Source organism: Asanoa sp. NPDC049475, from assembly GCF_040676915.1.
Lineage (GTDB): Bacteria > Actinomycetota > Actinomycetes > Mycobacteriales > Micromonosporaceae > Asanoa.
In genome coordinates this window covers 1-55347 of the sequence record NZ_JBFAPY010000007.1, presented here as the reverse complement: position 1 = coordinate 55347, position 55347 = coordinate 1, and the positions used below count along the sequence as shown (strand labels likewise).

The following is a 55347-nucleotide window of genomic DNA, read 5'->3' as shown; positions in this document are numbered from 1 at the left end:
ATCCAGGTCGGCATCGGGGCCAATTCGCCCTATCTCTACGGGAAACAGCTCTGGGCCGAGACCCGGATCGCGCTGTTCGAGCAGGCCACCGACACGCGACCCGACGAGCTGAAATCACAAGGGGTACGGCCGCGCGTGTGGTTCGGCGAACGATGGATCACCTCGATCTTCGACCTGTTCGAGGAGAACGTGCGCTATTTCCCGCCGTTGCTGCCCATCACCGACGACGAGGACCCGGTCGAGGTCCTGCACAGCGGCGGCGTGCCCCATCTCGGTGAGCTCCGCCTGCACAACGGCACCATCTACCGGTGGAACCGGCCCGTCTACGACATCCACAACGGTCGGCCGCATCTGCGGGTGGAGAACCGCGTTCTGCCGGCCGGTCCCACGGTCATCGACATGTTGGCGAACGCGGCGTTCTACTTCGGACTTGTGCGGGACCTGGCCGAGGCCGACCGTCCGATCTGGAGCCAGTTGCCGTTCACCAAGGCCGAGGAGAACTTCCACGCCGCGGCGCGCCGAGGCCTCGATGCCCGGGTCTACTGGCCCCGGCACGGCGAGGTCCGGATCGCCGACCTCGTGCCTGAGGTGTTGCTGCCTCGGGCGGCGGCCGGGCTGGATCGCTTCGGGGTCGCACCGCGGTTCCGTGACCAACTGTTGGGCGTCATCGCCGAACGCTGCCGCACCGGCCAGAACGGCGCGGCCTGGCAGACGGCGATGGTGTGCGAGGCGGAACGCAAGCGTGGCCTGGACCGCACGACGGCGCTGCACCACATGCTCGATCGTTACGCGGAGCTGGCGCGCACCAACGATCCCGTGCACACCTGGCCGATCGACTAGGCGTCGTCCTCGGAGTCGCTGCCACGGCGGCCGAACCGCCGCTTGCGTTCGGGCTTCGCCGGTGCCGGTGGGGTCTCGCCGGGAGCGGTGCCCTCTGGCCACAATGGAGTGGCGGCCGGGTTGCGCACGGTCTCCGCGTCGGCGTGCTCGCGGGTCTCCGCGTCGGCGTGCGCGCGTTGTGTCGGCACCGTCACCGTGGAGTTGTCGGCGCGCTGTGCCAGCGTGGTGACCAGCACCGAGCCGGCCAGGCCCGCCAGCACCGCGTACGGGGCGAGCAGGTGCGCCGAAACCTGCTCGGCACGGATGCCGGACAGCCGCGGCGCGGCCAGGAAGTAGGCGGACGCCACCACGAGCGGACCCGCGATGCCGGACACCGCGGCGCCGACCCGGTGCAACGGGTCACGGGCCGGGCGGCGGGCGACCAGGGCGCCGATCACGAAGGCCGCACCGAGCGCGAGCGCGGCGCCGGGCCAGTAGACGTAGTCACGGAACCAGAACGCGTCACTGCCGTTGGTGATCTGCCAGACGCCGAGTTGGGCGGGCGACTGGTCGCCGCCCGAGACCACCCCCTCGGTCACCGAGACCACGGCGAGCAACCAGAGCCAGCCGACGGTCGCGATGACGTTGCTCGCGGCCGCACGGGACGACAGTGCCCAGGTCGCGAAGACGAGGCCGAGCAGGACGCCGATCACCGCGTAGCCGGCGGCGATAGTCTGCGGCGAGAACGTGTCGGCCCTGACCGCGGCCCGGGCCGGCACCGCGACCAGTGCGACGGTGACCAGCGCACCGACCGCGGCGGCGACGACCAGCGAGATGCGGCCGAGGAACGTGGCACCGGATTGGTCGCTGTCGGTGTCGGCCGCTTCGGTGAGCCGTTGCGCTCCGATCGCGCCCGCGACGGTCGAGGTCGCGGCGATCCACGCGGCCCACGACAGGCTGGCCGCCCACGCCGCCTCGCCGACCCGGTCGGACGCCGGCAGCCAGGTGATGATGCCCAGGCCGTAGCCGAGACCGAGCTGCGCGGCACCGGCGCACGCAGCAATGCCGATCGCCGCGGCGATCGATCCTCCCCAGCCTCGTACGGCCATGCGGGGCAGCGTAGCGTTCGCCCGCGGTGCGGGCGAGCCTTGCCGGCCCCGGGGCCGCTCGTGCGCAGCGTGATCCACCCCCGGCAGGCTAGGGTCGGTTCCGGATCTTCCAGGCAGCGAAGGGATCGACGATGGCCGACCAGCCCGAAGACCCGCGTGCGCGGGGCGGCTCAGGCTCGGACAACGACCCCGACCAGCCCTTGGACCACACAGCACCCTTCGACCCGATCCGCGACGACGACGAAGACCCCGACGAGGCGGAGCGAACCCAACGCGTAACGCCCAGTGACCCCGACGCGACGCAGCGGGTGCCGCCCGCGGGCGAGTCAGATGCGGTGCAGCAGGTGCCGTCGGGTGAGTCCGACGCGACGCAGCAAGTGCCGCCGTCGGGCGCGCCGGACGCGACGCAGCGGAAGCCACCGTCAGCCGATGCTGACGCGACCCAACGCGTGTCGACGGCGGCCGAGGCTGATGCGACGCGGCGCGTGTCCCAGGATCATCCTGACGCGACGCAGCGGCTGCCGGAGGATCCGGGCCGCACCGCTCGTTTCGGGCGGGCGGACGACAGCGACCGCACAACTCAGATCTCGCCGGCCGCTCGTGACGGTCGGTCGCAGGGTGACGACCGGACCACCCGGATTCAGCAGAACGGTCCGCGGAACGCGACGCCGCCGGTGGATCGGGCCTGGGCCGGGCGCGCCGGCATTCCGCAGCCCGGTGGGCCGGGTGAGCCGCCCGACGACGGGCCGCCGGACAACTGGCAACCCGGGCCTCCCGACGGACGCCGGTGGTGGATGCCGATCCTGATCGGCATCATCGCGTTGATTTTGCTCGGGGTGCTCGCCTTCGGCCTCTGGCTGATCCTGCGCGGTGACGGCAGCCCCACTCCGGAGCCGAGCCGCACCACCCCGGCCGCGACCGCGCCGGCACCGACCAGGGCCACGCCGACCACCAGGTCGCCTTCGCCGACGCCCTCCGCCACCACGCCCGCGGCGGTCGCCGTGCCGATCCTGCAAGGGCTGACCCAGGACCAGGCCGTGCAGCGCCTCGCGGACGTCGGGTTGGGCGCGCGCATCAACTACGTGGACTCCGACCGGCCGGTGGGCACGGTGGTCGACTCGGATCCCGGGCCGGGCACCGAGGTCCAGCCCGGCGCCACGATCACCATTGACGTCTCGTCCGGCGCGCCCAGTCCCACGGCCACGCCGACACCGACCCCCACCACCACACCCAGCATCCCGCCGGGTCCCTGATCGGGGCGTCACCAGCCGCGGCGGCGGTTGAGGACCACGCCGATGCCGATCGCCGAGATGAGCATGCCGGCGATTCCCGAGTAGATCAGTGGCTGCCCGTAGCCGACCGGCTCCGGCTTGCCCGTCGAGTCGGCCGGCGCGTCGGCCGCCGGCGTGTCGGTCGACGGGCGGTCGGGGAAGAGCTCGTCCAGGCCGCGGGTGTCGGCCGGCGACGGAGTGGCCCGCGGAGTGCGCGACACCCGTGGCGACGCCGGGCTGGCCGGTGCGGGTCGCGGCGACGCGGCGGGCGGGGGCGGCGGAGCCAGGGTCGGTCGCATCGGCTCCACCGGTGGGACAGGCAGCTGCGGCTCGGCCGGCGGCCGGACGTCCGGGTCCTCCTCGTCCGGCGCCGGGTCTTCCGGCGGCTCGTCGCCGGGGCCGGCGTCGTCGTCCGGGCCGGGGCGGTCGAACCATCCATCCGGGTCACCCGGCTGGGCGACACCGGCGATCCCGGGCGTGGCGGCCGGAGGGCGCAACGGATCCAGGTGTCGCCACACCGGGGTCGGCAGCACGATGCCCGGCAGCAGACCCTCGGACAACCCAGGAGCCAGACCCGGGACGCCGGGCACGACGACGGACGGGATCCCGGGCACGCCCGGCAGCCCGGCCGGCTCGGCGATCGCCGAGCCGCGTGCGGCCAGCGCGACGCCGGGTAGGACGACGCCCGGCAACGCGACGCCGCCGAAGAAGACCGCGGCGGCCGCGAGAAGCACTGGGGCACAGCGGATCAGCGGTCGCGCCGGTGGCTTGACCATGAGTGACCCCCAGGAATAGGGGTCCTGGTCACGCCCGGGAAGAACTTTTCGGTGGGTATGTCGAGTCTAGAGCCGGGAGGGCTCGCGCATCACGGGAACGCGGAACGGTCAGCTGGCGCGCGCCGCGACCGGCATCGCCTGGACGCCGATGCGGCGTGGCGCGTTGCGTAGGTCGTTCGGCGAGCGCAACTGCCGCAGGCCGCTGACCTGCACGAAGATCGAGCGCCGCTCGACCGCGTCGCCTGCCGCGTTGAGCTCGTAGCCGTCGAGCCAGACCCAGCCGTCATAGGTCGGCCAGTCGTGGACGCGGATTACGCGGAAGAGAAGCGGGTCGATGAACTGGACGCTCGCCGCGCGCGTCACGTGCAGCACGTCACCGGAGCGAGGAAGCACATCAACTCCTGTTCCGAAGCCGTTGATCGAGGTAACTCAGAATCGGGGAGGACTCGAGAAAGGCCGCCGGGGAGAACTGATCTTTCAGAAACGCTGAGTGACCCGTGGCATACGTAGAGAGTGCACCAACAACATGATCAATGCAAGTTGCACTTTGGTAGTGCTTTCGTGGCCTCTTGCGGCCGCGATGGTCCTTGATGTCCAACCGATTAGCGCGTCAGACTGAAGCCGCATCACTCAGCGACCGTCGCATTTCGCGTAGCTCGCCGCGTTCGTCCGATTTGGTCCGTTCCCGCGGCGGGTGCGGACGCTAACGTCTTTCCGCACCTGTCCGGAGGTGACCCGGTGACCGAGCGCCGGAGCCCGACCATCCGCCGTCGGCGACTAGGCGCCGAGCTACGACGTCGCCGAGAGGGAGCGGGCGTCACCATCGACGGCGTCGCTGAGCGGCTCGAATGCTCCGCGTCGAAGATCTCGCGCATCGAGACCGGCCATACCTCCGCGACCCCGCGCGACGTCCGGGACATGCTCGCCATCTACGGCATCACCGGCCCGGAGTGCGAAGAACTGGTGCAGATCGCCCGCGAGGCGAGACAGAAAGGCTGGTGGCATCCATACGGGGCGGTGCTGGCCGGCGCCTATGTCGGGCTCGAAGCGGCCGCGCATTCGATCCGCGCGTACGAACACCAAGTGGTGCCCGGTCTCCTGCAGACCGAGGACTATGCGAAAGCCATGATCCGCGCTGCCCGGCCGGACTTCACCACCGAAGATGTAGACAAAAGGGTGAGTGTCCGTCGCGCTCGCCAGTCGTTATTGAAAGAGGACGACCCCATCGACCTGTGGTTCGTTCTTGATGAAGCTGTGGTGAGCCGGCCTGTAGGGGGTGATGCCGTCATGCGGGCCCAACTGGAAAGGCTTGTGAAGGCGGCAGAGTCCCCGAATGTGACCTTGCAGATCCTGCCCTTCGAGGCAGGTGCTCATGCCGGTATGGACGGCACGTTCGCCATTCTGGAATTCCCCGAGCCGAGTGACCCTGAAGTGGTCTACGCGGAGAACGCCACCGGGGGCCTCTTCATCGAGAAGAGCGACGAGTTGCGGAAGTACGTCTTCATCTTCGACCACATCCGTGCGGCCGCACTCCGCCCCGAGGAGTCGGTCGCCTACATCGCAAAGCTAGCTAAGGAGCCACTGTGGAAGGCGAGACCAAGGGGTTTCATGTCGATCTGACCGGCGCGGTCTGGCAGAAGAGCACCCGTAGCGGGCCCAACTGCGACAACTGCGTCGAGGTCGCGTTCGTACCGGGTGCGGTTGCCGTCCGCGACTCGAAGAACCCGACCGGACCGGCCTTGCTGTTCACCATCGACGAATGGGACGCGTTCGTCGGTGGCGCCAAGGACGGCGAGTTCGACCTGTAACCCAGCCCCAAGCCCCGTAAAACCAGGCGCCCTCCACCACGGAGGGCGCCTACTTTCGTCGAGGGGCCGTCGCCGTCACAGCGCCGGGTCGTTGTACCAGAAGACACGGTAAATGCCAGGTCAACCCGCCGAGCGGGTTAATCCGAACGAGCAGGCAGGCGACAAAGGAATGACCATGCCCGACAACCTCGGAAACGGTTCGGCGGCGCAGGAGCGGTTCACCGGGCCCTATCGCAAGACCCGGCGCGAGGCGGCCCTGACCATCGAGGCGCCGGCGGACCGCGAGCCGGACCGGGTGGTGCGCCAGGGGCTCCCGGCGGACCTCAACACCGGCAGCGCCGCCGGCGACCGGCCCGCGCTGGAGGCCGTCTACCCACCACAGTGGAACCCCGAGCAGGAGGCGCTCATCGCCGACCACCCGCTGCTGCGGGGCCTGCTGCTGGAGCTTCCGCCCAAGGGCAGCATCCCGACCGCCGGATGGCTCGACCGCTGGTTCGAGGCCGCCCGGTCGATCCTGGAGCTGCTCTACCTACAGGACGCCAACCGGCCGCGCTAGGCGCTCCGGCCGCGCCACCGCACCCTCGGCGAGGCGGCTGTGCCGCAGCGCGTCCCGCACGCCGATGCCGGCGACGACCAGACCGGCCGCGGTCAACACCGCACCCAGCACCGCCGGCACCGTCAACGCGACCAGGCCGGCCGCGGCCAGCACGGCCGCGACTCCCGCGAGCGCGGTGATCTGGATCGGCAGGGCGAGCAACGGGTGCGCCGCCGTGGCACGGAGCCCGGGCGGCGTGGGAGTGTGCGGCGCCGTCGCGAACGCGGCGGCGCCGCGGCGTACCCGGCCGATCCGGCGCAGCGAGACGAAGGCGACGGCCAACGCGGGCACCACGAACGGCACGACCGCCGGCACGAGGTCGCCGTAGCCGGCCAGTCCGGCCAGTCCGATGCCGGCCAGCACCGCGAGCAGCGCGCCGACCAGCAGTTGCAGGCGAGCGGCCCGGCGCCGGAGCACGGCGGCGGTGGTGGCGCGCGGCAGCAGGTCGGCGAGTGCGGCCGCGGCGAGCGCGGCGGCCGCGATGGCGGCGGTCAGTGCCAGTTCGGTCCCCATGCCTAAGACCCTCGTCGATCGGCGGAGTCCGCACATCCGGGCCGCACCCGGGGCCGACCCGCAGAACCGCCCCGTAGGGGCCAGCAAAATTCGACATCTGTCTACTTCTCCCCAAGCCGCATAACCTCACCATCGATCGGTGAACGCCGATATCCCGCCACGAGCGGGACGGCCGGTCCACCGATCGGAGGGGAGGAGGGAGATGAGACTCCCGCGCAAGTTCATCCTGGTCGGGGTAAGTGCCCTGACCGCGTTCGCGTTCTCCGCGCCGGCGGCCGCCGCCGAGCCGAGTGGAACGATCCTGCACGTCGGTGGCGACACGGCCGTGGCAGACAGCTACATCGTCGTCTTCAAGGACAGCGCGGTCGCTCGATCGAGCGTCGACGGCAGCGCGGCGACACTCGCCGGCAAGCACGGTGGCAGTGTGGTGCGCACGTACCGCGCGGCTCTGCGTGGCTTCGAGCTCAAGGCCAGCGCCGCACAGGCCAAGAAGATCGCGGCCAACCCGAACGTCGCGTACGTCGAGCAGAACCACACGGTGCACGCGTTCGGCACGCAGACCAACCCGCCGTCGTGGGGGCTGGACCGGATCGACCAGCGCAACCTGCCGCTGAACCAGTCCTACACCTACCCGAACACGGCGAGCAACGTGCACGCGTACATCGTCGACACGGGCATCCGGACCACCCACCAGGACTTCGGTGGGCGGGCGACCAGCGGCTTCGACGCCGTTGACGGCGGTGCGGCCGACGACTGCAACGGGCACGGCACGCACGTGGCCGGCACGGTCGGCGGCGGCGCGTACGGCGTGGCCAAGGGTGTGCAGCTCGTCGCGGTGCGGGTGCTCAACTGTCAGGGCAGCGGCACCAACGCGCAGGTGGTCGGCGGCATCGACTGGGTGACCGCCAACGCGATCAAGCCCGCGGTGGCCAACATGAGCCTTGGCGGCGGCGCGAACACCGCCATCGACAACGCCGTTAACAGCGCGATCAACTCCGGTGTCACGTTCGCGATCGCGGCGGGCAACGGCAACATCTTCGGCCAGCGTCAGAACGCCTGCAACTACTCGCCGGCCCGGGTGCCCAACGCCATCACCGTCGGTGCGACCCAGAACAACGACGCGGCGGCCTCGTTCTCGAACTTCGGCACGTGCGTCGACATCCTCGCCCCGGGCGTCAACATCACCTCGTCCTGGTCGACGGGCGACACCGCCACCAACACCATCAGCGGTACGTCGATGGCGACCCCACACGTCGCCGGAGTGGCCGCGCTCGTGCTCTCGGCCAACCCCGGCTGGAGCAACCAGCAGGTACGCGACTACCTGGTCAACAACTCGACACCCAACGTCGTGACGAACCCCGGCACCGGGACCCCGAACCGGCTGCTCTTCGTGGTCAACGACGGCACGCCGCCGGCTAACGACTTCGGCGTCTCGGTGTCACCGGCCTCGGGCTCGGTGGCGGCGGGCAGCGCGGCGAGCACGACGGTCAACACAGCCACGACCTCCGGCTCGGCGCAGTCTGTCACGTTTTCGGCGAGCGGGCTCCCGTCCGGCGCGTCAGCGAGCTTCAGCCCGGCCTCCGTCACGTCGGGCGGCTCGTCGACACTGACCATCTCCACGTCGGCCTCCACGCCGTCGGGCACCCATGCCGTCACGGTCACCGGCACGGGTGCGGCCGGTGCGCGGTCCGCGACCTACTCGCTCACGGTCACGGGTGGCACGGGCGGTGGTTGCTCCGGCACCAACGGCACGGACGTGGCCATCCCGGACAACAACTCCAATGTGTCCAGCACGATCGCCATCTCCGGCTGCGGACGTGCGCCGTCAAGCTCGTCGACCGTGGCCGTCAACATCGTGCACACGTACCGCGGCGATCTGGTCATCGACCTGGTCGCCCCGGACGGCACCGCGTTCCGCCTGAAGAACAGCAGTTCGCTGGACAGCGCCGACAACGTCAACGCGACGTACACCGTCAACCTGTCCGGTGAGTCCGCCAACGGCAACTGGCAGCTTCGGGTGCGCGATGTCTACAGCACCGATACCGGCTACATCAACACCTGGACGTTGACCCTCTAACCCGTCGACAAAAGGAAAGCGGCTCCGGCGGCCGGGGCCGCTTTCTTTTGTCCGAGCGTTGCTCGATCTTGACTAACAGACATCTGTTCATGTCTTCCTCTGCCGCATAGCCTCAGCTTCGGTCTGCGGACGGCCATGTCACAAACACGGGGCGGCCGATGCGCGGACAGGAGGGGAGAACGGGAGATGAGACTCCCACGAAAGTCCATTTTGGTCGGAGTGAGCGCCCTGACGGTGTTCACCTTCGCCGCCCCCGCGGTCGCCGCCGACCCGAGCGGCGTGGTGCGTCGGGCCGGTGGCTCGACCGCGGTCGCCGACAGCTACATCGTCGTCCTCAAGGACAGCGCGGTGGCGCCGACCGCCGTTGACGGCAAGGCCAAGACGCTGACGGTCCGGCTCGGTGGCACCGTGCGCCACATCTTCCGCAACGCGTTGCGCGGCTTCGAGGTGCAAGCCAGCGCCGCGCAGGCGAAGAAGATCGCGGCCGATCCGAGCGTCGCCTACGTCGAGCAGAACCACACGGTTCGGGCGTACGGCACCCAGACCAACCCGCCGTCGTGGGGCCTTGACCGGATCGACCAGCGGAACCTGCCGCTGAACCAGTCCTACACGTACCCGAACACCGCGGGCAACGTGCACGCCTACATCATCGACACGGGCGTCCGGACGACCCACCAGGAGTTCGGCGGTCGGGCCACCAGCGGCTTCGACGCGATCGACGGCGGCACGGCCGACGACTGCCACGGGCACGGCACGCACGTGGCCGGCACGGTCGGCGGCAGCACGTACGGCGTGGCCAAGGGTGTGCAGATCGTCGCGGTGCGGGTCCTGAACTGCGCGGGCGAGGGCACCGACGCCCAGGTGATCGCCGGCATCGACTGGGTCGCGGCCAACGCGGTCAAGCCCGCCGTGGCCAACATGAGCCTCGGTGGCGACGCCAGCGCAGCCCTCGACACGGCGGTCAACGGCGCGATCAACACGGGCATCACCTTCGCGGTGGCCTCCGGCAACGGCGACATCTTCGGCCGTCGGCTCAACGCCTGCAACTTCTCACCGGCCCGCGTGCCCGCCGCGATCACGGTCGGCGCCACGCAGATCAACGACGCGGCGGCGTCGTTCTCGAACTACGGCAACTGCGTCGACATCCTCGGCCCGGGCGTCAACATCACCTCGTCCTGGTCGACGAGCAACACCGCCACCAACACCATCAGCGGCACGTCGATGGCGACACCGCACGTCGCCGGAGCGGCGGCCCTGCTGCTCTCGAGCAACCCGAGCTGGACCAACCAGCAGGTGCGTGACTACCTCGTCACCAACTCGACCCCCAACGTCGTGACGAACCCCGGCACAGACACGCCAAACCAGTTGCTCTTCATCAAGGACGCCCCGCCAGCCAGCGACTTCGGGGTCGTGCTCGCGCCGCCCTCGGGTGCCGTGCTGGTCGGTGGTTCGGCGACGGTCGCGATCGGCATCAACAGCACCGGTCCGACCCAGTCGGTCGCGCTGACCGCGAGCGGCCTGCCGACCGGCGCCACGGCCAGCTTCGACCCCGCCACGGTCACCTCGGGCGGTTCGTCGACGCTGACCATCGCCACCTCGGCCGGGACCCCTGCCGGCACCTACCCGGTGACCGTGACGGGCACCGGCACGTCGGGCACCCGCTCGGCCACCTACACGCTGACGGTGGTCGCCGGTTCGGGCGGCTGCTCCAACAGCACCGACGTCGACCTGGCGATCCCGGACCTGGGCGGGGCGGTGTCGAGCTCCAACTGGATCCTGGGCTGTGACCGCAACGCGTCGGCCACCTCCACCGTGGCAGTCGACATCGTGCATGCCTTCCGCGGCGACCTGCTGATCGACCTCGTGGCTCCCGACGGCACGAAGTACCGGCTGAAGAACGCCAGCCCGTACGACACCCGCGCCAACGTCAACGCGACCTACACGGTCAACGTGTCGGGTGAGGCGGCGAACGGCAACTGGAAGCTGCGGGTGCAGGACCTGTTCGGTGGCGACGCCGGATACGTCAACAGCTGGACGTTGAACCTCTAGACAGGGAACTCGGAGAGCGGCTCCGTCGCCGGTGGCGGCGGGGTCGCTTTCCATATGCCGAGCTTCTGCGCGAAGAGCCGGCTCAGGTAGGCCGGGTTGAGGATCACGTAACGGCGCCACAGCCGGCGCGGCTCGAGGCCCAGTCGCCAGAGCCACTCCAGCGCCGCGCGCTGCATCCACGCCGGCGGCTTGCGGAGCAGCCCGGCGTGGTAGTCGAAGGCCGCGCCGACGGCGAGCTGGGGCATGTCGAGCAGCGGGCGCATGGCGTACGCGAAGATCTCCTGCCGCGGGCAGCCGAGCCCGACCAGCACGACCCGGGCGCCGGACGCGCGGATCCGGTCGGCGATCTCGACGGCCTCGCCGGGCCGCGCCGTGCGGAACTTGGACTGCTCGGCGCCGGCGAACTTGAGCGCGGGGAACATCTTCTCCAGCGCCGGGACCAGGCGGGCGAGCGTCTCGTCGGTCGAGCCGTAGAGGTAGACCGGCAGCCCCTCGGCGGCGCAGCGCTCGAGCACCCGCAGGGTCAGCGTCGGGCCGTAGACCCGGTCGGTGAGCCCAGCGCCGTGCAGGAGGTTGAGGCCCCAGCGCACGGGCTGCCCGTCGGGGGTGACCACGTCGAACGAGTTGAGCCGGGCGTTGTGCTGCGGGTCGAGCACGCCGGTCATCACGCCATGCACGGCCAGCGCGGTGAGCGCGAGGGGCCGGCGTTCGTGGGCCGCCTCGATCACGCGGGCGGTGGCGGTCTCGTAGTCGACGGCGTCGACCAGGACGCCGAGGACGCTGTGCCGGCCCTTGTCGATCACGACCCGGGCACCCAGCGGTCGACGTTGGCGTCGTGGATCTCGCGCAGGATCATCGGCACGTCGTAGGTCTGCTTCCAGTCGGGGTAGTGCTCCTGGAAGCGCGCCATGCTGCTGATCCACCACTGGTGGTCGCCCATCCGGGCCTGCTCGACGTAGTTGATCCTCGGCTCCCGGCCGGAGATCTCCTTGGCGATGGCGAACGCCTCGATGTGCGAGGTGTTGGAGTGCCGCCCGCCGCCCAGGTTGTAGATCTGGCCGGAGCGCGGCGCCCGGAAGAACGCCTCGAACGCCGTCAGCACGTCATGGGAGTGGATGGCGTCGCGGACCATCTTGCCCTTGTAGCCGAAAAGGTTGTAGACGCGCTCCTCCATCACGCAGCGCATCACGTAGCCGAGGAAGCCGTGGAGCTCGGCGGCCGAGTGTGCCGGGCCGGTCAGCGTGCCGCCGCGGAACGCGGCCGTCTTCATGCCGAAGTAGCGGCCGTACTCCTGGACCATCACGTCGCCCGCGACCTTGCTGACCCCGAAGATCGAGTGCATGGAGTCGTCGATCGACATGTCCTCGGTCACGCCGCCCGCGTACGGGTGGTCGGACGCGATTTCATAACGAGTTTCGAGCTCGACCAGCGGCAGGCTGTTGGGCCGGTCGCCGTAGACCTTGTTGGTCGAGCAGAAGATGAAGGGCGCGTCGATCGCGTGCGCGCGCGTGTTCTCCAGCACATTCAGGGTGCCGACGGCGTTGACGTCGAAGTCGGTGAACGGCTCCTTCGCGGCCCAGTCGTGCGAGGGCTGGCCGGCGGTGTGGATCACCACGGCGATATCGGAGCCGTATTTCTTGAAGATCTGTTCGAGCCCGGCCCGGTCGCGGATGTCGGTCTCGTAGTGCGTGTAGGCGGTGCCGAGGTCCTTGCCGAGGCTCGCCACGCTCCAGGCGGTCGAGCCGTCCTCGCCGTAGAAGTAGCGCCGCATGTCGTTGTCGATGCCAACGACGTCGAGGCCCAGGCCGGCGAAGTGCCGACTGGCCTCCGAGCCGATCAAGCCTCCGGAACCGGTGACCAACGCGACGGACACGCCTCAACTCCAGGTGCTGCTCGGCAATCAGGGGTGCATAACGTTAAGGCCCCGCGAGTCGCGGAGCCTTAACGTCATGGTGGGGAAGGGGGGAGTTGAACCCCCACGCCCTTTCGGGCACACGGACCTGAACCGTGCGCGTCTGCCATTCCGCCACTTCCCCTGGAACAGCTGCCGGCACATATTACGCTATCCATGCCGGTGGCCGTGGGCGGTTGCCGCTCGCGGCGCCTGGGAAGACTAACACGGAGTTGTCCGCCACTCCGGTGGCGGGCTCGGTCTCCCCAGACGCCGCGAGCGGCAGCGCTCCCACGGCGTTCCGCGGAGACCGGCGAGACAGTCGGTCGGTCGCCATGCGGACTGCATGTGCCCCGGCCGGATACCATCATGGCCTCGGAACCCGAGGAGGAGCCGGTGAGCGTGCTGCAACGCTTCGAGAAGCGTTTGGAAGGCCTGGTCGAAGGGGCCTTCGCCAAGGTGTTCAAGGGGGTCGTCCACCCTGTGGAGATCCTCAACGCCATGCAGCGGGAGGCAGAGGCGCACAAGGCTATCCTGGCCGGCGGGCGGACTCTGGTGCCGAACCGCTACGTGATTGACCTATCTCCCTATGACCACAGCCGGCTCGCGCCGTACGCGGCCGCGCTCGCCCAGGAGCTCGCGCAGTCGCAGGCCGAGTTCATCGGTGAGCAGGCGTGGACGGTCTACGGCGACGTGATCGTCGAGATCGAGCGTGGCGACGGCCTCGACACCGGCATGTTCCGGGTCACGGCCGAGGTCTACACCGGTGGCGACGTCGCCCCGGTGCAGCAGGGCTACGACGCGCCCGGGGGTGGCGGCGGCTATCAGCAGCCGTACGACCAGGGCTACGGCCAGCCGCCGATGCACGGTGGTGGCGGCGGTGCCGGCGGCCGCAACATCCGCCTGGTCTCCGGCGACGGTCGGACCTACCCGCTGCAGATGGGCTCGACCGTGATCGGCCGGGGCGACCAGGCCAACCTGCGCCTCCCCGACGTCGGGATCTCGCGGCGACACGCCCGACTCGACTTCGACGGTGCGCAGGTCGTCCTGACGGACCTCGGGTCGACCAACGGCACGATGGTCAACGGCCAGCGCGTCTCGGCCGTGGCGCTCAACCCCGGCGACATGATCCAGCTCGGCACGACGACGCTGACGTTCCGCGTGGACGGTTAGCCCGTTGGCCGGAGATTTCGTCGTCGAAGTCGCCCGGATCGGATTCCTCATTCTGCTGTGGATCTTCGTGTTCACGGTGGTGGGTGTGATCCGGCGTGACCTCTTCGCCGGGGCCCGATCCAGCAGGCTGGTCGCCGCACCACGGGGGGTGGGTGCGTCGACCGGCCAATCGCGGCCGGCCAAGGTGAAGCGGGGCCGCGCGGCTCACCAGCTCGTGGTGACCGCGGGACAGCTCGCCGGCACGCGAATCACGCTCGGTGACGGCCAGATTACGATCGGCCGCGCCGAGGATTCGACACTGGTGATCACCGACGATTACGCGTCGGCGCGTCACGCCCGGCTTGTTCCCAGGTCAGGGCAGTGGTTCGTGGAAGACCTGGGCTCGACGAACGGGACGTATCTCGATCGCGCTAAGGTCACCGGACCGACCCCCGTCCCCCTCGGCGTGCCGATCCGTATCGGCCGCACTTCACTCGAGTTACGGCCATGACACTGACACTGCGTTACGCGGCCCGCAGTGACCGCGGTCTGATCCGGGACGGAAATCAAGACTCCGTCTACGCCGGACCGCGGCTGCTCGCCGTTGCCGACGGCATGGGCGGCATGGCCGCCGGTGACGTCGCGAGCAACATCGTCATCGGAGCCATGGCCCCGCTCGACGAGGACGTCCCTGGTGACGCCCTCGTCGACGCGCTGCGCACGGCTGTCGATACCGCCAACCAACAACTGCGCGACACTGTCGATGCCAACCCGCAGCTCGAGGGCATGGGCACCACGCTCACCGCCATCCTGTTCTCGGGCAGCAAGATCGGCATGGTGCACATCGGTGACTCGCGCGCCTACATGCTCCGCGACGGCGAGTTCGCGCAGATCACCAAGGACGACACGTACGTCCAGATGCTCGTCGACGAGGGCCGGATCAGCGCCGAGGAGGCCAGCAGCCACCCGCAGCGGTCGCTGCTCACCCGCGCGCTCGACGGCCGCGACATCGACCCCGAATACTCCGTCCGTCAGGTGCTCCGCGGCGATCGCTACCTGATCTGCAGCGACGGGCTCTCCGGCGTGGTCAGCGCCGAGACGATCGCCGAGTCGCTGCGCGACTTCGTCGACCCGCAGCAGTGCGTCGAGCGGCTGGTCGCGCTCGCCCTGCGCGGCGGCGGTCCGGACAACATCACGGTGGTCGTCGCGGACGCCACCGACCAGGACATCGTCGAGCAGGCGCCGATCGTCGGCGGTGCGGCGGCTCGCGACCGGGGCAACACGACCTCGGCCAGCCCCGACACCCCGGCCGCGCGCGCTTCGGCGGCGCTCTCGGCGCCGCGGGCGGCGGTCCCCGACCAGAACCTGCCGGCCGAGGCCAACGGCCGTGCCGGCGCGCACGAGGACGACGGCGACCGGCGTCGCCGGCGGCCGGTGCGCACCGCGGTGCTGCTCGGCGTGCTGCTGATCATCCTCGGCGGCGGCCTCTGGGCCGGGTGGCGCGTCACCCAACAGCAGTTCTACGTCGGTGCCACCGAGGAGGGCCAGCTCGCCGTGTTCCGCGGGGTGCCGGGCCAGATCGCCGGCGTCGACCTGTCGAGCGTGCAGTCCACCAGCGCCACCAGCCTCGACGAGCTCACGACGGTCGCGCAGGAGCGGGTCAAGCAGGGCATCCAGGCCAACAGCGAGGCCGACGCGCAGCGCCGGCTGGCGGAGCTGACGACCGACGACCCGACCAACCCCAACCTCAAGCCGGCCTGCCCGACCCCGACCACCGCCGGTGAGCAACTGACCACCCCGACGGTGCCGCCGGCCAGCCCGACGACCGTGGCGACGGCGCCGACCAGCACGCCGCCGACCGGGATCGGCTCAGCGACCGCGGTGCCTGACGGGACGCCGACCGACACTGTTCCACCGGTCATCGATCCGGCGGACTGCCGGCCGTCCAACTGACATCGTGAGTTCGCAGGCCGGTTCGGTTAACACACCCGCGGCGACGGGTGAGCTTCCGCGCGTCCGTGACGTCCAGACCCGTCGCAACGCCGAGCTGGCTCTGCTCGGCTTCGCGATGGCGCTGGTCGCGGCGTACAGCGCGACCATCCAGCTCACCATGTTCGACACGATCACCGGCAACTTCTGGGTGCCGGCGGCGATCCTGAGCGCCCTGTTCCTCGGCCTGCACCTCGTGGTCCGATACACGGCGCCCTACGCCGACCCGGCCCTCATCCCGGCCGTCGCCCTGCTCAACGGGATCGGCGTGGCGTTCCTGCGCCGGCTCGACCTGGCCGAGGCGCCGGCCGCCGAGCGGCTCACGTACCCGATCTTCGCGGGCACGGGTGGTCGACAGCTCGCCTGGACGCTGATCGCGGTCGTGTTCGCCGCGGTCGTGCTCCTGGTCGTCAAGGACCACCGGGCGATCTCGCGGTACGCGTACACCCTGGGTCTCGGCGGCATCGTCCTGGTGCTGATCCCGGCGCTGCTGCCGGGACGGTTCTCGGAGATCAACGGCGCCAAGCTGTGGATCCGGGTGGGCGGTTTCCAGATCCAGCCGGGTGAGTTCGCCAAGCTGGCCCTGCTCGCGTTCTTCGCCTACTACCTGGTGCGCAAGCGCGAGGTGCTCTCGCTGGCCAGCCGGCGGGTGCTCGGCGTCGACTTCCCCCGCGGCCGCGACCTGGGTCCGGTGCTCGCGGTCTGGGCGGTCAGCCTGCTGGTCCTGGTCTTCGAGAAGGACCTCGGCACCTCGCTGCTCTACTTCGGCATGTTCGTGGTCACGCTCTACATCGCCACCGAGCGGGTGAGCTGGCTGATCATCGGCCTGCTGCTCTTCTTCGGTGGCGCGTACAGCGCCTACCTGCTCGGTGCCTCGGTCGGGGGCCCGTTCGCCAACTTCTACCAGCGCGCCGAGATCTGGCTCGACCCGTTCTCCGACCCCTACGAGCGCGGCTACCAACTGGTCCAGTCGCTGCTCGGGTTGGGCAGCGGCGGCCTGTTCGGCACCGGCCCGGGCGGTGGCCAGCCGACCAAGATCCCTGAGGTGCACAACGACTTCATCTTCGCCGGGCTCGGCGAGGAGATCGGGCTCTTCGGGCTCTCCGCGCTGTTGATCGTCTACCTGTTGATCGTGCAGCGCGGGCTGCGCGCCGGTCTCGCGGTGCGCGACTCGTTCGGCAAGCTGCTCGCCGGCGGCCTGGCCTTCACGCTGGGCTTGCAGGTGTTCGTCATCGTGGGTGGCATCAGCCGGCTGATCCCGCTGACCGGTCAGACCACTCCGTTCCTGTCCGCCGGTGGTTCGTCGCTGATGGCCAACTGGATGCTGATCGCGGTGCTGTTGCGCGTCTCCGACGCGGCACGGCGGCCGGTCGACGGGTCGGCCTCGGCCCGACCGAGCGGCGCGACAGCGAGTGCCCCCGCGCAGCTGCACGGGGCGCCCACGGAGGTGATCAAGCCGTGAACGCACCGCTTCGCCGGGTCGGCGTCGTCGTCCTGGTTCTCTTCGCGCTGCTCTTCGCCAACCTCAACTGGGTGCAGGCCTACAAGGCCGACGAATATCGCAACAGCGACTACAACGGCCGCGTGCAGATCGCCGAATACGAGCGGGAGCGCGGCGTGATCGAGGCCGGCCGCACCGCGCTGGCGACCAGCAAGCCGACCGACGGCGAGCTCAAGTACATCCGGCAGTACCCGGCGGACGAGACCTACGCGCACGTCGTCGGCTACAACCCGGTCAACCTGGCGGCCACCGGCATCGAGCGCAGCGAGGACGAGTTCCTCGCCGGCACCTCCGACGCGCTGGTCGCCGACCGGATCTCCGACCTGTGGACCGGCGAGAAGACGCCGGGCGGCAGCGTGCTGCTCAGCCTCTCCAAGCGGGCCCAGGAGACGGCGTTCAAGGAGATGACCAACAACCGGGTCGGCGCCGACAAGGGCGCGGCGGTGGCGATCAACCCGCGCACCGGCGCGGTGCAGGCGCTGGTCTCGATGCCGAGCTTCGACCCGAACCCGCTGGTGAGCCACGACACGAACGCGGCCGAGGCGGCCTTCGACAAGCTCGACAGCGACCCCGACAAGCCGCTGATCAACCGGGCGCTGGCCGAGACGTACCCGCCCGGTTCGACGTTCAAGGTGATCGACGCGGCGGCGGCCCTGGAGAACGGCTACACCCAGCAAACCCAGATCCCGGCCGGCCCGGTCTACCGGGCGCCGACCTCCGGCACCGACATCCGCAACGCGGCCGCCTCGATCTGCCCCGAGTCGCAGGTCACCCTGCGCGAGGCGTTGACCGAGTCGTGCAACACCGGCTTCGCGCAGCTCGCGGTGGCGCTCGGCGCCGACAAGATCAAGGACGAGGCGCGGAAGTTCGGCTTCGGCCAGACGGACCTCACCTGCGGGCGGCTCAACGCCGAGGGCCTGCCGGTCGCCACCAGCGAGACCGGTGACATCAAGAACCCGGACGGCGGCGACGACCCGGCCGCGCTGGCGCAGAGCGGAATCGGCCAGAACAACGTCCGGATGACCCCGCTCCAGGGTGCGCTGATCGCCTCCGCCGTGGCCAACAACGGCCGGCAGATGCGCCCGTACCTCGTGCAGAAGCTCCTCGGTCCCGACCGCACGACCTCGCACTACACGGCCACGCCGAAGGAGCTCAACGGCTCCGTCGTCAGCAGCGCGGTGGCCCGTGACCTGCAGGACATGATGGTCAACGTCGTCCAGAACGGCACCGGCCGCAACGCCCAGATCGACAACATCGTGGTCGGCGGCAAGACCGGCACCGCCCAGTCCGCGCCGGACCGCAAGGACCACGGCTGGTTCATCGGCTTCGCGATCAAGGACGGCCAGCCGGTCAGCGCGGTCGCCGTCTTCCTCCAGGAGGCCGGCAGCGGCGGCAGCGGGGAGGCGGCCCGGATCGCCGGCCAGATCATGCGCGCGGTGGTCACCGACGCGGAGGGCAGCTGAGGTGATCAGTCCCGGGGTCATGCTCGGCGGCCGGTACCGCCTCGACGAGCGCATCGCCGGCGGCGGCATGGGCGATGTCTGGCGCGGCACCGACGAGGTGCTCGGGCGCACGGTCGCGGTCAAGATCCTGCTGCCCGCCCTGCTCGACGAGCCGGGCTTCGCCGAGCGGTTCCGGGGCGAGGCCCGCACGATGGCCACGATCAACCACCCGGGCGTCGTCGACGTCTACGACTACGGCAGCGATCAGCAGATCGCCTTCCTGATCATGGAGTACGTCGAGGGCGACGCGCTGTCCCGCACCCTGAGCCGGGTCGGCCGGCTGACCCCGGCTCGCACGATGGCCCTCGTCGCACAGGCGGCCGACGCGTTGCAGGCGGCGCACGAGAAGGGCATCGTGCACCGCGACGTCAAGCCCGGCAACCTGCTCGTGCGGCCCAACGGCACGCTGGTGCTGACCGACTTCGGCATCGCCCGCTCGGCGATCGTCGGCCAGCTCACCGCGGCCGGATCGGTGCTCGGCACCGCCTCCTACATCTCCCCGGAGCAGGCCGCGGGTGCGATCGCCACCCCGTCCTCCGACGTGTACGCCCTGGGCGTGGTCGCATACCAGTGCCTGTCCGGGCGCCGGCCGTTCGAGGGCGACAACCCGCTCGAGATCGCCATGAAGCACGTCCGGGAGTCCGCTCGTCCGCTGCCGGGTGACATCCCGCCGGCGATCCGGTCGATCGTCGAGCGCGCGATGGCCAAGGACCCGACCGCCCGCTGGCCCAGCGCCTCGGCGTTCTCGGCCGTGTCCCGGCAGGCCGCGGCGACCCTGGCCGCGCCCGCCCAGCCACACCGCCCGCTCACTCCGGCCTCCCCGCCCACCGCCGGACCGATCTCGGGCGCGCCCGCGTCGCCGGCGATGGCACCGAGTGGGCGAGCCACCGTGCCCGGCCCGGTCAAACCGACCACGCCGCGGAACGTCAACCCGCCTCCGCCGCATCGACCCGCGTCACCCGTGGTGAACAGTGCGGCAGCGCACGGTGGCTACCCGAGCGTGCCGGCAAACCGGCCCCAGGCTCCCGCAGGATACGGTTACGCGTCGGTGCCCGCTGCCGCTCAACCGAGCAGTGGTGGCCGGCGGTTACTGATCGTGTTGGCGGTGATACTCGGTGCGCTGGTGCTGATCTGCGCCGGGGTCATCTCCTACCAGTTGAGCCAACAGAACAGCGGCGCCTCCGGGATGGCTCCCGCGGGGAAAGTAACGACCCCGCTTCATCTACCGGTCGGTGGAACCGAGGCGGCAAATGCCCCGTACCGTCTTGGAGAGCGAATCCTCCACATCGGGATGACAAGCGAAGGAATGTTGACGAGATGACGCAGGCCCGCCTGCTTGGTGGCAGGTATCAGGTCGGCGAGCTGCTCGGATACGGCGGCATGGCCGAGGTGCACCGTGGCCGCGACCTCCGGCTCGGCCGCGACGTCGCGATCAAGATGCTGCGGACCGATCTCGCCCGCGACGCGACGTTCCAGATGCGGTTCCGGCGGGAGGCGCAGAACGCCGCCTCGCTCAACCACCCGGCCATCGTCGCCGTCTACGACACCGGTGAGGAGATCGCCCCGACGGGCGAGACCCTGCCGTTCATCGTCATGGAGTTCGTCAACGGCCGCACCCTCAAGGAGGTGCTGGCCGCCGAGGGCCGGTTGCAGCCGCGCCGGGCTCTGGAGATCACCGCTGACATCTGTGCCGCGCTGGAGTTCAGCCACCGGCACGGCATCATCCACCGCGACATCAAGCCCGGCAACGTGATGCTCACGCAGAACGGCCAGGTCAAGGTCATGGACTTCGGCATCGCCCGAGCCCTGGCCAGCGGCGCGACCACGATGACGCAGACCAGCGCGGTGATCGGCACGGCGCAGTACCTGTCGCCCGAGCAGGCCCGGGGCGAGGCGGTCGACGCCCGCTCCGACGTCTACGCGGCCGGCTGTGTGCTCTTCGAGCTGCTCTGCGGGCACCCGCCGTTCGTCGGCGACAGCCCGGTCAGCGTGGCCTACCAGCACGTCCGGGAAGACCCGCGGGCACCGAGCGAGATCAACCGTGACGTGACGCCGCCGATCGACGCGATCGTGCTCAAGGCGCTGTCCAAGAACCCGCTTAACCGCTACCAGAGCGCCGGCGAGATGCGGGCCGACGTGCTGCGCGCGGCCACTGGCCGGCCGGTCATGGCCACCCCGGTGATGCGCGACCAGGAGACCATGCCGATGGGTGCGGCCAACGCCGCCACGGCCGTGGTCCGCGGGCCGCAGGGCTCCCCGACGCGCACGATCCCGGCCGCCGCGGTCGGTGACGCGCAGCGGCGCAAGCGCTCGAACTGGGTGCTGGCCGTGCTGAGCGTGCTCGGCGTGCTCGCCGTGATCGCGCTGGTCACCGGCCTGCTGGTGCAGCACGGCCGGGGCGAGAAGGTCGCGGTGGCGTCCGTGGTCGGCCAGCCGGTCGCCGCGGCGCAGCAGACGCTCACGACCGCCGGCTTCACGGTGGAGACCTCGCCGAAGGAAGACCCCGAGTGCCGTGAGAACACCGTCACCGAGCAGAACCCGCAGGGTGGCGAGAAGGTGGCGAAGAACAGCACGGTGACGCTGACCGTCTGTGCCGGTCCGGGCACGGTGGAGGTGCCGGATCTCAAGGGCCAGACCAAGGCCGACGTCGAGCGCGAGTTCGAGAGCCGCAAGCTCATTCCCGACTTCGACGAGGTCAACAGCTCGCAGCCGAAGAACACCGTGCTCCGCGTCGACAAGGCCGGCAGCTCGGTCAAGCCCGGCACCAAGATCAAGGTTGAGATCTCCAACGGCCAGCTCAAGAAGGTGCCGAACGTCGTCGGTAAGTCCCGCGAGGTCGCTGAGGCCCTGCTGGGGGCGGCCGGCTTCAAGGTCGACGTCGAGGAAGGCCAGACCGTCCAGAGCGAGAACCTGGCCGACAAGGTGATCGACCAGGACCCCAACGCCGACCAGGAAGCCAAGATCAACGACACGGTGACCATCACCGTGACGGTGTTCGAGGAGCCCGACGACGAGCCGACGGGCGACCCGACCTCGAACCCGCCGGGTGGCAACAACGGCGGCATCGGCGACATCCTGCCCGGCATCGGCGGCGGCAAGCCGATCATCGGCCAGGACCGGGAGCACCAGAACTAGGCGACGCGCACCGGGCGCACCAGGCTTCGGCGGCGCGCGCCGGGCGCGCGAGGATTCGGTGGCGCGCCGGGCGCACCAGGATTCGGCGGCGCGCCGCCGACGGTCAGGCGGCGGCGAACGCGGCCCGGCGGCGGGCGTCGACCTCGGCCGACAGCTCCGGAGCCCGCTCCAGCGCCTCGGGGTGACCGCACGCCGCCAGCCAGTTGGCGAGCATGAGGTGCCCGCCCTCGGTCAGCACCGACTCCGGGTGGAACTGCACGCCCTCGATCGGCAACGTGCGGTGCCGCATGGCCATCACCACGCCGGACTCGGTCGCGCCGGTCACCTCGAGCTCGTCGGGCAGCGTCTCGGGCAGCACGGCGAGCGAGTGGTAGCGGGTGGCGGTGAACGGGTCCGGCAGGCCGCCGAGGACCCCCGCGCCGCGGTGGTGCACCAGCGAGGTCTTGCCGTGCAGCAGCTCCGGTGCCCGGGTCACGGTGGCGCCGAACGCGGCGCCGATGGCCTGGTGACCGAGGCAGACGCCGAAGATCGGCAGCTCGCCCGCGTATTCCTTGATCACGTCGATGCAGATCCCGGCCCGCTCGGGCGTGCCCGGCCCGGGCGAGAGCAGCACCCCGGCGGCGCCGGCGCGGCCGACGTCGGCCAGGTCCAGCTCGTCGTTGCGACGCACGTCACAATCGACGCCCAACTGGCCCAGATATTGCACCAGGTTGAAGACGAACGAGTCGTAGTTGTCGATCACCAGCACGCGCATGGCGTTACCTCGGAAGCGGGTTGTCGGTCGCGGTCGAGTACGGGATGTCGTGGTCGTCGAGGCCGGACTCGCGCGGGTCGGGCGACTGGCCGGTCAGGCCCGGGTCGCCGACGCCCGGTGCGCCCGGCACGCCGCCCTCCTGGGTCACCTGCACGTCGTCGAACGGCAGCAGCGGCTCGGCCCACGGGAACACGACGAACCAGAACAGCGCGAGTATGCCCGTGATCAGTACGAGCGAAGTCACCAGCTTGCCGAAGACGCCGTCGAACGGCAGCTTGCGCCAGATCCACGCGTACATCGCTCAGCCTCCCAGCTCGGCCGGGTCGCCCTGCGACTTCGGCTGGCTGCGCACCAGTTCGCCGTGCACGATCAGGCGCTGGTAGTTGTCGAACTTCGGGTTGCAGGTGGTCAGCGTGACCATCGCCTTCGTCGGCTTCGAGCCTGGCAGCATCGGCACCGGCGCGACCACCTCGACCTGGGTCGGCTTGACGATCCGGGTCTTCACGACGTGGTAGACGTACCAGTTTTCCTTGTCCTCGACCACGATCGAGTCGCCGTTCTTCAGCTCGTCGAGGCGCCAGAAGGTGGCCCGGTTGCGGTGTCCGGCGACGGAGAAGTTGCCGACCTGGCCCGGCAGCGCCGTGTCCGGGTAGTGCCCGGGCGCGTAGCGGATGTCGGCCTGGGTGACCCCGTCGACGACCACCCAGTTCTGGTCGAGGGCCGGGATGTAGAGCTTCGCGATGCCATGGATCTTGGAGCCGAGGCCGCCCGTTCCGGCGGTCGGGCCGACCGTCGGGTCGTCGCCCGGCTCGTTGGCCCACTGCTGCTCGAGCGCCTGGGCGAGGCCGTCCTGCTTGCCGCCCTGGACGACTCCGACACCCCAGACCTCGTACGCCGCGAACAGCAGCACCACCAGGCCCAGGGTGATCATCAGCTCGCCGCCGACGCGGATGCCGGCGCGGATGCGCGACCACACGGTCGGGCGGGTGAGCTCTGAGTAGACGCTCTTGTAGTCGTCGCCGACGTTCTCCGCCCGCAGCCGCACGACGCGCTCACCGCGGCGCGGCGTCACCGGCGGGGGGAGGTCGGCCGGGTCCGGCTTCTCCGGCGCCGGCGGCACTGCTCCCATCACGGTCGTCATGTCGGGCGACTGGGTGGCAAGCGCCTTCGGGACGACGGCGGTCTGCTCGACGACCTTGGGGATCACCGCCGTGGCGTCCGGCACCGTCGGCACCTTCGGGATGACCGCCGTCGCGTCCGAAACTCGCGTCGGGCTCGGCGTGACCTTCGGGATGACCACCGTCACGTCCGGGCCGGCGGGCTCGGGCGCCGGTGGCCGCAGCGTCGGGCCGGGCGTCACCGGAACGTCCCGCACCGGGTTGCGCAGACCGCTGTCGAGCGGGCGCGGGTGTGGCCGGGTGGTCGGCGCCGGGCGCGTCACCGGGTCCGCCGCGGGCCGGTCGGTGACCCGGGGGATGACCGCGGTCGCGTCGTTGACCTCGGGCGCGCGGTGGCGGCCGTTCTGATCGCCCGTCATGACGGCAAAAGCCTCATGAAGTCACCTTCGCTGATCGGAGGGCGCTGGACCCTTCGAACGCGGGTATCGTCACGTCCTTCTCCACCGTCTCTTGATAGCCCAGCTGGAAGTGGTCCACAGCGTCTTTGAAGAGACGTACGCCGTCGGATTCTCCCAATGCCTGTCGCATCGCGCTGGGATCACCGATCGCCGTGATCACGAACGGTGGTGAATAGACACGTCCGTGCAGGAGCAAGGTGTTGCCGACGCAGCGTACCGCGCTGGTGGACAGGACCCGGACACCCATGATCGACATGGCCTCGGCCCCGCCGGCCCAGAGCGCGTTGACGGCGGCCTGCACGTCGCCCTGGTGGACCACCAGATCGTCGGGGCGAACCCCGTCCGGCCGGTCACCCGACCGCTGAGGCGCGTCGTCGAGCCGGACGGTCAGCCCGGGGCCGTGCACGGCGGTGAACCCGGCGGCCGGTTCCATGCCCTGCGCCCGCTGGCTCTCGGCGCGGATCGGCCCGTCGGTGCGCGCCAGGGAGTCGGTCTGGTCCTTGACCGCCTCGGCGAGCTCGCGCGCCCGTTGCTGGCTGGCGGTGACCCGGTCGCGCTCCTCGTTGACCACCTGGGCCAGCCGGGGGCGGCGATCCTCGCGCAGCGCTGTACCGTCTGCCGTGCGCGCGGTGGTGGTGAAAAGGAGCCCGGCGGCCAGCGCGATCAGCGGCACCAGGGCCGACCAGACCGTGCGGGGCTTCCTGGCCCGCGCCACCCGGCGCAGACCGGCCCGCCACATAGACGAGTTCGGCACCGGCTCCTCCTCGTGCACGCTGGTCGATCCGGTGGCTGGGATTATTCCCATAACCTGGTGCCGCCCGTCCATGGCCGCGACGCGCCGCGTTGATTACGCTAGCTGGCGAACATTATTGGCCATGGACCGTCGCCGGTTGACAGGCCCGAGCGAGGACCACAACCAGGAGAGAGCGTCGTGCCCAAGTCGCAGGTTCGCAAGAAGAAGGTCTACACCCCTCCGACCGACGTACGCCCGTCGTCGGTCGCGGCGAGCCGCAAGCCCAGCCCGCGGTGGCTCCCGGTGACCGGGGTCGCACTGATCGTGTTCGGGATCGCCTGGCTGGTGGTCTACTACCTCTCTGACACCGACTACCCCGTGGCGTCGTGGAGCTACTGGAACCTGGCGATCGGCTTCGGTGCGATGGTCGCCTCGCTCGCTGTGTTCAGCCGCTGGCGCTGATCTCCGATTTACTAAGGTGATCTGAAGACCGGGTGCGGCATACCTCACGTTACTGACAAGTAACTTCTGCCGTAACCTGGTCCTCAGCCACACCTAGGCCAACGGAGGCTGCGCGCATGGGCGTCGTCGAGATCATCTGTACGACCATCGCTGGTCTCATCACGCTTGTCGCGGTCGCGCTCGCCGTCCGCGCTGTCACGCGGATGCTTGCCGTCGTCCGACTCGGCCAGCCGGACCCGGCCCGGCTCGGCTCCTGGGGCGCCCGCACGAAGGTCATGCTCAAGGAGACCGCGGGCCACACCCGGATGCTCAAGTGGTCGGCGATCGGCGCGGCGCACTGGTTCGTGATGGCCGCGTTCATCGTGCTCTCGCTGCTCGTGCTCGAGGCCTACTTCGAGGTGGTCTCGCCGACGGGCCACATCCCCTGGCTGTCGGGCTGGGTGGTGTTCGGCTTCGTCACCGAGATCCTCGGCATCCTGGGCATCCTAGGCATCCTCTACCTGATCTCGGTGCGGCTGCGGAACCGCCCGGGCAAGGCACGCGGCCTGTCCCGGTTCACCGGCTCGACCATGTGGCAGGGCTACTTCGTCGAGTGGGTCATCGTCGGCGTCCTGGTCTGCGGGTTCCTGATCCGCGGCTTCAAAGCGGCGGGCGACCACCTGGACTTCCCCACCTGGGCCGCGCCGCTCTCGCACGGCCTGGGCTCGGTGCTGCCGGCCTGGGAGTCCGGGGCTCCGGTGGTGGCCGCGATCAAGATCGTCATCTCGATGACCTGGCTCATCGTGATCTCGTTGAACGTGACGATGGGTGTCGCCTGGCACCGCTTCCTGGCCTTCCCGAACATCTTCTTCAAGCGCGACCCGGCCAAGCCCGCCGGTTCCGGCCTCGGCGCGCTGCGGCCGATGACCTCCAACGGCGCTCCGCTCGACTTCGAGGAGGCCGACCCGGAGAAGGACCAGTTCGGTGTCGCCCAGGTCGAGCAGTTCACCTGGAAGGGTCTGCTGGACTTCTCCACCTGCACGGAGTGCGGCCGCTGCCAGTCGCAGTGCCCGGCGTGGAACACCGGCAAGCCGCTCTCGCCCAAGCTGTTGGTCCTCTCGCTGCGCGACCACGCGTACGCGAAGGCGCCTTATCTTCTGGCCGGCGGTGGCAAGGACCTGACGGGTGAGGAGAAGGCGTCGGCCGAGCAGTTGGCCGGGGTCGACGTGCTGGCCATGGCCGAGGCCGACCGCCCCCTGATCGGCGGGGCGTCCGACGGCGGCGTGATCGACCCCGACGTGCTCTGGTCCTGCACCACCTGCGGCGCGTGCGTCGAGCAGTGCCCGGTCGACATCGAGCACGTCGACCACATCGTCGACATGCGCCGCTACCAGGTGCTGATCGAGTCGTCGTTCCCCTCCGAGGCCGGCGTCATGCTGCGCAACCTCGAGAACAAGGGCAACCCCTGGGGCGCGCCGCCGAACACCCGCGAGGACTGGACCAAGGGCCTGGACTTCGAGGTCAAGCGGGCCGGTGCCGGCGACGACTTCGAATACCTCTTCTGGGTGGGCTGCGCGGGCGCCTTCGAGGACCGCGCCAAGAAGACCACCCGCGCGGTCGCGACGCTGCTGCACGAGGCCGGCGTCGACTTCGCGATCCTGGGTGAGGGTGAGACCTGCACGGGCGACCCCGCCCGACGGATGGGCAACGAGTTCGTCTTCCAGATGCTGGCGCAGCAGAACGTCGAGACCCTCAACGAGGCGGGCGTCAAGAAGATCGTCGCGTCCTGCCCGCACTGCTTCAACACCTTGCGCAACGAGTACGGCGCCCTGGGCGGCAGCTTCGAGGTCGTGCACCACACGCAGCTCCTGGCCGACCTGGTCTCGTCGGGCAAGCTGACCCCGGTGCAGCCCGTCGACGGCGGTGTCACCTATCACGACCCGTGCTACCTGGGCCGGCACAACCGGGTCTTCACCCCGCCGCGCGAGGTGCTGGAGGCCTCGGCCGGTGGCGCGGACCTCGCCGAGATGCCGCGCAACAGCGAGCGCTCCTTCTGCTGCGGCGCCGGCGGTGCCCGGATGTGGATGGAAGAGCGGATCGGCAAGCGCATCAACATCGAGCGCGTCGAGGAGGCCATCTCCACGGGCGCCCACACGATCGCGGTCGGCTGCCCGTTCTGCTTCACCATGATCAGCGACGGCGTGACGGCCAAGCAGGCCGCCGGAGCCACGGACGGTGTCGAGGTGGTCGACGTCGCGACGGTGCTGCTGCGCTCGGTCAAGCCGGAAAGCCCGGCCGCGGCCCAGCCGGAGGCAGCCGCCGCGGGCTGACCCGCACAGGGGAGAACGTCGGTGTGCCGGTCACGAGTGAGGCTGGTCCAGCCGAGCGGCGACATCCTGGTGCGCGTGCCCAGAGCAAGTTGACGCTGTCCGGGCCGAGGACCAACTGACCTTTCGGCCGAGCGGAAGTGAGCCGAACGGACTGTCGTCCGTCCGGGGGCGAGGCCGCGTCTTGATAGGCGCACAGGACGTGCACGACGCCGGCCGGCGACGCCTTTCTCTTCTCGGAAACGGTGCCCCTCATGAACGCGACCTCTTCGCGGAACATCGCCTGCTGGACCGTCCTCGTCGCCGCGGTCGCGCTGACCGCCGCCTGTGAAGCCAAGCCCACGCCCGCCGGGAGTCGACCGGTGGCCTCAGCACCGTCCATCTCGGCCCCGACTTCGATGGCGTCGGCGCCGACCGCCTCGAAACCGGCCACCTCTATCCCCGGTCGCCTGTACTACCTCGAGAGCGAGCAGTTGGTTCAGGTCACCGGGTCCACTGTGCAGACGGTGCTGGCCAGGGAGGCCTACGCGGCCAATCTGTCGCCGGATGGCAGCCAGATCGCCTTCATCGACGGCGACTGGACCGAGCCCGGAAACGTGGTCATCGCCGACCGTGACGGTGGCAACCGTCGCACGGTGTTTCGGGGTGCCGAGCGCGCTGGATTCGAGCCGGCGTGGTCGCCGGACTCGAAGCGCCTGCTGATCTCCAAGCGCCCCGACGCCGGAGAACGAACGATCGGCCTCCTCACGATCGCGACGGGCCGTTTCACGCCGTGGGCCAAGCAATCACCGGTGCTCTCCCACTTTCTGTGGACGGCTGACGGGAAACGCGTCGGGTACGCGCATGGCTCCCAGCTCGCGACGGCTGATCCCGACGGGAGCAACGCTCGTATCGTGCCGGTCTTCGGCTCGACGGACGCGCGGCTGAACCCGCAGCGACGGCGGAGCTCCGACCCGTACAGCATCTCGGCGGACGGCCGGTTGATCTCCGTCTGGCAGCGCACGCACGACGAGGACTCCGGCGACATCGCCCGGGATCTCATCGCTGACGCGATCGTCGACACGCGTACGGGGGAGAACGTCGGTGTGCCGATCAGGGGCGCGATCAACGCGATCCTGTTCCAGCCCAACGGCGACATCCTGGTGCGGACCAAGGGGAAGCTGACCCTCTTCGGTCCGGGCTGGACGGTCAAGGCGGTGGTGGCCGAGCCCGCCGCGGTCAGGGACGCCCAACTGCTCACGTACCGATCCAACTGAGCCAGCTGCCCCGCAGCGCACACGGGGACGCTGCGGGGCAGCCCCAACCGGGGAGGGGGAACCAGTGCAGGCTCAGACGTCGGCTTTGGCGCGGCTAGACTCCTGGCCCGCACCGGTTACGTCGTCGATCGGATCGAGCATGGCTGTAGCCGAGGACGAGTACGTCGCGTTCGTGCGCGCCCGAAGCCATGCCCTGCTGCGGTCGGCCTATCTGCTCACCGGCGACCAACACCTGGCCGAGGACCTGGTGCAGGAGGCGCTCGCCCGCACGCACCGGGCCTGGTCCCGCCTCCACGAGCTCGGCAACGCCGAGGCGTACGCCCGCCGGGTCATGTATCACCAACAGGTCTCCGTGTGGCGCCGGCGCAGGACGGCCGAGGTGCTCTCCGGCGACCTCCCCGAACCGATCGACCAACGGGGTCACGACGCAGAGTCGATCACGCGGCGGATGACCGTCGAACAGGCGCTGCGGTCGCTCAGCCCACGCCAGCGCGCCGTGGTGGTGCTGCGCTACTTCGAGGACCACACGGAGGTCGAGGCCGCGGAGATGCTCGGCGTGTCGGTCAGCACCGTCAAGACGCAGACCGCGCGGGCGCTCGAGCAACTGCGCAAGCTCGTACCCGAGCTCAGGCAATTCCGGACCACGGAAGGGACCGGAAAATGAACGACGACGACCTGTTGCGGGAGAGCCTGACCGACATCGGCGATCAGGTGAAGCCGGTGGACTTCGTCGACCGGTCGCTGGTCCGCTCGAAACGGATCGGCCGCAACCGTGCGCTCGTCAGCGGTGCCGCCGCGGCCTGCGCGCTGGCGCTGGCCGGCGGGCTCGCGTGGCAGGTGAGCCTGACCGAGCCGAACCAGCCCTCGCCCGCCACCGTGCCGACCGCGCCGTCGGTCACCAGCTCGCCCTCTCCGAGCGCCGCTCCGGTCGAGAGCTCGATCGCCGGGTTGCCCGGGTGGCTCTACTACTCCGACTCCGAGCGGTTGGTCCGGGTCACGAAGTCCGGTGTGGACACCGTGCTGGAGAAGGACGCGTACGCGGCGAGCGTGTCGCCGGACGGTGCGAGCGTCGCCTTCGTCGACGAGGGCGGGAAGGTGGTCGTCACCGACCGCGACGGCCGCAACCGCCGCACAGTCTTCCAGGGCGCGAGATATTACGGGTACGAGCCGGCCTGGTCGCCGGACTCCGAGCGCCTGCTGCTGGCCAAGGGCCCCGACGGCGAGGTCACGAAGGGCATCGTCACGGTCGCGACGGGCCGTTTCACCCCGTTGGCGGACCAGCGGTCGGCGATCCACTTCCTGTGGTCTGCTGACGGGAAGCACATCGGGTACGCGACGGGCGAGTGCAGGCTCGTCACGGCCGATCCCGACGGGAGCAACGCCCGTGTAGTTCCCGGGTTCGGCAGCGAGGACGTGCGGGAGAACTACGGAAGCCGGCGCAGTTGCGACCCGTACAGCATGTCGGCCGATGGTGGTCTGATCTCGGTGTGGCAGCGCAAGGGTCAGGAGGAAGACTCCGACATCGCCCGGGATCTGGTCGCGGACACGATCATCGACGTGGGTACGGGCGAGAACGTCGGTCTGCCGGTCAGGGGTGACGTGACGGCGATCCTGTTCCAGCCCGACGGCGACATCCTGGTGCGCACCCGGGGCAAGCTGACCCTGCTCGGTCCGGACTACGTGGTCAAGGCAGAGGTAACCGAACCGGCCGCGGTCGAGAACCTGAAACTGCTGGCCTACACGCCCTGAACCGCCGCGAAGGTCAACCGGTCCCGCCACCGTCCTCGGATCAGCAGGTGGTCGCGCAGGTGGCGACGATCTTGTGGAACCCGACCTCGGCGAGAACCGGGTCACGTCGGGATCGCTGGCATACCGGTGGACCGCCGCCTGGTCGGAGTCGCGCAGTTCCCGCAGCAGCAGTCGGGACGTCACAAGTTCCATCGCCCACGATCGTCGCCGACCTCCCGGGTGTCCTCCACAGCCGGCGGGGTGTGGAAAACCGCAGCGGTAGCGTGCAGCGCATGGGAGCGGTGCTGAGCACGGGCGGGCGGCTGTTCGTCGGCGTCGTCGTCGGTGCCGCCACCGCTGTGGCGGAGGTCGCCTTTCTCGGTTGGGCCGGGCTCGTCGTCCTGGTGGAGCTGACCCGCGGCCGCCGGCCCACCGCGATCGAGCGGCCCGCACGCCACCTGGTCGAGGTCCAGCGCTGGCGCATCGCCGCGTTCCTGCCCGGCGGCGCCGCCGTGGACGCGCTGGACGACTACACCGAGCGCCGCGCCGTCGCGTACCTCGGGATTCGTTGGATCATCGGTCTGCTCGGTGGAATCGTCGCCCTGCTCTTCCTCTACGGGCTCGGCACCGGCGCCGTCTGGGCGCGTGACCTGTTCGTCGGCCGCAGCGGTGCGCTCCTGGTCTTCGCCCAGGTGGTCGGCGGTCTCGTCCTGCTCTTCCTGGCCGTGCAGGGCTTCCTCGGCGTGGCCGCGCTCGACCGGTGGCTGGCCGGGCGGCTGCTCGTGCCCGGAGACCGAGCCCGCTACGAGCGCCGGATCAGCGAGCTGGCCGCCAGCCGCGCCGGTGTGGTCGCGGCGGTCGACGCCGAGCGGCGGCGGATCGAGCGTGATCTGCACGACGGGGTCCAGCAGCGGCTGGTCGCGCTCGGGCTGCTGCTCGGGCAGGCCCGGCGTGGCACCGACCGCGACCGCTCCGACGAGCTCGTCCGGCAGGCGCACGACGAGGCCCGGGAGATCCTGGCTGAGCTGCGCGACGTGGCCTGGCGGGCGTACCCGGCCGATCTCGACAACCTCGGCCTCGCCGAGGCGCTGTCCCGGGTGGCCGAGCGCGGCGGCGTGCCGGTCTCCGTCGACTGCCCGGCCGACCGCCTGCCGCCAGCCGTCGAGACGGCCGCCTACTTCGTGGTGTCCGAGGCGGTGACCAACGCGGCCAAGCACGCACCGAACAGTCGGGTCCGCGTGGCGGTCACGAAGACCGATCAGGGGGTACGCGTGAGCGTGACCGACGACGGACCCGGCGGCGCCGACCCGTCCGGCGGCGGCCTGTCGGGGCTGGCCCGGCGCGCGTCCGCGCTGGACGGCTCGTTGACCGTCGACAGCCCGCCCGGCGGCCCGACGACGATCACCGCGGTCCTGCCGTGCGAGTGATCATCGCGGAGGACTCCGTCCTGCTCCGGGCGGGTCTGGCCCGGTTGTTGACCGACGAGGGTCACGAGGTGGTGGCCGAGGTCGGCGACGCGCCGGCGCTGCTCGCCGCCGTCGCGGCCGATCAGCCCGACGTGGTGGTGGTCGACGTCCGGATGCCGCCGACCCACCGCGACGACGGGCTGCGCGCCGCGGTCGAGATCCGGGGACGCTGGCCCGCCGTCGGGGTGTTGGTGCTGTCCCAGTACGTCGAGCGCCGGTACGCCGTCGAGCTCCTCACCACCCGCAGCGACGGCGTCGGCTACCTGCTCAAGGACCGGGTCGCCGAGGTGGGCGAGTTCCTCGACGCGCTGGACCGGGTGGCCGCCGGGCGCGCCGCCTTCGACCCCGAGGTGGTGCGCCAACTGCTCGCCCGCACCTCGCACGCGGACCCGCTGCGCCGGCTGACCCCGCGCGAGGCCGAGGTGCTGGATCGGATGGCTCAGGGTCACACCAACGCCGGCATCGCCGCCGCGCTGCACGTTTCCCAGAGCGCGGTGGAGAAGCACGTCAACGCGATCTTCGACAAGCTCGACCTGTCACACACGACCGGCTACAGCCGCCGGATCCTCGCGGTGCTGCGTTATTTGGGCTCCTGACCTCAGATCTTGACGTACGAGGCGAACGGCTCGCGGGCCTTGTCGACGTCGCCGTGCACCAGGTCGGCCCAGGCGGTCAGGACGGCGGCCGGGTCGTAGCGGCGCCGCATCTCGGCCTTGGCCGCGGCCGACCGCTCGGCCCAGACGTCCGGGTCGGCGTTGGCCAGCAACGCGGCGGCCGCGTCGTCGACCGACGGATGGATCCAGTGGTCGTCGTACACCTCGCGGACCCCGGGCCAGGGACGGAACACCGGAACGGCGCCGGAGGCCATGGCCTCGGCCGCGGCCAGGTGCACCCCTTCGATGTCACTCATCGAGAGGAAGCCACCCACGCGGCGGTACCAGCGGGCCATGTCGCGGCCGGGCGCCTCGAAGACGACGCCGCCGCGCAGCAGCGGGTCGCGCTCGATGCGGTCCTGGCACCAGCCCGCGTATTCCTGCTCGTCGCGGCTGGCCCAGACGTACATGTTGTCCTGCGGGGTCATCGACCGCACGTGCAGCGTGAACCGCGGGTCCTCGCGGCGGACGGCGGCCACCACGTCGAGAGCGAGGTCGAGGCGCTTGAGGAAGCGCTCGGTGCCGACCATGCCGATCGAGAACCGGGCGTCGGGCAGCTTCGGCCGGTCGAGCCAGTCGATGTCGAGGTAGTTCGGGATGTAGACCAGCTTCTCCTTGGGCCACCCGATCTCGTCGCGGATCCGTGGTCCGAGGGCGGGCGCGATGTAGACCACCGCGTCGACCCGGTCGATATCGATCTTGCTCGGGTACGCGGTCTCGAGCTCGAACCGGTGCAGCCGGAGGATGAGCTTCGACTCGGGCTGCTTGCGCTCGGTCAGCCAGACCGCGCTCGGCCGGACCCACTCGGCGACGACCGTGTCGGCCTTCAGCAGCAGCTCTTCGGTCTGCTCCGAGGGCGACTGCTGCGTGCGGATCATCCGCCACTCGTCGAGCGAGACGTCCAGGTCGCCGCGCTGGTCCAGCCGGTGGCCCAGCTCACGGATGAACTTGAGGTCGAAGCCGGAGATCAGCACGTTGCGTCCGGCGCGCTCGGTGGCCGACTCGACGGGCAGGGTCGCCGCGACGAGCTCACGGGCGCCGCGCTCCTGGGCGGCGGCCGACCAGTCGGGCCGCGCGTCGGGCAGACCCGGGCGGGGCCAGTCGCGGCCGTCCTGGTTCCAGTCGAGCCAGCCCGTCGGCGCCCAGTCGGCGGCGAGCCCCCGGCGGCGGGCCATCGGGCCCGAGTACGTGTCGGTCGGGTAGCGCCACGCGATGAGCTGCTCGAGCGCCGCGGTGGTGTCCGGGTCCAGCTCGGGCAGGGTGGGAACCGCGGCGTCGGCGCACGACGAGCAGGACCGGTCCTCGGCGAGCGGCGGCAGCACGACGACGCGGGGGCGTCCGCTGGTCGCGGCCCGCTCGACCGCGTCCCGCCCGAGCTCGCTGTCGGTCACGAAGCCGGCGACCCGGTCGGCGACCTCGTTGACCAGCGTGCCGAAGGACGTCGCGCCGCCCTGCACCGTGCGGGTCGGCGCGAGGGCGAGGACCCACATCCGGTCGCCGGGCGCACCGCCCTTGAGCGCGGCGAGCGCGGCCGCGAACGACTCGGCCACCACGATCGAGGCGCCCTCCAGACCGGGCACCGCCGGTGGCGGCGGCGGTGGCGGGGGCGGCGGAGGCGGGGGTGGCGGTGGGGTGACCAGCCGGTGAACCTTGCGGACGACCTTGCGCCCCAGTCGCGCGCCCCGCCGCACCGGCATCGGCAGCCACTCCGCGCGGCTCTTCGGCGGCGGGGGCGGTGGAGGCTTCGGCGGCTCGGTGCCGGGCCGAACGTACTTCGGACCCTCCCAGGTCGCATCGGCGACAGCTGTGCCGGCGGCGCCGAAGGCAGCCTCGGCGGCGGCGCGCCAGCAGCACACGCCGGGCACGTCGGGCCACCGGCTGTCGCGCAGTAGAACCAGACGGGGACTGGTCGCCATCGGATTGTTCCCCAAGGGTGAAAGCGAGAAGGGCGCACCTACGGTAGCGGTGCCGAAAGGGTACGTCGATGACGCCGATCTTGCGTGCCCCTATGGGGTGTATCGGCGGCGCAGGCGGGTCGCGACGAACCAGGCCAACAGCAGGACGACAGCCCCGATCACGACCTTTTGGAGCACGCCGGCGTACGCCTCGACACGCCACCAGGATTCGCCGAGTTGGTAGCCGGCCAGCACGAATACGGTGTTCCAGATCAGGCTGCCGGCGGTGGTCAGAGCGAGAAAGGTCGGCACCGGCATTCGCTCCACCCCGGCCGGCACGGAGATCAGACTCCGGAAGACCGGAATCATCCGTCCGAGGAAGACCGCCTTGGTCCCGTGCCGGGCGAACCACGCCTCCGTGCGGTCGATGTCGTGCAGCCGGATCAGCGGCAGCCGGGCGGCGACCGCGCGGATGCGTTCCCGGCCGATCGCGGCGCCGACCAGATAGAGCGCCAGCGCGCCGACCACCGACCCGGCCGTCGTCCAGAACAGCGCCGCCAGGAGGCTGAGCTCGCCGCGGCTGGCGGTGAAGCCGGCGAGCGGCAGGATGATCTCGCTGGGCAGCGGCGGGAACAGGTTCTCCAGTGCGACGGCCAGGCCGGCGCCGGGTGCGCCGAGCCGGTCCATCAGGTCGACGGCCCAACCGGCGATGCCGTCGGTGGGCTGGGGTGCGCTGGTGAGGATCATGCGATCGACGCTATGGACGCGCCGGGTCAAGGACCATGCGGCGGACCTCCCGACGCACTGCGGAAAACCTCAGTAACGGAAGCGTGAAACAATCCCGGCCGAGGTGAACCGATCATCGACGTCGTACTGACCACCATCCTTCCGCTGGTCGGGTTCGTGCTCCTGACCGGCGCCAACGCGTTCTTCGTCGCAGCCGAGTTCGGCCTGGTCACCGTCGACCGGGCGGAGATCGACCGGCGCGCGGCCGGCGGTGACAAGCGCGCCACCACGGTGCGCCGGGCACTGCACGAACTGTCCTTCCAGCTCTCCGGCGCGCAACTGGGCATCACCATCGCCGCGCTGCTCACCGGATACCTGGCCGAGCCGGCGCTGGCCAAGCTGTTCCGGCCGGTGATCGAGCCTCTGGCGCACGACTCCACGCGTACGGTGACGACGTTCCTGGCTCTGGCTCTGGCCACCTTGCTCTCCATGCTCTTCGGCGAGCTGGTGCCGAAGAACGCGGCGCTGGCCCGGCCGATGTCCGCGGTGCTCGGCACGGTCGTGCCGCTGCGGATGTTCTCGGCGAGCTGCAGGTGGCTGATCGCGGGCCTCAACGCCTCGGCCAACTGGGTGGTGCGGCGCCTCGGGGTCGAGCCGCAGGAGGAGCTGGCCAGCGCCCGCTCGCCGGAGGAGCTCGGACTGCTCGCCGCGATCTCCGCCCGGGCCGGCGCCCTGCCCAGCGACACCGCGATGCTGCTGCAGCGGACGATCCGGTTCGGCGACAAGCGCGCGGCGGAGGCGATGACACCGCGGGTCGACGTCATCGCGCTGCGGAGCACGGCCAGCGTGGCCGAGCTGCTCGAGGCCGCGCGGGAGAGCGGGCGCACCCGGTTCCCGGTGTACGAGGACACGCTCGACCTGGTCACCGGGGTCGCCGCGGTGCCGGACGCGCTCGGCGTGCAGCCGGCCCGGCGGGCGACCACGACGGTGGCGTCGGTGGCCCGCGAGCCCGTGTACGTGCCGGAGAGCCTCGACCTGGACGGCGTGCTCGCGGCGCTGCGGGCGGCGGACGCGGACCTCGCGATCGTCGTCGACGAGTACGGCGGCACCGACGGCGTCGTGACCGTCGAGGACCTGGTCGAGGAACTGGTCGGTGAGATCGCCGACGAGTTCGACCTCGAGGCGATCGAGGAGACGGGCGTGGTCGAGCTGACCGTGCCCGGCGGCGACCGCACGTTCCTGGTCGACGGGATGCTGCGGGAGGACGAGCTGGCCGAGCTGACCGGCTTCCGGCTGCCCGAAGGCCCGTACGAGACGCTCGCCGGCTTCCTGATGGCACGGCTCGGGCACATCCCCGTGGCCGGCGAGACCATCCACGAGGCGGGCTGGGAGTTCACGGTCGTCGAGGTGGAGCGGCACCGCGTCGAGCAGGTGCGCGTCGTCAGCCCGGAGGCCGATCATGCTTAACCTGCTGGTCACGGCGGTCCTGATCCTCGGCAACGCGTTCTTCGTCGGCAGCGAGTTCGCGCTCATCGCGTCGCGCCGCACCGTCATCGAGCCGATGGCCGCCGGGTCCCGCCGGGCGCGGCTGGCGCTCTCGGCGATGAACCAGATCCCGCTGATGATCGCGGGCGCGCAGCTCGGCATCACCATCTGCTCGCTCGGCCTCGGCGCGATCGCCGAGCCCGCGATCGCCCACCTGCTGGAAAGCCCGTTCCACTCGTTGGGGCTGCCGGAGGCGGCGGTCCACCCGGTGGCGTTCGTCATCGCGCTGATGATCGTGGTCTACCTGCACACGGTCATCGGCGAGATGGTGCCGAAGAACATCGCCATCGCCGGACCGGAGACCTCGGCGCTGTGGCTCGGCCCGGCGATGCTGGCGTTCTGCGTGGCGACCAAGCCACTGCTGGTCGCGCTGAAGTGGGTCTCCCGGCTGGTGCTGAAGCTGTGGCGGATCGAGGCGGCCGACGCGGTGAAGACCGTGTTCACCGCCGAGGAGCTGGCCGGGCTGGTCTCGCAGGCGCGCACCGAAGGGCTGCTCGGTTCCGAGGAGCACGCCCGGATCACCGGCGCGCTGGCCCTGCACGACCGCACCGCGGCCGACGCGATGCGGCCGTGGTCGTCGGTCACCACGGTCGCCGAGGACGTGTCGCCGGCGTCGCTGGAGGTGCTCGCCACCCATACCGGACGGTCGCGCTTCCCCGTCGTGCAGCGCAGCACCCGCCGGGTGCTGGGCTTCGTGCACGTCAAGGACATCCTCGGGTACGCGGGTGCGAGCCGGACGGCGCCGGTGCCCGAGGACGTGGTGCGGCGGCTGACGGTCGTACCGCCGGATCGGTCGCTGGCCGACCTGTTGCTGTCGATGCGGCGTGAGCGGCAACACATGGTGCTGGTCAGTGACGGCCGGGCGCCGCTCGGAGTAGTGACTCTCGACGATGTATTGAATGCGGTTGTGGGACAGGGCAATTCGGGCTTTCCTGGCGGAGGTGTTACACCGCCCGTACCCGCCTGACAGCACAGCGAATGCGGCCTTGCGGGCGCTTTCGCTTCTCTCTAATGTGTTTCCTCGGCGGCGTACCCCCCACGCCCATTCGTCTCACTACGGGAGGCAATCGCCTTGCGCGCGTCCCGGCCGTTTGTCCACGTGTTGCTGGCCGTTTGCTTCGGCCTGGTCGCTGCCGTACTCCCGGCAGGTCTCGCTGCTGCCGAGCCGAGCCCGCAGCAGATCGAGGCCGAAATCGACAAGAAATGGCGGCAGCTAGAGCCCGTCATCGAGCAGTACAACAAGGTTCACTCGCAACTTGAGAAAAACCAAAGGAAAGCAAAAGACCTGCAAAAGAAAATCACGCCGCTGTCGCTGCAGGCCGACATCGCACTCGACCGGATCGGTGCTATCGCGGCGCAGCATTACAAAGCGGGTCCGAGCAGCGAGTTGACGATGCTGCTCAGCGGTGGCAACACCAGCGACATCACCGACCAGCTCGCGATGATCGACATGCTGGCCCGGCACGAGCAGGCGCAGATCGCCGACGTGGTCAAGGCCCGCGACAAGTTCAACGCCGAGAAGGTCAAGCTCGACGCCCTGGTGGCCGAGAACAAGAAGACCGACACCGAGCTCGCGGCGCGCAAGAAGCAGATCGCCGCTGACATCAAGAAGCTCGAGGACTCGCTGCCGCCGACGCGGGTCAACGTGGCCGGCTGCCCGAAGATCTCGACGGTCACGACGGCCGAGGGCACCGCGGTGCGCACCGCGTGCCAGCAGGTCGGCAAGCCGTACGTCTTCAACACCGACGGGCCGAGCACCTTCGACTGCTCCGGCCTGACGCTCTACTCGTGGGGCAAGGCGGGCGTCTCGCTGACCCACTACACGGGTGACCAGTGGGACGAGACCTATCCGGTATCCAGCCCACGGGCCGGTGACCTGGTCTTCTTCTACAGCCCGATCAGCCACGTGGGCCTCTACATCGGCAACGGCAAGATGGTGCACGCACCACGGGCCGGCCAGCCGGTGCAGGTGTCCAGCGTCAACAACATGCCGATCACGGGATACCGCTCGGTGAAGAAGCGCTAGCTGGTTCTTACGTGAGCGGGGGCCCTTCGGGGCCCCCGCTTTCGTTTACGCGTCCGGCGCGGTCGGCCAGGTGCGCCAGTTCTGCCAGGCCCGGCTGGGGGTCGGACCCCGCTGGCCCTGGTAGCGCGAGCCGTAGACAGCGGCGCCGTAGGGGTGCTCGGCCGGCGACGACAGCCGGAAGATGCAGAGCTGCCCGATCTTCATGCCCGGCCAGAGCATGATGGGCAGGTTGGCCACGTTGGACAGCTCCAGCGTGACGTGGCCGGAGAAGCCCGGGTCGATGAAGCCGGCGGTCGAGTGGGTGAGCAGGCCGAGGCGGCCGAGGCTCGACTTGCCTTCCAGTCGCCCCGCGAGCGTGTCACCCAGGGAGATGACCTCCATGGTCGAGGCGAGCACGAACTCGCCCGGGTGCAACACGAACGGCTGACCGTCCGGCACGTCCACCAACGAGGTCAGCTCGTCCTGCTGGGTGGCCGGGTCGATGTGGGTGTAGAGGTGGTTGTTGAACACCCGAAACAGCCGGTCAAGGCGCACGTCGATGCTGGACGGCTGCACCAGCGCGGGCTCGAACGGCTCCAGCGTCAGGGCGCCCGACTTGATCTCCGTGACCAGGTCACGGTCGGAGAGCAGCATTGAATCACCCTATGGTTCGTACGTATGTACGATAGAATCACTCCATGGCTTCCTGGTCTGAGTTCGCGTCCGATGAGCCGCGACTTGCGCGGGCGATCCACGCCCTCCTGCACCAATACGGGCCCGGCCTGGGCTACCTGGCGACCGTCCGGGCCGACGGTGGCCCCCGGGTGCACCCGGTCTCACCGGTGATCACCGACGACGGCCTCTTCTGCTTCGTCGTCGACTCGCCCAAACGGCGCGACCTCGAGCGTGACGGCCGCTACGCGCTCCACTCGTTCCCACCTGAAGACAGCGACGACGAGGCTTATGTCGCCGGGCGGGCCAAGCCGGTCACCGACCCGCGGCGGGTTCAGGCCATCGCCGTCGACCTACGTGCCGAGCCCCGGGTCGACTGGCGGCTCTTCGAGCTCACCGTCGAGGCGGCGATGCTCTCGCGGCGCGGCACGGCTCCCGAGGTCCGCATCTGGCTCGACCCGTCGGGCCAGCGTCGCCGATCATCCCCGCGCCGCGCCGGCACGAAACCGGCGCTGCGCACCCCAGCCCTGGCGCTCAACTAGAGACGCCGCCGGCGCCGCCCATCTCGGGCGGCGCCGGCGGCGGTCCGGGTCTTGGCGTCCTACGGTGCGCGGAAGGCGTTCCAGGCGCGCTGCATGCGCTTCACCTGGCCCGCGGTGAACTGATACATGCAGACGTCGTCGGTGTAGTCCATGAAGTTGTGGATCGGGTCCAGCCCCGGTGCCGCGCAGGTGTCGGCGCCGATCGGGCACTCGAACTGCGCGTCGGCCTCGGCCGGAGTGTCGGCCACGTGATCACCCTTGCCCTCGCACCCGTTCTCGAACGTGTGCATGAGGTTGAGCCAGTGCCCGACCTCGTGGGTGGCGGTGTCACCCTCGTTGTAGGGCGCGGCGGTCCCGCCGGGCAGCGACTCGGAGAGGATGACGGCACCGTCATACTTCGTGATCTTCCGCTCCGGGTAGGTCGCCCAGCCGAGCAGCCCGGGGTCGACGATCCCGATGTAGATGTTGAGCGTCTCCGGCCCGCCCTCGCGCAGCTGGCGCTTCATCTGCACCTCGGCCGGGGTCTCCGAGAGAATCGGCGACCAGGCCGGGTTGACCACCCGATTGACCTTCTTCAGCTTGAACGTGAAGGACGAGGCCGCCCCACCGGTGAAGCCGCCGTAGGCGAGGTTGAGCACGTTCATCTGCGCGTCGATCATCGACCGGGGGATGTTGCCGGTAGCCCGGGTGCCGTCAGCGGACACGACATGGACGACCACCGGGACGGTGACCTTCTTGGCCCGCTCGTCTGCGACACCACCACTACGTGCGGCAGCCGCCGCGTCGAACGCGGCCTCGGCAGCGGCCACCTCCGCCGGCGAGAGGTCATTGGGGTCCTGGCGCTGTGCGCCCTTACGCACCTTGAGGTTGCTGCCGCTGCTGTGCCCGCCGACGCAGACCTCACCGCCGCCGGGCGCCGCGCTCTTAGCGCTGGCGGGTGCGGCGGCACCGGCGCTGAGCACGAGCGCGAGCGCGGCGCCCGCGGTCGTAGCCGCCCGCCACGCCCAACGTGTTCCCTGAAGCGTCATTGCTCACCTCTTCCTCCCCGTGGAACAGATGTGAAGGACGTTACTGATGAGCACGATGCGAGTGAATATCCGGAACCCCTGCGCCGGCCCTAACCACGCCCCTCACCGAGGGGGTTGGTGCGCAACCTGCGTCGGTTGGGTAGAGTGGCCTGGCTCGCGGGTGTAGTTCAATGGCAGAACATCAGCTTCCCAAGCTGACAGTGCGGGTTCGATTCCCGTCACCCGCTCCACATCGAAGGCCCTGGTCAGGACATCAGTCCCAGCGAGGGCCTTCGTATTTCTCCGGCCACGATCATGCTTCGGGCCATCCACGGGCCATTAGCGCCGCCGGGCCACCACGCCGGCCATTCATCGTCCGGGTCGTCGCCGCACCGCTTGCCCTTGCCGGCCTCTTCGACCCGTCTCCTGCTCTTGCTAAGGGGTGTTCTGCGCGTCCATGGCGGCTTCGACGAAGGCGCGGATCAGCCCGGTTTCGCCGGCGCTGCGCCACACTGGCGCGTAGCGCAGGACCGGTCCGTCGACGACGGGCACAAACGTGATGTCCGCGCGCACCCGGGAGGCGGCCACATGGGCCCCGACGGGGGAGATGACCAGGCCGGCACCGATCGCCGTGAAGGCCTCTTCGAGGGTGTCCACGGTGATGCCACGTCGGATGTGCCGGCCGGCGGGTGTCACGGACGGCGTGTGCGCTTCCCACACGTAGCCCGGAATCGGCCCCTCGGGACCCACCACAGGGTGATCGCCGAGGTCCTCCATCGAGACCTGGTCCCGATCGGCCAGTGGATGATCGGAGCCGACGGCCAGCACCAGGCGCTCGCTGTGCAGATGCGGCCCGACGGTGAGGTCGGGTTCCCGGACCGGTAGCCAGAGTATCCCGACGTCGACCCGGCCGGCGCGCAGTGGACCGAACGGGTCGGTGGGAAGGATCTCACGGGTACGCAACGCACACTGCGGATGTCGCTGTCGGAACAGGTCAAGGACGGCCTGCATTTCCTGGTGATGGGGACCCATCGTGCCAATGGTCAGCGTGCCGATCTGCCCGCGCGCGGCGGCGGCAGCCTCCTCGATGCCGGCCATGATCTCGCGGTAGCCCGCGTCGAGTCGGTCGCGGAGCCGCTCGCCGAGCGGAGTTAGCCGCACGGTGCGGCTGGTCCGCTCGAACAGGGCTGCGCCGATCCTGCGTTCCTGCTGTTTGATCGCCTGACTGACTCGCGCCTGAGACACTCGGAGTCGCTCGGCCGTCCGTCCGAAGTGGAGTTCCCTGGCCAGGGTCAGGAAGATCTCGATGTCACGCAGCTCCACCGAGCCGATCCCCTCCCGTCGTCACGCGTCCGAATCCCGTCGCTGGCCGGCGCAACACCGAAGTGTAAGGAGGTGACGAAGGCGCGTCTCCCGACCGTGATCCGGGCCACGGTCGCGGCGCAGGCAGGGGAGAGCGTCGATTGATAACCGGCGACTTAACCGGCAGTTCGATCTTCGCCGTTGTTGCACACCTCGGGTGCGGCGATCGTAGGTTCCGTGAGCGAAACGTTGAGCGACATCGTGGCCGTGCCGGATCGCCCCGGGGTCTCGCGGTGGCAGGCGGTGATGCCAGGTGGCTCCGTGGCCGGGGCGGCCGCCCTACGGTCGGTCATTCCGCTCTGGCGCGACCTTCTGCCGCCTTCGACCCCCGCCATCTGGCCTGGTGTCCCCGAGCTGACCTTGTACGTGGCACCGCAGTGGCGGCGTCATGGCATCGGCTCACGGCTCCTGGCCACCGTCCGGGCGCACACCGCCGAGCCTCGCCTGTTCGCGGACGTCGCCGCGGGTGCGCCGGGGGAGGCGTTCTGTCTGTTGCACGGGTTCCGGCACGTCAGATCCCAGCGCCTCGACCTCCTCACCTACGGCGACGTCCACTGGGCCTGGTTGGGTGAGATGGTCGACGCGGAGCCCTCCGGGTACCGACTGATCCACCGGACCGCGACTTTTCCGACCACCCGCCGTGTCGAGGACCTGCGCCAACGGCCGAGCCGCACCGATGACGCTGTCTTGACCGCCGCCGAGGCGGACGGCGACCTGGCGGCCTACGCGGTAGCGGTCGTCGGCCCGTTCTCCCCGAACCGCGCCCGTCAGTACGGGCCGGCGGTGCTCCCCGATCATCGCGGACGGCGGCTGGGCATCTGGGTCAACGCCGCTCTCATCCAACGTCTGCGTGAGGTCCACCCGCACGTCGACGAGATCGAGACCCGCACCGAGGAGGGCGACACCCACCTGCTCGCGGTCCGCGAGCACCTCGGTTTCCGCCCTTCCGGTCGAACGCGCCGCTACGAACTCGCCCTGCCGTAGCCGCGTCCGCAACCTCAGAAACCGGGTGGCACCGAAGCCGCCGCGTGCCATCGAAGAAAGATTTGTCATGAAAAGGTCAGAAATAGTCCCTCACTCTGCTCGCGCGCTGTCCGATCACAGTGGACCTTCGCCCCCGAGCCCACGCCGTCAGCCAGGTGGTCAAGACGTGCCCAGTATTCGGCGTCGCTATCGGCCCCGCGGAAGGTGTATTCGCTCAACGCGAAGGGGCGAGAGCAACTCGCCGAGTTCTGGGGGACGTGGAGCGTCCTCGCTGAGCGCATCGAGCAACTCAAACACAACGACAACCAATACGACGAAGGAGCATGAGCATGGCCGCGAAGTGGAGCGAGACGCTCGTCGGGTCACTTGATCAGAAGAGGCAGTACAAGCACCACATGGCCCGGATCGGGGCCCTGCCGGAGCCCTATCGCAACGCGGCCGAGGCTCTTCAGCGGTACTTCATGTACCAGGGAGGGATCCTCGACGGCGACACGCTCATCACAATGCTCGGCGACTTCGTCGACCTCTGGGAGCGTGCGGTTGCCGACGGAACGCCGGTCCGGGCGATCGTCGGCGACGACCCGGTCGAGTTCGCCGAGACGTTCCTGCGGGCGTACTCAGGCAAGCAGTGGATAGATAAGGAACGCGTGCGCCTCCGGAAAGCGATCGACGCCGCCGCTGGCGACGACGGCGAGGAGAAGAGCGCATGACCACCAATACCCGCGAACCCGCGATCAGGGTGCAGGCCATCACGAAGTCCTACAAGGATTTGCACGTGTTGCGGGGCGTCGACTTCGACGTGGCAGCCGGGAGCATCTTCGCCCTGCTGGGCTCGAACGGCGCTGGAAAGACCACGCTGGTGCGGATCCTGTCGACGTTGTTGAAGGCGAACACCGGCACCGCGATAGTCCACGGCTTCGACGTCTCCTCGGCCCCGGGCGACGTACGCAAGTCGATCAGCCTTACCGGCCAGTTCGCCGCGGTCGACGAAGTGCTCACCGGCCGGGAGAATCTGGTCCTGGTCGCGAAGCTCCGCCATCTGGCGAATCCCGCTGCGATCGCCGACGACATGCTCGCCCGTTTCTCGCTCACTGATGCGGGGAATCGCCGGGCGGCGACGTACTCGGGCGGCATGCGCCGGAGGCTGGACATCGCGATGAGTCTTGTCGGGAACCCGCCGATCGTGTTCCTCGACGAGCCGACCACCGGCCTCGACCCGCAGGCCCGCATCGAGGTCTGGCAGGCGGTAAGGCAGCTCGCCAAGGACGGCACAACAATCCTGCTGACCACCCAGTATCTCGACGAGGCCGAGCAGCTTGCCGACCGGATCGCGATCCTGCACAAGGGCACGATCATCCAGAACGGCACTCTCGCCGAGCTGAAGCAACTCCTCCCGTCCGCCAAGGTCGAGTACGTCGAGAAGCAGCCGACCCTCGAGGACGTCTTCCTCGCCCTTGTCTCCGACGCCAGTGACGCCGCCGACGGGGCAGCCGTGCCCGCAGGAGAGGAATCCCGATGACCGCCTACGTTCTCAGCGACACCACAACCCTCACCGGCCGCTCGCTGCGTCACATCCTCCGCAGCCCGGACACCATCATCACCACGGCGGTCACCCCGATCGCGCTGATGCTGCTCTTCGTGTACGTGCTGGGCGGAGCCATCAACACCGGATCCGACGAGTCGTACATCAACTACATGCTCCCCGGCATCCTGCTCATCACGATCGCAAGCGGCATCGCCTATACGGCGTACCGTCTGTTCCTCGACATGCAGGGCGGTATCTTCGAGCGCTTCCAGTCGATGCCGATCCCACGACCGTCCGCGCTGTGGGCGCATGTCCTGACCTCACTCGTCGCCAACCTGGCTTCGATCGTGATCGTCACAGGCGTCGCGCTGATCATGGGGTTTCGCACCGGCGCATCCGTCGCCAACTGGCTCGCCGTCGCCGGCATCCTGATCCTGTTCACCCTGGCGCTCACCTGGATCGCCGTGATAGCGGGCCTGTCCGCCAAGACCATCGACGGCGCGAGCGCCTTCAGCTACCCGCTGATCTTTCTGCCCTTCATCAGCTCGGCGTTCGTCCCCACCGACTCGATGCCTGGTCCGGTCGCGTGGTTCGCCGAGAACCAGCCGGTAACGTCCATCGTGAATACTCTCCGTGCGCTGTTCGCGCAGCAACCCGTCGGCAACGACATCTGGATCGCCCTCATCTGGTGCGCCGTCCTGCTCGTGGCCGCCTACGCGGCCGCGACAGCGATCTACCGCAAGAAGATCAGCTAGCCGATCGCAAGTAAGACGGCGCCGCATCCGGATGGAGGCGGCGCTGTCCCCCCGGCACAGGTCCGCCACCCCTGGGCGCGAAGCCCGGAGGTGGCGGGACTGTCGAGGGAGTTGATCGTCGCCTCTACGGTGGGAGCGTTGAGGGGAGTCGATCCGTGGCGAGACGGAAGGCCGGTGCCACCACCGGGAACAGCGGTAGGCGGAAGGTGGGGTTGGTGGCGTCCGCGCTTCTGCTGGGCGGATTGGCCCTGGCGGTCGGCTCCGTCGTCTACCGCTGGCAGTTGTCGGAGCGTGCTGAGCGGCTGCGGAGCGACGGAGTTCCCGTCACCGCCACCATCAGCGATCGAGCCGGGGGCGGCGGCCGCGGCAGCGGCATTGATCGCATCGAGGTCTACTACATGTACGAGTCGGCGCAGTATCACGAGTGGATCCCGTGCGCCGGGCTGACCGGATGTCGCAGCACTCCTCAACCGGAGATGACAGTGTGGGTCGATCCGGGAGAGCCGGAGCGGTTCGTGGCCGAGAACGGGCACACCGATGGTTCGCTGTCCTTCCTGATGTCGTGGACGGCCATTCCGCTGGGTGTGGTCCTGGCGGCCGTCGGCGGCACGGGCATCGGTCTCGTCCTCAACGACGGGTGGGGGTGATCACGGGGCCGCACTGTGCTCCGGGCGGGACGGGGTTGGCTTTCATCAAGGAGGGGTCGTCGTCGAGGCAACTGTCTGTGTCGTGGGTGGCGGGCCGGCTGGGGTCGTGCTCGGGTTGTTGCTTGCTCGGCAGGGTGTCGACGTCGTGGTGCTCGAGAAGCATGCCGACTTTCTTCGCGACTTCCGGGGCGACACCGTTCACCCGTCCACGTTGAACCTGCTCGACGAGATCGGGCTCGGGGCAGCCATCGCAGCGCGGCCGGGGCGCAAGGTTGACTCCTTGCGGGCCACCTTTGACGACGGGACCGTGCGCGTCGCGGACTTCAGTCGACTGCCGGGCGCCCACCCGTACGTGCTGTTTCTGCCGCAGTGGGATTTTCTCGACCTGCTGGCCGACGAGGCTGCCAAGTTGCCCACCTTCCGGCTGGTGCGGTCGACCGAGGTGGTCGACGTGCTCCGGGACGCGGACGGCCGCGTGGTCGGCGTCCGTACCGCCGACGGGCAGGACATCCACGCCCGCCTCACCGTCGGCTGCGACGGGCGCGGGTCGGTGGTCCGTGACAGGCTCGGCCTGCGGCCGCGGGAGTTCGGGGCTCCGATGGACGTGCTCTGGTTCCGGCTGTCCCGGCGGCCCGAGGACCCGATCGGGCTCGACATGCGGATCGGCGCCGGCGGGCTGATGCTCTGCATCGACCGGGGCGACTACTTCCAGTGCGCCTACGTGATCGCCAAAGGCGGCTACGACGAGGTGCGGGCGGCGGGGCTCGACGCGTTCCACGACCGGGTCGCCGACCGCGCCCCGCACCTCAAGGATCGCGTGAGCGAGATCGCGAGCTGGGACGACGTGCGGCTGTTGACCGTGCGACTGGATCGGCTGCGCGACTGGTCCGTGCCTGGCGCCCTGCTCATCGGCGACGCCGCGCACGCCATGTCGCCGATCGGCGGGGTCGGCATCAACCTGGCCGTCCAGGACGCCGTGGCGACGGCGCGGATTCTCGGTCCGGCGCTGGCAACGGGCACGTTCAGCGACAAAGACCTGGCCAAGGTCCAGCGCCGCCGCCGGTTCCCGACCGCCGTGACCCAGGCCGGCCAGCGGCTCGCGCAGCGGCGCGTCGTCGACCCGCTGCTGCACCTGACCGGCCCGGTCAACATCCTTGGCCCGATGCGCCTGCTCGACCGCACGCCGCGGCTGCAACGGCTGGCCGCCCGGGCGGTGGGCCTCGGCGTCCGGCCCGAGCATCTCTAGGCGCGGAAGAACTCCACCAGCACCGGACCCAGGACCGCCGGCGACGCGTCGTGCGTCTCGCCCGGCAGCTCGCGGTGGAGCGCGTCCGGCAGCGCTTCCGCGGCCGCCTTCGCCGCGGCCCGCAGGTTGGCCGGGCTCGCGCCCCCGGCCGCCACCAGCGTCGGCGCCGTCACCGAACCGGCCGCGGCCAGGGGAACCGAGTGGTCGCCCATGATCGCGTTGTCGTAGGCCAGCGTCGGCGCGACCGCCTCGAAGACCGGCCAGAACGGTTGCGTCCGCATCCCGGCGACCAGCTCCGCCGGCATGCCGATCGAGGTCATGAACAGCGCGATCGCGTCACCGTCTCGGCCGGCCGACAACAGCTCCGCTAGGCGCGGTGAATAGGACGGGTCGCGGTCAGCCACGTACGGCGGCTCGTAGAGTGCCAGCCGCTCGAACCCCACCCCAGCGGCGGCCGCCAGCACGAGCAGGGCAGCGCCCGACGAGATGCCGAAGCCATGAGCGGACCCGCCGGCCTCGGCCACCAACGCCCGCAGGTCGTCGATCTCCCGTTCCACGGCGTACGGCTGCGTGTCCCCGCTCTCGCCCCTGCCCCGCCGGTCGTACGCGTACACGGTGAAATGCTCCGAGAGCACCGCCGCGAAGCCGCGCATCGGCCCGGAAGCGCGGTGACACATCGCCCCGTCGACCAGGATCACCGGCGGGCCGCTGCCGCTGCGCTCGTACGCGATGGTCGTGCCGTCCCTAGATGTCACCATGACGTTCCTCCCGCGAATCGAGATAGGCCGCGAAACGGTCGAGGCTGGTCTGGAACCCGGCCCGGGCCTCGGCGCTGCGGTATGCCTCCGGCACGTTGGTCTGGTGGGTGACCACCTCGGTGCGACCGTCGGCGAGCGCGCTGAACGTGACCGTGGTCTTCATGCCGCCCTGCGATTCCGGCTCGATCCAGACGAGCCGGTCGGGCCGCGAGACCTCGACGTACGTCGCGCGCATCGTGTAGCTGCTGCCGTCGCGGTCGTTGACCATCGTCGTCTCGAACGCGCCGCCCGGCCGCAGGTCGACGACGATGCCGTCGAGCGGGGTCGTCGTGCCGGTCGGACCCCAGAAATGCGTGAGGTGCGCCGGTTGGGTCATGCAGTCGAAGAGCACCTCGGGCGACGCGTCGTGAACGCGGCGGTAGGTCAGCTCGCCGGTGTCGGTCAACGGGACTCCTCTCCAAGGCGCAACGACGCGAGGTGCTCGTCGAGGCGGTCGTAGCGGTCGGCCCAAACCTGCCGGTGCTCGGCGATCCAGTCGGCCGCGGCGTCGAGGCGCACGGTGTCGAGCACGCACGGCCGGGACTGCGCGGCGCGTGTGCGGTGCACCAGCCGCGCCTTCTCCAGCACCTTGATGTGCTTCGACACGGCCTGCTGGCTCATCGCGAAGGGCTCGGCGAGCTGGTTGACGGTGGCGTCGCCGCGCGCGAGCCGTTCCAGGATGGCGCGCCGGGTCGGGTCGGCCAGAGCGGCGAAGACCAGGGTGAGCTCGTCGGTGGTCACTCTGCGACCCTATCCACAACCAATCAGTTTCACAACCGTTTAGTTGTGTACGCGGAGCGTCGTCGATGTGTAACGATCGACGACGATGAGCCTCCTCGTGCACGCGTACGTCCGCGGTCCGGCCGGCGAGATGCTGTTCCTCGACGGTCCGCCCGGCTCTGACCTGGCCGGCCCGACGACCGCGCGCACGGGCATCTACGGCGCGCCCTGCGTGGTGGCCCTGGGGGCGAGGATGCTGCCGATGCTGGCGACACAGGACGTGTACGCCGAGACCGTCGCCGAGCTCGACGCCCTCGACTCGGACTGCACCCTGCTGCTCGACAACCTCGACTACATCGCAGCGTCGGTCGGCCGCGACCCCGACTTCCTCACCCAACGCCTGACCAACATCGCCGACGCCATAAACCGAGCCCGCTCGGCCGGCGGCGCCGTCGTGATCTGGTAGCTCAGTCCTGGTAGGCCTTCCACACGACCATCCGGTCGCGCAGGTCGATCAGATCGCCGTCGGCGTTGAAGGTGCCGTCTCCGTTGTGGTGGAAGGTCCGGTGCTCCTCCCGGTCGTGGTTGACCCAGACCTGCCGGGCCTGGAGGATCACGAGCCCGCTGTACGCCTCGGTCATCAGGTCCGCGCGGCCGGCCAGGCCGCGGGTCGACACCAGGAACGTCGGGCCGGCCTCGAGCACCCGGTAGGCCTTGTCTCCTGGCAGCTGACTCCACGCCATTTTTCGACCATAGAACGCGGGTACGGCGGCCCGGGCTAGCTTTCGCCGGCCAGGCCCGCGCAGTGTGCGACCGTCGCGTCGTCACGGGGGACGCCGGCCGACTGTTCCGTCGCCCGTACCCGGCGAATGATCTCTCCTGGCCCGTGCTCCCGGACGATGGCCAGCGCACCCGACCAGTCGACGGCGCCGAAGCGGTCGACGAGGCGGCTGGCACCGTTGGTGAGCAGCGTGGCATCGGTGAGGCCGAGGATCGGCTCGCTGCCGGTGATCGCCTCGGCCGCCGCCGCCGGGTCGTCCTTGGCGAGCCAGAACCCGCCCGCCTGGTTGCGGTTGGCGCGCAACGCCGTGACGTACCGGGCGCGCTCGCGGTCCTTTTCGGCACTGCCCTCGGGTGCGGCCTCGTAGGCCGATCCGAAACGCTCCCGCACGACGAGCTCCCGGCGATCGTGCACGACGGCCAGACCCGCGTCGCCCCGATCGAGCACGAGAACCGAGTCGCCGAGCACGAGGTGATCGGCCCGGTCGCCGGTCAGCCGGAGGATCGCCACCGTGGCCGACGGGCTGCTCGGGTCGGTCAGGTCGCAGGTCTCGCGATGGGCGCGGGCCACCGCATCGATCGCCTCGGCGAGCAGTGACACCAGGTCGCGACCGTCGGCGAGCGCCAGCCGGCCGATCAGCTCGCCGCCCAGCCGGTTCGTGTACCAGGCGACGCCATGCCGGCAGATCGACTCGATCCCGCGGATCCCGGCGCCGTCGAGCAGCACGGCGGCCGTTGGCCCCGCCGCGAAGAAGTCCTCGTTGACGCGGTCGCGCTCGGCCGGTGCGCTCGCCATCGCCACCCGCATGGACCTGACTTTAAACGACCCTCGACCGGCACGATGATGTGCCACTAGACATTGGTGTGTGCCACACAGTATCGTGTGACGCATGGCGAGCGATGAGATCCTGCGGATCCACCTCCAAGAGCTGCGGCGCGGCACCGTCGTCGTGGCGAGCCTCGTAGCCCTGCGCCACCCCGACTACGGCTACGCGTTGCTGCAACGGCTCACGGAGCACGGCTTCCCGGTGGACGCCAACACGCTTTACCCGTTGCTGCGCCGGCTGGAGGAGCAGGGGCTGCTGACCAGCGAGTGGAACACCGAAGAGAGCCGGCCGCGCAAGTTCTACCGGACCAGTGCGGAGGGCGAGTCGACGCTGACCCGACTTCTGGACGACCTGGCCGCCGTACAGACCTCGATGACCGCACTGATCCAAGGAGTGAAACGATGACCTCCCTCACCGAGCGCTACGTCGCGGCCACCTTGCGCACCGTTCCGGCCCCGCGCCGCGAGGAGATCGCAGCCGAGCTGCGCGGTTCGATCGCCGACATGATCGACGACCGCACGGCCGCGGGCGAGGATGCCACCGCCGCCGAGCGGGAGGTGCTCACCGAGCTCGGTGATCCGACCCAGCTGGCCGCGCGCTACGCCGACCGCCGGCTGCAGCTGATCGGCCCCACCTACTACCTGGCCTGGTGGCGGCTGCTCAAGCTCCTGCTCAGCTTCGTGCCGGCGCTCGTCGGCGTGATCGTCGGCCTGGTGGATGCCACCGACGGGTCCGCACCCGCCGGCGCGATCGGCACGGGCGTCGGGGCCGCGATCCAGACCGCCGTGCAGATCGGCTTCTGGGTCACGCTGGTGTTCGCGCTGCTGGAGCGCACCAACACCAAGCTCGACCTGCCGGCGTGGACGGTCGACCAGCTTCCGCACGACCGCCCGGACCGGCAGATCACGCTCACCGACGCCGCGGCCTCGATCGGCTTCCTCGTCCTCGTCATCGCGTACGTGCCGCTGCAGCACTTCCGGTCGTTCGTCCCGGCCCGTGACGGCGACGGCAACCTGCCGATCCTCGACCCGGCGCTGTGGAGCTTCTGGCTGCCGTTCCTGATGGTCGTCCTGGTCGCGACGCTGGGCCTGGAGCTCGCCAAGTACCGCGTCGGCCGCTGGACCCTCCCCCTGGTCGTCACCAACGCGGTGCTGGACCTGGCCTTCGCGATCCCCGTCATCTTCCTCGTGCACAACGACCGCCTGCTCAACCCCGAGCTCGTGGCCAGGTTCGACTGGCTCAGCCAGCCCGACAACCTCGACACGGTCGCCACCGTCACCGTCGTGGGAACGGTCGTGATCACCCTGTGGAACATCGCGGACAGCATCGTCAAGCTTCGTCGCGCCGCGGCCTGACGCTGCTTTCTCGATCAGCCCGGCCCCCTACTCGGGGCCGGGCTGTGTTGTACCCGTACGGGCGCGCTCGGGTGTGGCAGTGTCGTCGGTCGTGGGTGACGAGCTCGTACCGGTCGAAGGTTGGGTGACCGGGCTCAAGTTCGACGGACGCCTGGTCTATCTCTGGTACGGGTCGGACCCAGGCGGCCAGGACTGTGTCGCGGCTCGGGCGGGCCAGGTGCACGCGTTCGCGTCGGAGGACGAGTGCCGCGCCACGGCCTCGGCCCAAGGCTGGCCGAGCGCGGACGGCGACGACGGTGTGGTCGAGGTGACGGACCTGGAGCCGGCGCAGGACTGGCTACGCGGAAAGCGGATCGCCCTCGATCCCCAGGCCGGCCTGGACCTGTGGAACTGGGGAGCCGACGTCGCCCACAGCACGGCCCACTCCTGGCACACCCGCGGGGTGGTGCGAGACGCCTGCTACGACAAACTCTTCGCGGCCTCGGTGCCGTGGGTCTTCAAGCTGGATTCCTACTCGCCGACCTGGAGTCCCAGACAGCTCCGAGTGCTGCGCCAGGTGCTCAGCCGGGCGGTCTACCTGCTGCGTGCCACGACTCGCTAGGACGCCTGGCGCACGGGCACGTCGGCCAGCCATACGTCGGCGAGTTCGCTCAGCGGCACGGCGAGCGCCTGGCTGAGGCCGACGACCGTGCCGAACGCCGGCGCCGGAAGGCGGCCCGCCTCGATCTTGCGTAGCGTTTCAGGGGAGATGCCGGCCGCCAGGGCCACCTCGACGAGGCTGCGACCGCCGCGAGCGGCGCGAAGGGCGACTCCAAGGCGTTGGCCCGCTGCGATCTGTTCTGGGGTGAGCGGCTGGCGAACCATGCGAGCAGGATAGCCCTCCGGCAGCGTGGTATAAAAATACCGCACATCGACAGGGAGGCTTTTCGTGATCGAGCTCAAGTCCGCCGAAGAGATCAGGCGGATGGCGGTGACCGGCCAGTTCGTCGGCGAGCTGCTCGCCGAGCTCAGCGGCGTCGCCGCGGTCGGTGTCAACCTGATGGACCTGGAACACCACGCGCGCCGCCGCATCAAGGAGCGGGGAGCCGAGTCCTGCTACTGGGACTACGCCCCGTCCTTCGGCCGCGGCCCGTTCCGCAACGTGCTGTGCCTCTCGGTCAACGACGCGGTGCTGCACGGCCTGCCCCACGACTACGTCCTGCGGGACGGCGACCTGCTCAGCATCGACATGGCGGTCGGCATCGACGGGTGGGTGGCTGACTCCGCGGTCTCGTTCGTCGTCGGTACGCCCGACCCGGAGGACCTCAAGCTGATCGAGGCCACCGAGGTAGCCCTGGAGGCGGCCATCGCCGCATCCCAGGCCGGCGGTCGGCTCGGCGACGTCTCCCACGCGATCGGCTCGGTCGCCCATTCCTACGGCTACGGCGTCAACGGCGAGTTCGGCGGCCACGGAATCGGCCGCACGATGCACGAGTCGCCCCACGTCTCGAACGACGGGCGGGCTGGGCGCGGCATGAAGCTCGAGCCTGGTCTGACGATCGCGATCGAGCCGTGGTTGTGCCGGTCGACGGACAAGATCGTGTACGACCCGGATGGTTGGACGATCCGATCCGCCGATGGCTCGCGCACCGCGCACTCTGAGCACACGGTCGCGATCACCGATGCTGGTCCCCAGGTCTTGACCCGCCGTCCCGCTGAGGGCACCGGCTCGACCGCGGGCGCCGCGGAGAGGCCCGCGAAAGCCTCGTGACCTGCTGACTTCCGGGTGTCCGGTGCCTTGGTCGGCGATGACCGTGGGAGGCGGGGTCGGCACTCGCCGCGACCCATGCCGCTGCCCGGTCGGCACCGTGTGCGTGAGGTCGGGCCAGCTCGAGGCCGCAGCCGACCGCGTCCTGGACTCCCTGAGCTCGGGCGGCGAGCGGGCCGACCAGCTTCACGCGGATGGTGGAGAACTGGAACGGGTCGCAGCAGGGCCGGGCGCCCGATCGGTCGTCCAGGTGCGAGGCAGCGGCACTCTCCTTCGACCCCACGAGCCGCGACGGTGTGGTCGCCTTCGCGGCAGCGACTCCGGTCGCGGGCCGAAGCTCCTGGCCCTGCTCGGTCTTGCCAGTGTGCGGACCAGGTCGACCGGTACGCGGCCAGGCAGGATGCGATGGGGTCGCAATGTCAGGTACGCCGGCCGCGCCCCGCCTGCTTGCGCAGTCTTCCGAGTCGTGCACGAGGTGGTCAGACCTGGAGGCGCGGCGTCCTGCTCCAGGGCGACGTCGACGCCGGCCCTCACCGTGTTGGAGCAGGCCGCAACCGGAGCAAGTGGACATGGATCAACCCTGATTTGCGTTTCAGGGACGTCCAACGTAACTTTCTCTCTGCAAGCGGAACACCGGACAAAACGACCGGGGGGACGCAGGCACCACTACCAGGCAGTTTGCTGGTGGAGGGTTCGGGCGGTGCGATCTACCGGCTAGGCCGGATTTGAGATTGCGAAGCCGACCGGGTAAAGTAACCAAGCCGGCAGGAGCCGGGCGGGATGATCCGAGAGCCCCTCAAGGGAGCGACGGAATCCGGCCGGTCTGCAGGATTCCTAGCAACAACACGGGAGCGGATCTTCGCGTCCAAGTTGCGGGATCTCGGGCGAAGTGCAAGAAAGCCGAAAATACCGGCTTGACAGCGCGAAAACGACCGAGTAAGCTGGACAAGTTGTGCCCCGCAGGGCAGGAACGAGCGAATCGGGCCTGAACTACGGTGTGTGTTTGTTCTTTGAGAACTCAACAGGGTGTTTGATAAGCCAGTGCCAATTGTGATTGATTTTGGCATCCGTTAATGGATTGTCAGGTCG

The 55347-nt window shown here is 69.9% G+C and carries 57 protein-coding genes and 2 tRNA genes (1 of these 59 only partly in view); 37 read left to right on the top strand and 22 right to left on the bottom strand.

The features are described 5' to 3' along the window. A protein-coding gene (locus AB0J88_RS27550) for a glutamate--cysteine ligase (protein ID WP_364350811.1) crosses the window boundary here: on the top strand, window positions 1-840 show its 3' portion. Its footprint begins 639 nt before the window's first position; 840 of the gene's 1479 nt are visible here — the last part of the coding sequence; its start codon lies beyond the left edge, outside the window; it ends in the stop codon at window positions 838-840. Here the strand turns inward: AB0J88_RS27550 and AB0J88_RS27545 are convergent. Beyond that, window positions 837-1928 (bottom strand): hypothetical protein, encoded by a 1092-nt coding sequence (locus AB0J88_RS27545; RefSeq protein ID WP_364350814.1) that lies wholly within the window; start codon window positions 1926-1928, stop codon window positions 837-839. The genes AB0J88_RS27550 and AB0J88_RS27545 overlap by 4 nt on opposite strands. A gap of 131 nt (window positions 1929-2059) precedes the next feature. Here AB0J88_RS27545 and AB0J88_RS27540 point away from each other — a divergent pair, with 131 nt between their 5' ends. Beyond that, window positions 2060-3181, top strand: a complete 1122-nt coding sequence (locus AB0J88_RS27540) for a PASTA domain-containing protein (RefSeq protein ID WP_364350817.1) — start codon at window positions 2060-2062, stop codon at window positions 3179-3181. An 8-nt stretch (window positions 3182-3189) separates the two neighbouring features. On the opposite strand, the gene AB0J88_RS27535 is transcribed toward AB0J88_RS27540, so the two are convergent. Beyond that, window positions 3190-3933: a hypothetical protein gene (locus tag AB0J88_RS27535; protein ID WP_364350820.1), complete on the bottom strand. Its 744-nt coding sequence runs from the start codon at window positions 3931-3933 to the stop codon at window positions 3190-3192. A 150-nt stretch (window positions 3934-4083) separates the two neighbouring features. Continuing rightward, on the bottom strand, window positions 4084-4368 hold the full coding sequence (locus AB0J88_RS27530; protein ID WP_364350823.1) for a hypothetical protein: 285 nt from the start codon (window positions 4366-4368) through the stop codon (window positions 4084-4086). 345 nt (window positions 4369-4713) lie between these two features. On the opposite strand from AB0J88_RS27530, the gene AB0J88_RS27525 reads away from it, so the two are divergent. The 3 genes from AB0J88_RS27525 (at window position 4714) to AB0J88_RS27515 (ending at window position 6339) form a co-directional block, all read left to right on the top strand. Further along, window positions 4714-5595 carry a helix-turn-helix transcriptional regulator gene (locus tag AB0J88_RS27525; RefSeq protein WP_364350826.1) on the top strand — a complete coding sequence of 294 codons (882 nt, stop codon included), beginning with the start codon at window positions 4714-4716 and terminating at the stop codon, window positions 5593-5595. Beyond that, window positions 5559-5783 (top strand): DUF397 domain-containing protein, encoded by a 225-nt coding sequence (locus tag AB0J88_RS27520; RefSeq protein WP_203718317.1) that lies wholly within the window; start codon window positions 5559-5561, stop codon window positions 5781-5783. The genes AB0J88_RS27525 and AB0J88_RS27520 overlap by 37 nt, the downstream gene beginning before the upstream one ends. Window positions 5784-5952: 169 nt before the next feature. Beyond that, on the top strand, window positions 5953-6339 hold the full coding sequence (locus AB0J88_RS27515; RefSeq protein ID WP_364350829.1) for a hypothetical protein: 387 nt from the start codon (window positions 5953-5955) through the stop codon (window positions 6337-6339). On the opposite strand, the gene AB0J88_RS27510 is transcribed toward AB0J88_RS27515, so the two are convergent. Beyond that, the gene (locus AB0J88_RS27510; RefSeq protein ID WP_364350832.1) at window positions 6313-6891 is read right to left on the bottom strand and encodes a hypothetical protein; all 579 of its coding nucleotides are present in this window, start codon (window positions 6889-6891) and stop codon (window positions 6313-6315) included. The two genes, AB0J88_RS27515 and AB0J88_RS27510, sit on opposite strands and share 27 nt — an antisense overlap. A gap of 202 nt (window positions 6892-7093) precedes the next feature. On the opposite strand from AB0J88_RS27510, the gene AB0J88_RS27505 reads away from it, so the two are divergent. Together AB0J88_RS27505 and AB0J88_RS27500 are read left to right on the top strand one after the other, a co-directional pair. Then, a complete protein-coding gene (locus AB0J88_RS27505; protein ID WP_364350835.1) occupies window positions 7094-8968 on the top strand; it encodes a S8 family peptidase in 1875 nt (624 codons plus the stop codon). Window positions 8969-9154: 186 nt separating this feature from the next. Continuing rightward, window positions 9155-11017, top strand: coding sequence for a S8 family peptidase (locus AB0J88_RS27500; RefSeq protein WP_364350838.1), 1863 nt, complete (start codon window positions 9155-9157; stop codon window positions 11015-11017). On the opposite strand, the gene AB0J88_RS27495 is transcribed toward AB0J88_RS27500, so the two are convergent. The 3 genes from AB0J88_RS27495 to AB0J88_RS27485 form a co-directional block, all read right to left on the bottom strand. Further along, the gene (locus AB0J88_RS27495; RefSeq protein WP_364351051.1) at window positions 11014-11835 is read right to left on the bottom strand and encodes a WecB/TagA/CpsF family glycosyltransferase; all 822 of its coding nucleotides are present in this window, start codon (window positions 11833-11835) and stop codon (window positions 11014-11016) included. The two genes, AB0J88_RS27500 and AB0J88_RS27495, sit on opposite strands and share 4 nt — an antisense overlap. Next, window positions 11817-12890 carry an NAD-dependent epimerase/dehydratase family protein gene (locus AB0J88_RS27490; RefSeq protein WP_364350841.1) on the bottom strand — a complete coding sequence of 358 codons (1074 nt, stop codon included), beginning with the start codon at window positions 12888-12890 and terminating at the stop codon, window positions 11817-11819. The genes AB0J88_RS27495 and AB0J88_RS27490 overlap by 19 nt, the downstream gene beginning before the upstream one ends. 77 nt (window positions 12891-12967) lie before the next feature. Next, window positions 12968-13053 (bottom strand) — tRNA-Leu (locus AB0J88_RS27485). Between the two features lie 224 nt (window positions 13054-13277). On the opposite strand from AB0J88_RS27485, the gene AB0J88_RS27480 reads away from it, so the two are divergent. From AB0J88_RS27480 to pknB, 7 genes are all read left to right on the top strand, one after another. Further along, on the top strand, window positions 13278-14081 hold the full coding sequence (locus tag AB0J88_RS27480) for a DUF3662 and FHA domain-containing protein (protein WP_363451288.1): 804 nt from the start codon (window positions 13278-13280) through the stop codon (window positions 14079-14081). 4 nt (window positions 14082-14085) lie between these two features. Next, window positions 14086-14571 carry an FHA domain-containing protein gene (locus tag AB0J88_RS27475; RefSeq protein ID WP_364350844.1) on the top strand — a complete coding sequence of 162 codons (486 nt, stop codon included), beginning with the start codon at window positions 14086-14088 and terminating at the stop codon, window positions 14569-14571. Beyond that, window positions 14568-16013, top strand: a complete 1446-nt coding sequence (locus AB0J88_RS27470; RefSeq protein ID WP_364350847.1) for a protein phosphatase 2C domain-containing protein — start codon at window positions 14568-14570, stop codon at window positions 16011-16013. The genes AB0J88_RS27475 and AB0J88_RS27470 overlap by 4 nt, the downstream gene beginning before the upstream one ends. Before the next feature lie 115 nt (window positions 16014-16128). Next, window positions 16129-17511, top strand: a complete 1383-nt coding sequence (locus AB0J88_RS27465) for an FtsW/RodA/SpoVE family cell cycle protein (RefSeq protein WP_364351054.1) — start codon at window positions 16129-16131, stop codon at window positions 17509-17511. Beyond that, window positions 17508-19013: a penicillin-binding protein 2 gene (locus AB0J88_RS27460; protein ID WP_364350850.1), complete on the top strand. Its 1506-nt coding sequence runs from the start codon at window positions 17508-17510 to the stop codon at window positions 19011-19013. The genes AB0J88_RS27465 and AB0J88_RS27460 overlap by 4 nt, the downstream gene beginning before the upstream one ends. A gap of 1 nt (window position 19014) precedes the next feature. Continuing rightward, a complete protein-coding gene (locus AB0J88_RS27455) occupies window positions 19015-20373 on the top strand; it encodes a protein kinase (RefSeq protein ID WP_364350853.1) in 1359 nt (452 codons plus the stop codon). Then, a complete protein-coding gene (gene pknB / locus AB0J88_RS27450; protein ID WP_364350856.1) occupies window positions 20370-22187 on the top strand; it encodes a Stk1 family PASTA domain-containing Ser/Thr kinase in 1818 nt (605 codons plus the stop codon). The genes AB0J88_RS27455 and pknB overlap by 4 nt, the downstream gene beginning before the upstream one ends. 103 nt (window positions 22188-22290) lie before the next feature. Here pknB and AB0J88_RS27445 read toward each other — a convergent pair whose 3' ends face one another. From AB0J88_RS27445 to AB0J88_RS27430, 4 genes are read right to left on the bottom strand one after another with little or no spacing between them, the layout of a single operon-like run. After that, complete coding sequence (locus tag AB0J88_RS27445; RefSeq protein ID WP_364350859.1) at window positions 22291-22941, bottom strand: aminodeoxychorismate/anthranilate synthase component II; 651 nt, start codon at window positions 22939-22941, stop codon at window positions 22291-22293. 4 nt (window positions 22942-22945) lie between these two features. Continuing rightward, complete coding sequence (locus AB0J88_RS27440; protein WP_364350862.1) at window positions 22946-23239, bottom strand: hypothetical protein; 294 nt, start codon at window positions 23237-23239, stop codon at window positions 22946-22948. 3 nt (window positions 23240-23242) lie between these two features. Next, window positions 23243-24478 carry a class E sortase gene (locus tag AB0J88_RS27435; protein ID WP_364350865.1) on the bottom strand — a complete coding sequence of 412 codons (1236 nt, stop codon included), beginning with the start codon at window positions 24476-24478 and terminating at the stop codon, window positions 23243-23245. Between the two features lie 13 nt (window positions 24479-24491). Then, window positions 24492-25256 carry a DUF881 domain-containing protein gene (locus AB0J88_RS27430; protein ID WP_364351059.1) on the bottom strand — a complete coding sequence of 255 codons (765 nt, stop codon included), beginning with the start codon at window positions 25254-25256 and terminating at the stop codon, window positions 24492-24494. A gap of 192 nt (window positions 25257-25448) precedes the next feature. Between AB0J88_RS27430 and AB0J88_RS27425 the strand changes: the two genes are divergently transcribed. From AB0J88_RS27425 to AB0J88_RS27395, 7 genes are all read left to right on the top strand, one after another. Beyond that, entirely contained in the window at window positions 25449-25712 is a 264-nt protein-coding gene (locus AB0J88_RS27425) for a cell division protein CrgA (RefSeq protein ID WP_364350868.1), read from the top strand. Window positions 25713-25828: 116 nt separating this feature from the next. Beyond that, window positions 25829-28021: a (Fe-S)-binding protein gene (locus AB0J88_RS27420; protein WP_364350871.1), complete on the top strand. Its 2193-nt coding sequence runs from the start codon at window positions 25829-25831 to the stop codon at window positions 28019-28021. A gap of 251 nt (window positions 28022-28272) precedes the next feature. Further along, window positions 28273-29274, top strand: a complete 1002-nt coding sequence (locus AB0J88_RS27415) for a hypothetical protein (RefSeq protein ID WP_364350874.1) — start codon at window positions 28273-28275, stop codon at window positions 29272-29274. Between the two features lie 139 nt (window positions 29275-29413). Further along, window positions 29414-29938 carry a SigE family RNA polymerase sigma factor gene (locus AB0J88_RS27410; RefSeq protein ID WP_364350877.1) on the top strand — a complete coding sequence of 175 codons (525 nt, stop codon included), beginning with the start codon at window positions 29414-29416 and terminating at the stop codon, window positions 29936-29938. Beyond that, entirely contained in the window at window positions 29935-31023 is a 1089-nt protein-coding gene (locus AB0J88_RS27405) for a hypothetical protein (protein WP_364350880.1), read from the top strand. Before AB0J88_RS27410 ends, AB0J88_RS27405 begins: the two co-directional genes overlap by 4 nt. 272 nt (window positions 31024-31295) lie before the next feature. Beyond that, window positions 31296-32429, top strand: a complete 1134-nt coding sequence (locus AB0J88_RS27400) for a sensor histidine kinase (protein ID WP_364350883.1) — start codon at window positions 31296-31298, stop codon at window positions 32427-32429. Continuing rightward, the gene (locus AB0J88_RS27395; protein ID WP_364350886.1) at window positions 32420-33064 is read left to right on the top strand and encodes a response regulator transcription factor; all 645 of its coding nucleotides are present in this window, start codon (window positions 32420-32422) and stop codon (window positions 33062-33064) included. Before AB0J88_RS27400 ends, AB0J88_RS27395 begins: the two co-directional genes overlap by 10 nt. Window positions 33065-33066: 2 nt before the next feature. On the opposite strand, the gene AB0J88_RS27390 is transcribed toward AB0J88_RS27395, so the two are convergent. Next, the gene (locus AB0J88_RS27390; protein ID WP_364350889.1) at window positions 33067-35037 is read right to left on the bottom strand and encodes a hypothetical protein; all 1971 of its coding nucleotides are present in this window, start codon (window positions 35035-35037) and stop codon (window positions 33067-33069) included. A gap of 90 nt (window positions 35038-35127) precedes the next feature. Then, window positions 35128-35763 carry a DedA family protein gene (locus tag AB0J88_RS27385; RefSeq protein WP_364350892.1) on the bottom strand — a complete coding sequence of 212 codons (636 nt, stop codon included), beginning with the start codon at window positions 35761-35763 and terminating at the stop codon, window positions 35128-35130. 111 nt (window positions 35764-35874) lie between these two features. Between AB0J88_RS27385 and AB0J88_RS27380 the strand changes: the two genes are divergently transcribed. The 3 genes from AB0J88_RS27380 to AB0J88_RS27370 all read left to right on the top strand — a co-directional run bounded on the left by AB0J88_RS27380 (window position 35875) and on the right by AB0J88_RS27370 (window position 39313). After that, on the top strand, window positions 35875-37209 hold the full coding sequence (locus AB0J88_RS27380; protein ID WP_364351062.1) for a hemolysin family protein: 1335 nt from the start codon (window positions 35875-35877) through the stop codon (window positions 37207-37209). Continuing rightward, on the top strand, window positions 37202-38254 hold the full coding sequence (locus AB0J88_RS27375; protein WP_364350895.1) for a hemolysin family protein: 1053 nt from the start codon (window positions 37202-37204) through the stop codon (window positions 38252-38254). The genes AB0J88_RS27380 and AB0J88_RS27375 overlap by 8 nt, the downstream gene beginning before the upstream one ends. Window positions 38255-38386: 132 nt before the next feature. Beyond that, window positions 38387-39313: an NlpC/P60 family protein gene (locus AB0J88_RS27370; protein ID WP_364350898.1), complete on the top strand. Its 927-nt coding sequence runs from the start codon at window positions 38387-38389 to the stop codon at window positions 39311-39313. A 45-nt stretch (window positions 39314-39358) separates the two neighbouring features. Here the strand turns inward: AB0J88_RS27370 and dcd are convergent, their stop codons facing one another. Continuing rightward, window positions 39359-39946 (bottom strand): dCTP deaminase, encoded by a 588-nt coding sequence (dcd, locus tag AB0J88_RS27365; protein ID WP_364350901.1) that lies wholly within the window; start codon window positions 39944-39946, stop codon window positions 39359-39361. Between the two features lie 44 nt (window positions 39947-39990). Between dcd and AB0J88_RS27360 the strand changes: the two genes are divergently transcribed. After that, the gene (locus tag AB0J88_RS27360; protein ID WP_364350904.1) at window positions 39991-40506 is read left to right on the top strand and encodes a pyridoxamine 5'-phosphate oxidase family protein; all 516 of its coding nucleotides are present in this window, start codon (window positions 39991-39993) and stop codon (window positions 40504-40506) included. Window positions 40507-40565: 59 nt separating this feature from the next. Here AB0J88_RS27360 and AB0J88_RS27355 read toward each other — a convergent pair whose 3' ends face one another. Next, a complete protein-coding gene (locus AB0J88_RS27355) occupies window positions 40566-41534 on the bottom strand; it encodes a zinc metalloprotease (RefSeq protein ID WP_364350907.1) in 969 nt (322 codons plus the stop codon). A gap of 156 nt (window positions 41535-41690) precedes the next feature. On the opposite strand from AB0J88_RS27355, the gene AB0J88_RS27350 reads away from it, so the two are divergent. Then, window positions 41691-41764: transfer RNA gene (locus AB0J88_RS27350), tRNA-Gly, on the top strand. Window positions 41765-41948: 184 nt separating this feature from the next. Here the strand turns inward: AB0J88_RS27350 and AB0J88_RS27345 are convergent. Further along, a complete protein-coding gene (locus AB0J88_RS27345; RefSeq protein WP_364350910.1) occupies window positions 41949-42836 on the bottom strand; it encodes a LysR family transcriptional regulator in 888 nt (295 codons plus the stop codon). Between the two features lie 216 nt (window positions 42837-43052). On the opposite strand from AB0J88_RS27345, the gene AB0J88_RS27340 reads away from it, so the two are divergent. The 6 genes from AB0J88_RS27340 to AB0J88_RS27315 all read left to right on the top strand — a co-directional run bounded on the left by AB0J88_RS27340 (window position 43053) and on the right by AB0J88_RS27315 (window position 48032). Continuing rightward, window positions 43053-43859, top strand: a complete 807-nt coding sequence (locus AB0J88_RS27340; protein ID WP_364350913.1) for a GNAT family N-acetyltransferase — start codon at window positions 43053-43055, stop codon at window positions 43857-43859. 329 nt (window positions 43860-44188) lie between these two features. Next, the gene (locus AB0J88_RS27335; protein WP_364350916.1) at window positions 44189-44569 is read left to right on the top strand and encodes a DUF1048 domain-containing protein; all 381 of its coding nucleotides are present in this window, start codon (window positions 44189-44191) and stop codon (window positions 44567-44569) included. Then, window positions 44566-45378: an ATP-binding cassette domain-containing protein gene (locus AB0J88_RS27330; protein ID WP_364350919.1), complete on the top strand. Its 813-nt coding sequence runs from the start codon at window positions 44566-44568 to the stop codon at window positions 45376-45378. The genes AB0J88_RS27335 and AB0J88_RS27330 overlap by 4 nt, the downstream gene beginning before the upstream one ends. Further along, entirely contained in the window at window positions 45375-46139 is a 765-nt protein-coding gene (locus AB0J88_RS27325; RefSeq protein ID WP_364350921.1) for an ABC transporter permease, read from the top strand. The genes AB0J88_RS27330 and AB0J88_RS27325 overlap by 4 nt, the downstream gene beginning before the upstream one ends. A 215-nt stretch (window positions 46140-46354) precedes the next feature. Beyond that, window positions 46355-46786, top strand: coding sequence for a hypothetical protein (locus tag AB0J88_RS27320; protein ID WP_364350924.1), 432 nt, complete (start codon window positions 46355-46357; stop codon window positions 46784-46786). Between the two features lie 13 nt (window positions 46787-46799). Further along, window positions 46800-48032: an FAD-dependent oxidoreductase gene (locus AB0J88_RS27315; protein WP_364351065.1), complete on the top strand. Its 1233-nt coding sequence runs from the start codon at window positions 46800-46802 to the stop codon at window positions 48030-48032. On the opposite strand, the gene AB0J88_RS27310 is transcribed toward AB0J88_RS27315, so the two are convergent. The 3 genes from AB0J88_RS27310 to AB0J88_RS27300 are packed head-to-tail and all read right to left on the bottom strand — an operon-like array spanning window position 48029 to window position 49570. After that, the gene (locus AB0J88_RS27310) at window positions 48029-48790 is read right to left on the bottom strand and encodes an alpha/beta fold hydrolase (protein ID WP_364350927.1); all 762 of its coding nucleotides are present in this window, start codon (window positions 48788-48790) and stop codon (window positions 48029-48031) included. The two genes, AB0J88_RS27315 and AB0J88_RS27310, sit on opposite strands and share 4 nt — an antisense overlap. Continuing rightward, complete coding sequence (locus AB0J88_RS27305) at window positions 48777-49235, bottom strand: SRPBCC domain-containing protein (protein ID WP_364350930.1); 459 nt, start codon at window positions 49233-49235, stop codon at window positions 48777-48779. The genes AB0J88_RS27310 and AB0J88_RS27305 overlap by 14 nt, the downstream gene beginning before the upstream one ends. Further along, the gene (locus tag AB0J88_RS27300) at window positions 49232-49570 is read right to left on the bottom strand and encodes a metalloregulator ArsR/SmtB family transcription factor (protein ID WP_364350933.1); all 339 of its coding nucleotides are present in this window, start codon (window positions 49568-49570) and stop codon (window positions 49232-49234) included. Before AB0J88_RS27300 ends, AB0J88_RS27305 begins: the two co-directional genes overlap by 4 nt. Window positions 49571-49655: 85 nt before the next feature. Here AB0J88_RS27300 and AB0J88_RS27295 point away from each other — a divergent pair, with 85 nt between their 5' ends. Beyond that, window positions 49656-50015, top strand: a complete 360-nt coding sequence (locus AB0J88_RS27295; RefSeq protein WP_364350936.1) for a hypothetical protein — start codon at window positions 49656-49658, stop codon at window positions 50013-50015. Between the two features lies 1 nt (window position 50016). Here AB0J88_RS27295 and AB0J88_RS27290 read toward each other — a convergent pair whose 3' ends face one another. After that, the gene (locus AB0J88_RS27290) at window positions 50017-50292 is read right to left on the bottom strand and encodes a hypothetical protein (RefSeq protein ID WP_364350939.1); all 276 of its coding nucleotides are present in this window, start codon (window positions 50290-50292) and stop codon (window positions 50017-50019) included. 35 nt (window positions 50293-50327) lie between these two features. After that, the gene (locus AB0J88_RS27285) at window positions 50328-51137 is read right to left on the bottom strand and encodes a hypothetical protein (protein ID WP_364350942.1); all 810 of its coding nucleotides are present in this window, start codon (window positions 51135-51137) and stop codon (window positions 50328-50330) included. An 82-nt stretch (window positions 51138-51219) separates the two neighbouring features. Between AB0J88_RS27285 and AB0J88_RS27280 the strand changes: the two genes are divergently transcribed. The 3 genes from AB0J88_RS27280 to AB0J88_RS27270 all read left to right on the top strand — a co-directional run bounded on the left by AB0J88_RS27280 (window position 51220) and on the right by AB0J88_RS27270 (window position 53112). Next, window positions 51220-51561 carry a PadR family transcriptional regulator gene (locus tag AB0J88_RS27280; RefSeq protein ID WP_364350945.1) on the top strand — a complete coding sequence of 114 codons (342 nt, stop codon included), beginning with the start codon at window positions 51220-51222 and terminating at the stop codon, window positions 51559-51561. Next, the gene (locus AB0J88_RS27275; RefSeq protein WP_364350948.1) at window positions 51558-52511 is read left to right on the top strand and encodes a permease prefix domain 1-containing protein; all 954 of its coding nucleotides are present in this window, start codon (window positions 51558-51560) and stop codon (window positions 52509-52511) included. Before AB0J88_RS27280 ends, AB0J88_RS27275 begins: the two co-directional genes overlap by 4 nt. A 79-nt stretch (window positions 52512-52590) precedes the next feature. Then, the gene (locus AB0J88_RS27270) at window positions 52591-53112 is read left to right on the top strand and encodes a hypothetical protein (protein ID WP_364350951.1); all 522 of its coding nucleotides are present in this window, start codon (window positions 52591-52593) and stop codon (window positions 53110-53112) included. On the opposite strand, the gene AB0J88_RS27265 is transcribed toward AB0J88_RS27270, so the two are convergent. Then, the gene (locus AB0J88_RS27265) at window positions 53109-53375 is read right to left on the bottom strand and encodes a helix-turn-helix transcriptional regulator (RefSeq protein ID WP_364350954.1); all 267 of its coding nucleotides are present in this window, start codon (window positions 53373-53375) and stop codon (window positions 53109-53111) included. The two genes, AB0J88_RS27270 and AB0J88_RS27265, sit on opposite strands and share 4 nt — an antisense overlap. A 64-nt stretch (window positions 53376-53439) precedes the next feature. Between AB0J88_RS27265 and map the strand changes: the two genes are divergently transcribed. Then, entirely contained in the window at window positions 53440-54261 is an 822-nt protein-coding gene (gene map / locus AB0J88_RS27260; protein WP_364350957.1) for a type I methionyl aminopeptidase, read from the top strand. Window positions 54262-55347: the final 1086 nt, after the last annotated feature.

Excerpts from the sequence above, each read along its gene's own strand:
- AB0J88_RS27505 (WP_364350835.1), top strand. The coding sequence starts at position 7,094 with ATGAGACTCCCGCGCAAGTTCATCCTGGTCGGGGTAAGTGCCCTGACC.
- AB0J88_RS27440 (WP_364350862.1), bottom strand. The coding sequence starts at position 23,239 with ATGTACGCGTGGATCTGGCGCAAGCTGCCGTTCGACGGCGTCTTCGGC.
- AB0J88_RS27400 (WP_364350883.1), top strand. The coding sequence starts at position 31,296 with ATGGGAGCGGTGCTGAGCACGGGCGGGCGGCTGTTCGTCGGCGTCGTC.
- AB0J88_RS27325 (WP_364350921.1), top strand. The coding sequence starts at position 45,375 with ATGACCGCCTACGTTCTCAGCGACACCACAACCCTCACCGGCCGCTCG.
- AB0J88_RS27275 (WP_364350948.1), top strand. The coding sequence starts at position 51,558 with ATGACCTCCCTCACCGAGCGCTACGTCGCGGCCACCTTGCGCACCGTT.
- AB0J88_RS27420 (WP_364350871.1), top strand. The coding sequence starts at position 25,829 with ATGGGCGTCGTCGAGATCATCTGTACGACCATCGCTGGTCTCATCACG.
- AB0J88_RS27265 (WP_364350954.1), bottom strand. The coding sequence starts at position 53,375 with ATGGTTCGCCAGCCGCTCACCCCAGAACAGATCGCAGCGGGCCAACGC.
- AB0J88_RS27360 (WP_364350904.1), top strand. The coding sequence starts at position 39,991 with ATGGCTTCCTGGTCTGAGTTCGCGTCCGATGAGCCGCGACTTGCGCGG.
- AB0J88_RS27470 (WP_364350847.1), top strand. The coding sequence starts at position 14,568 with ATGACACTGACACTGCGTTACGCGGCCCGCAGTGACCGCGGTCTGATC.
- AB0J88_RS27445 (WP_364350859.1), bottom strand. The coding sequence starts at position 22,941 with ATGCGCGTGCTGGTGATCGACAACTACGACTCGTTCGTCTTCAACCTG.
- AB0J88_RS27285 (WP_364350942.1), bottom strand. The coding sequence starts at position 51,137 with ATGCGGGTGGCGATGGCGAGCGCACCGGCCGAGCGCGACCGCGTCAAC.
- AB0J88_RS27310 (WP_364350927.1), bottom strand. The coding sequence starts at position 48,790 with ATGGTGACATCTAGGGACGGCACGACCATCGCGTACGAGCGCAGCGGC.
- AB0J88_RS27295 (WP_364350936.1), top strand. The coding sequence starts at position 49,656 with ATGAGCCTCCTCGTGCACGCGTACGTCCGCGGTCCGGCCGGCGAGATG.
- AB0J88_RS27480 (WP_363451288.1), top strand. The coding sequence starts at position 13,278 with ATGGCCTCGGAACCCGAGGAGGAGCCGGTGAGCGTGCTGCAACGCTTC.
- AB0J88_RS27280 (WP_364350945.1), top strand. The coding sequence starts at position 51,220 with ATGGCGAGCGATGAGATCCTGCGGATCCACCTCCAAGAGCTGCGGCGC.
- AB0J88_RS27415 (WP_364350874.1), top strand. The coding sequence starts at position 28,273 with ATGAACGCGACCTCTTCGCGGAACATCGCCTGCTGGACCGTCCTCGTC.
- AB0J88_RS27330 (WP_364350919.1), top strand. The coding sequence starts at position 44,566 with ATGACCACCAATACCCGCGAACCCGCGATCAGGGTGCAGGCCATCACG.
- AB0J88_RS27435 (WP_364350865.1), bottom strand. The coding sequence starts at position 24,478 with ATGACGGGCGATCAGAACGGCCGCCACCGCGCGCCCGAGGTCAACGAC.
- AB0J88_RS27540 (WP_364350817.1), top strand. The coding sequence starts at position 2,060 with ATGGCCGACCAGCCCGAAGACCCGCGTGCGCGGGGCGGCTCAGGCTCG.
- AB0J88_RS27515 (WP_364350829.1), top strand. The coding sequence starts at position 5,953 with ATGACCATGCCCGACAACCTCGGAAACGGTTCGGCGGCGCAGGAGCGG.
- AB0J88_RS27335 (WP_364350916.1), top strand. The coding sequence starts at position 44,189 with ATGGCCGCGAAGTGGAGCGAGACGCTCGTCGGGTCACTTGATCAGAAG.
- AB0J88_RS27375 (WP_364350895.1), top strand. The coding sequence starts at position 37,202 with ATGCTTAACCTGCTGGTCACGGCGGTCCTGATCCTCGGCAACGCGTTC.
- dcd (WP_364350901.1), bottom strand. The coding sequence starts at position 39,946 with ATGCTGCTCTCCGACCGTGACCTGGTCACGGAGATCAAGTCGGGCGCC.
- AB0J88_RS27385 (WP_364350892.1), bottom strand. The coding sequence starts at position 35,763 with ATGATCCTCACCAGCGCACCCCAGCCCACCGACGGCATCGCCGGTTGG.
- AB0J88_RS27465 (WP_364351054.1), top strand. The coding sequence starts at position 16,129 with ATGGCGCTGGTCGCGGCGTACAGCGCGACCATCCAGCTCACCATGTTC.
- AB0J88_RS27500 (WP_364350838.1), top strand. The coding sequence starts at position 9,155 with ATGAGACTCCCACGAAAGTCCATTTTGGTCGGAGTGAGCGCCCTGACG.
- AB0J88_RS27355 (WP_364350907.1), bottom strand. The coding sequence starts at position 41,534 with ATGACGCTTCAGGGAACACGTTGGGCGTGGCGGGCGGCTACGACCGCG.
- AB0J88_RS27405 (WP_364350880.1), top strand. The coding sequence starts at position 29,935 with ATGAACGACGACGACCTGTTGCGGGAGAGCCTGACCGACATCGGCGAT.
- AB0J88_RS27510 (WP_364350832.1), bottom strand. The coding sequence starts at position 6,891 with ATGGGGACCGAACTGGCACTGACCGCCGCCATCGCGGCCGCCGCGCTC.
- AB0J88_RS27390 (WP_364350889.1), bottom strand. The coding sequence starts at position 35,037 with ATGGCGACCAGTCCCCGTCTGGTTCTACTGCGCGACAGCCGGTGGCCC.
- AB0J88_RS27430 (WP_364351059.1), bottom strand. The coding sequence starts at position 25,256 with ATGTGGCGGGCCGGTCTGCGCCGGGTGGCGCGGGCCAGGAAGCCCCGC.
- AB0J88_RS27290 (WP_364350939.1), bottom strand. The coding sequence starts at position 50,292 with ATGGCGTGGAGTCAGCTGCCAGGAGACAAGGCCTACCGGGTGCTCGAG.
- AB0J88_RS27410 (WP_364350877.1), top strand. The coding sequence starts at position 29,414 with ATGGCTGTAGCCGAGGACGAGTACGTCGCGTTCGTGCGCGCCCGAAGC.
- AB0J88_RS27545 (WP_364350814.1), bottom strand. The coding sequence starts at position 1,928 with ATGGCCGTACGAGGCTGGGGAGGATCGATCGCCGCGGCGATCGGCATT.
- pknB (WP_364350856.1), top strand. The coding sequence starts at position 20,370 with ATGACGCAGGCCCGCCTGCTTGGTGGCAGGTATCAGGTCGGCGAGCTG.